The sequence below is a fragment of the Actinocrinis sp. genome, from assembly GCF_035650855.1.
Lineage (GTDB): Bacteria > Actinomycetota > Actinomycetes > Streptomycetales > Catenulisporaceae > Actinocrinis.
The window spans coordinates 1-48856 of sequence record NZ_DASRGV010000186.1 but is presented as its reverse complement, the minus strand read 5'-3'; the positions used below and the strand labels follow the sequence as shown (position 1 = coordinate 48856).

41 protein-coding genes and 2 pseudogenes are annotated in these 48856 nt (G+C 71.7%); 24 read left to right on the top strand and 19 right to left on the bottom strand.

Translation table 11 applies throughout. The features are described from left to right. Both VFB40_RS13945 and VFB40_RS13940 read right to left on the bottom strand, forming a co-directional pair. A pseudogene (locus VFB40_RS13945) lies at window positions 1-555 on the bottom strand (tetratricopeptide repeat protein); the annotation flags it as partial. 6 nt (window positions 556-561) lie between these two features. After that, complete coding sequence (locus VFB40_RS13940) at window positions 562-2403, bottom strand: HSP90 family protein (protein WP_324850702.1); 1842 nt, start codon at window positions 2401-2403, stop codon at window positions 562-564. 79 nt (window positions 2404-2482) lie between these two features. Here VFB40_RS13940 and VFB40_RS13935 point away from each other — a divergent pair, with 79 nt between their 5' ends. Next, window positions 2483-2938 (top strand): Lrp/AsnC family transcriptional regulator, encoded by a 456-nt coding sequence (locus VFB40_RS13935; RefSeq protein WP_324850699.1) that lies wholly within the window; start codon window positions 2483-2485, stop codon window positions 2936-2938. Window positions 2939-2984: 46 nt separating this feature from the next. Here the strand turns inward: VFB40_RS13935 and VFB40_RS13930 are convergent, their stop codons facing one another. Then, window positions 2985-3197, bottom strand: a complete 213-nt coding sequence (locus VFB40_RS13930) for a hypothetical protein (RefSeq protein WP_324850697.1) — start codon at window positions 3195-3197, stop codon at window positions 2985-2987. A gap of 87 nt (window positions 3198-3284) precedes the next feature. On the opposite strand from VFB40_RS13930, the gene VFB40_RS13925 reads away from it, so the two are divergent. Beyond that, on the top strand, window positions 3285-4031 hold the full coding sequence (locus VFB40_RS13925) for an SIR2 family NAD-dependent protein deacylase (RefSeq protein ID WP_324850695.1): 747 nt from the start codon (window positions 3285-3287) through the stop codon (window positions 4029-4031). Between the two features lie 42 nt (window positions 4032-4073). Here the strand turns inward: VFB40_RS13925 and VFB40_RS13920 are convergent, their stop codons facing one another. Next, on the bottom strand, window positions 4074-4979 hold the full coding sequence (locus tag VFB40_RS13920) for a LysR family transcriptional regulator (RefSeq protein WP_324850693.1): 906 nt from the start codon (window positions 4977-4979) through the stop codon (window positions 4074-4076). Window positions 4980-5148: 169 nt separating this feature from the next. Between VFB40_RS13920 and VFB40_RS13915 the strand changes: the two genes are divergently transcribed. The 4 genes from VFB40_RS13915 to VFB40_RS13900 all read left to right on the top strand — a co-directional run bounded on the left by VFB40_RS13915 (window position 5149) and on the right by VFB40_RS13900 (window position 10499). Beyond that, window positions 5149-6213, top strand: coding sequence for an FUSC family protein (locus VFB40_RS13915; protein WP_324850691.1), 1065 nt, complete (start codon window positions 5149-5151; stop codon window positions 6211-6213). 9 nt (window positions 6214-6222) lie between these two features. Further along, on the top strand, window positions 6223-7899 hold the full coding sequence (locus tag VFB40_RS13910; RefSeq protein ID WP_324850689.1) for an amidohydrolase: 1677 nt from the start codon (window positions 6223-6225) through the stop codon (window positions 7897-7899). Between the two features lie 177 nt (window positions 7900-8076). After that, window positions 8077-9657: an apolipoprotein N-acyltransferase gene (gene lnt, locus VFB40_RS13905; RefSeq protein ID WP_324850687.1), complete on the top strand. Its 1581-nt coding sequence runs from the start codon at window positions 8077-8079 to the stop codon at window positions 9655-9657. A 59-nt stretch (window positions 9658-9716) separates the two neighbouring features. Further along, entirely contained in the window at window positions 9717-10499 is a 783-nt protein-coding gene (locus VFB40_RS13900) for a polyprenol monophosphomannose synthase (RefSeq protein WP_414642091.1), read from the top strand. 329 nt (window positions 10500-10828) lie between these two features. Here the strand turns inward: VFB40_RS13900 and VFB40_RS13895 are convergent. Continuing rightward, window positions 10829-11170 (bottom strand): annotated as a pseudogene (locus tag VFB40_RS13895) (RNA polymerase-binding protein RbpA); the annotation flags it as partial. A gap of 377 nt (window positions 11171-11547) precedes the next feature. Between VFB40_RS13895 and VFB40_RS13890 the strand changes: the two are divergent. Then, window positions 11548-13041: an AbeC-like domain-containing protein gene (locus tag VFB40_RS13890; RefSeq protein WP_324850683.1), complete on the top strand. Its 1494-nt coding sequence runs from the start codon at window positions 11548-11550 to the stop codon at window positions 13039-13041. On the opposite strand, the gene VFB40_RS13885 is transcribed toward VFB40_RS13890, so the two are convergent. The 3 genes from VFB40_RS13885 to VFB40_RS13875 all read right to left on the bottom strand — a co-directional run bounded on the left by VFB40_RS13885 (window position 12977) and on the right by VFB40_RS13875 (window position 18090). Further along, a complete protein-coding gene (locus VFB40_RS13885; protein ID WP_324850681.1) occupies window positions 12977-15739 on the bottom strand; it encodes an ATP-binding SpoIIE family protein phosphatase in 2763 nt (920 codons plus the stop codon). The two genes, VFB40_RS13890 and VFB40_RS13885, sit on opposite strands and share 65 nt — an antisense overlap. A 482-nt stretch (window positions 15740-16221) precedes the next feature. Beyond that, entirely contained in the window at window positions 16222-16761 is a 540-nt protein-coding gene (locus VFB40_RS13880; protein WP_324850679.1) for a MarR family winged helix-turn-helix transcriptional regulator, read from the bottom strand. A 312-nt stretch (window positions 16762-17073) separates the two neighbouring features. Further along, on the bottom strand, window positions 17074-18090 hold the full coding sequence (locus VFB40_RS13875) for an aldose 1-epimerase family protein (RefSeq protein WP_324850677.1): 1017 nt from the start codon (window positions 18088-18090) through the stop codon (window positions 17074-17076). A gap of 332 nt (window positions 18091-18422) precedes the next feature. Between VFB40_RS13875 and clsA the strand changes: the two genes are divergently transcribed. From clsA to VFB40_RS13835, 8 genes are all read left to right on the top strand, one after another. Then, the gene (gene clsA, locus VFB40_RS13870) at window positions 18423-19022 is read left to right on the top strand and encodes a cardiolipin synthase ClsA (RefSeq protein ID WP_324850675.1); all 600 of its coding nucleotides are present in this window, start codon (window positions 18423-18425) and stop codon (window positions 19020-19022) included. A 166-nt stretch (window positions 19023-19188) separates the two neighbouring features. Continuing rightward, window positions 19189-21684: a sugar phosphate nucleotidyltransferase gene (locus VFB40_RS13865; protein WP_324850673.1), complete on the top strand. Its 2496-nt coding sequence runs from the start codon at window positions 19189-19191 to the stop codon at window positions 21682-21684. 207 nt (window positions 21685-21891) lie between these two features. After that, entirely contained in the window at window positions 21892-22284 is a 393-nt protein-coding gene (gene gcvH, locus VFB40_RS13860; RefSeq protein WP_324843288.1) for a glycine cleavage system protein GcvH, read from the top strand. Window positions 22285-22505: 221 nt separating this feature from the next. After that, a complete protein-coding gene (locus tag VFB40_RS13855; protein ID WP_324850671.1) occupies window positions 22506-23036 on the top strand; it encodes a double zinc ribbon and FHA domain-containing protein in 531 nt (176 codons plus the stop codon). 215 nt (window positions 23037-23251) lie between these two features. Further along, on the top strand, window positions 23252-24700 hold the full coding sequence (locus tag VFB40_RS13850) for a MerR family transcriptional regulator (RefSeq protein WP_324850669.1): 1449 nt from the start codon (window positions 23252-23254) through the stop codon (window positions 24698-24700). A gap of 294 nt (window positions 24701-24994) precedes the next feature. After that, window positions 24995-25459: a bifunctional nuclease family protein gene (locus VFB40_RS13845; protein WP_324843285.1), complete on the top strand. Its 465-nt coding sequence runs from the start codon at window positions 24995-24997 to the stop codon at window positions 25457-25459. Window positions 25460-25857: 398 nt separating this feature from the next. After that, on the top strand, window positions 25858-26415 hold the full coding sequence (locus tag VFB40_RS13840) for a MerR family transcriptional regulator (protein ID WP_324850667.1): 558 nt from the start codon (window positions 25858-25860) through the stop codon (window positions 26413-26415). 41 nt (window positions 26416-26456) lie between these two features. After that, complete coding sequence (locus VFB40_RS13835) at window positions 26457-27389, top strand: SanA/YdcF family protein (protein WP_324850665.1); 933 nt, start codon at window positions 26457-26459, stop codon at window positions 27387-27389. Window positions 27390-27442: 53 nt separating this feature from the next. Here VFB40_RS13835 and VFB40_RS13830 read toward each other — a convergent pair whose 3' ends face one another. Next, window positions 27443-28222, bottom strand: coding sequence for a methyltransferase domain-containing protein (locus tag VFB40_RS13830; RefSeq protein ID WP_324850663.1), 780 nt, complete (start codon window positions 28220-28222; stop codon window positions 27443-27445). 204 nt (window positions 28223-28426) lie between these two features. Between VFB40_RS13830 and VFB40_RS13825 the strand changes: the two genes are divergently transcribed. Next, entirely contained in the window at window positions 28427-29107 is a 681-nt protein-coding gene (locus tag VFB40_RS13825; protein WP_324850661.1) for a lysophospholipid acyltransferase family protein, read from the top strand. A 26-nt stretch (window positions 29108-29133) separates the two neighbouring features. Here the strand turns inward: VFB40_RS13825 and VFB40_RS13820 are convergent, their stop codons facing one another. After that, the gene (locus VFB40_RS13820) at window positions 29134-30471 is read right to left on the bottom strand and encodes an aminotransferase class I/II-fold pyridoxal phosphate-dependent enzyme (RefSeq protein WP_349261470.1); all 1338 of its coding nucleotides are present in this window, start codon (window positions 30469-30471) and stop codon (window positions 29134-29136) included. A 39-nt stretch (window positions 30472-30510) separates the two neighbouring features. On the opposite strand from VFB40_RS13820, the gene VFB40_RS13810 reads away from it, so the two are divergent. Both VFB40_RS13810 and VFB40_RS13805 read left to right on the top strand, forming a co-directional pair. Continuing rightward, window positions 30511-31197 carry a pyridoxamine 5'-phosphate oxidase family protein gene (locus tag VFB40_RS13810; protein ID WP_324850659.1) on the top strand — a complete coding sequence of 229 codons (687 nt, stop codon included), beginning with the start codon at window positions 30511-30513 and terminating at the stop codon, window positions 31195-31197. 120 nt (window positions 31198-31317) lie between these two features. Further along, complete coding sequence (locus VFB40_RS13805; RefSeq protein ID WP_324850658.1) at window positions 31318-31743, top strand: PPOX class F420-dependent oxidoreductase; 426 nt, start codon at window positions 31318-31320, stop codon at window positions 31741-31743. Here VFB40_RS13805 and VFB40_RS13800 read toward each other — a convergent pair. Then, window positions 31715-32632, bottom strand: coding sequence for an IclR family transcriptional regulator domain-containing protein (locus VFB40_RS13800; protein ID WP_324850656.1), 918 nt, complete (start codon window positions 32630-32632; stop codon window positions 31715-31717). The genes VFB40_RS13805 and VFB40_RS13800 overlap by 29 nt on opposite strands. 260 nt (window positions 32633-32892) lie before the next feature. Between VFB40_RS13800 and VFB40_RS13795 the strand changes: the two genes are divergently transcribed. Beyond that, a complete protein-coding gene (locus tag VFB40_RS13795) occupies window positions 32893-34362 on the top strand; it encodes a vanillin dehydrogenase (RefSeq protein WP_324850654.1) in 1470 nt (489 codons plus the stop codon). Between the two features lie 37 nt (window positions 34363-34399). Here the strand turns inward: VFB40_RS13795 and VFB40_RS13790 are convergent, their stop codons facing one another. Both VFB40_RS13790 and VFB40_RS13785 read right to left on the bottom strand, forming a co-directional pair. Then, on the bottom strand, window positions 34400-35251 hold the full coding sequence (locus VFB40_RS13790; protein WP_324850652.1) for an alpha/beta fold hydrolase: 852 nt from the start codon (window positions 35249-35251) through the stop codon (window positions 34400-34402). Window positions 35252-35301: 50 nt separating this feature from the next. Continuing rightward, window positions 35302-36276, bottom strand: a complete 975-nt coding sequence (locus VFB40_RS13785; protein ID WP_324850650.1) for a beta-ketoacyl-ACP synthase III — start codon at window positions 36274-36276, stop codon at window positions 35302-35304. A gap of 429 nt (window positions 36277-36705) precedes the next feature. Between VFB40_RS13785 and VFB40_RS13780 the strand changes: the two genes are divergently transcribed. The 3 genes from VFB40_RS13780 (at window position 36706) to VFB40_RS13770 (ending at window position 39641) form a co-directional block, all read left to right on the top strand. Further along, window positions 36706-37380 carry a GOLPH3/VPS74 family protein gene (locus VFB40_RS13780; protein WP_324850648.1) on the top strand — a complete coding sequence of 225 codons (675 nt, stop codon included), beginning with the start codon at window positions 36706-36708 and terminating at the stop codon, window positions 37378-37380. Between the two features lie 105 nt (window positions 37381-37485). Next, the gene (locus VFB40_RS13775; RefSeq protein WP_324850646.1) at window positions 37486-38994 is read left to right on the top strand and encodes an APC family permease; all 1509 of its coding nucleotides are present in this window, start codon (window positions 37486-37488) and stop codon (window positions 38992-38994) included. Continuing rightward, complete coding sequence (locus VFB40_RS13770) at window positions 38991-39641, top strand: GNAT family N-acetyltransferase (RefSeq protein ID WP_324850644.1); 651 nt, start codon at window positions 38991-38993, stop codon at window positions 39639-39641. The genes VFB40_RS13775 and VFB40_RS13770 overlap by 4 nt, the downstream gene beginning before the upstream one ends. 90 nt (window positions 39642-39731) lie before the next feature. On the opposite strand, the gene VFB40_RS13765 is transcribed toward VFB40_RS13770, so the two are convergent. The 5 genes from VFB40_RS13765 to VFB40_RS13745 form a co-directional block, all read right to left on the bottom strand. After that, a complete protein-coding gene (locus VFB40_RS13765; RefSeq protein WP_324850642.1) occupies window positions 39732-40787 on the bottom strand; it encodes a 1-acyl-sn-glycerol-3-phosphate acyltransferase in 1056 nt (351 codons plus the stop codon). Next, complete coding sequence (locus VFB40_RS13760; RefSeq protein ID WP_324850640.1) at window positions 40784-41665, bottom strand: patatin-like phospholipase family protein; 882 nt, start codon at window positions 41663-41665, stop codon at window positions 40784-40786. The genes VFB40_RS13765 and VFB40_RS13760 overlap by 4 nt, the downstream gene beginning before the upstream one ends. 119 nt (window positions 41666-41784) lie before the next feature. Further along, window positions 41785-42456 (bottom strand): polysaccharide lyase family 7 protein, encoded by a 672-nt coding sequence (locus tag VFB40_RS13755; protein ID WP_324850638.1) that lies wholly within the window; start codon window positions 42454-42456, stop codon window positions 41785-41787. 46 nt (window positions 42457-42502) lie between these two features. Next, window positions 42503-43867: a glycoside hydrolase family 27 protein gene (locus VFB40_RS13750; RefSeq protein ID WP_324850636.1), complete on the bottom strand. Its 1365-nt coding sequence runs from the start codon at window positions 43865-43867 to the stop codon at window positions 42503-42505. A gap of 182 nt (window positions 43868-44049) precedes the next feature. Continuing rightward, entirely contained in the window at window positions 44050-45522 is a 1473-nt protein-coding gene (locus VFB40_RS13745) for an NsdA family TPR-like regulatory protein (protein ID WP_324850634.1), read from the bottom strand. Window positions 45523-45773: 251 nt separating this feature from the next. On the opposite strand from VFB40_RS13745, the gene VFB40_RS13740 reads away from it, so the two are divergent. Together VFB40_RS13740 and VFB40_RS13735 are read left to right on the top strand one after the other, a co-directional pair. Then, a complete protein-coding gene (locus tag VFB40_RS13740) occupies window positions 45774-46202 on the top strand; it encodes an STAS domain-containing protein (RefSeq protein WP_324850632.1) in 429 nt (142 codons plus the stop codon). Then, entirely contained in the window at window positions 46199-47134 is a 936-nt protein-coding gene (locus VFB40_RS13735; RefSeq protein WP_324850630.1) for a 2-oxoglutarate and iron-dependent oxygenase domain-containing protein, read from the top strand. The genes VFB40_RS13740 and VFB40_RS13735 overlap by 4 nt, the downstream gene beginning before the upstream one ends. A gap of 24 nt (window positions 47135-47158) precedes the next feature. On the opposite strand, the gene VFB40_RS13730 is transcribed toward VFB40_RS13735, so the two are convergent. Further along, the coding region (locus VFB40_RS13730) for an NEW3 domain-containing protein (RefSeq protein WP_324850628.1) at window positions 47159-48856 on the bottom strand (1698 nt) is incomplete at its 5' end.

The window sequence follows — 48856 nt, the reverse complement described above, 5'->3', positions numbered from 1 at the left end:
GCCGTTGAACGCGTGCCACCAGCCCTGGTCTCCGGCCTCGCAGGCGTTGCAGTCCGCCATCGCGTCGCGCGGCGCGTCGAGCCAGGCCTCGAATTCGCGCTCGGCCACCGCCGCCTGCCCGGTGGCGCTGGCCAGCCGGTGCCGGCCCATGTGCACCGGACGCGGCGAGTGGCCGGCCTGCCGGTACCGCGACTCCATCTCGGTCAGCCAGCCGGTGATCGAGGCCAGCGACACCTCAGGCACCCGCAGCATCCCGCCGGTCGCCCACTTGAAGTACCAGAACAGGCTGTGCCGGCGCCGCGCGTCGAACGCCCCGGAGTCCCGGTCCCAGAGCCGCAGCAGCCGGGCGAACGGCACCAGCAGCTTCGACTGCTCCGCGCAGTATTCGTAAGCGTTGATCACGTCGAGCAGCGCCTGTGCGTAGAGCGGGGCGTCGCCGGCCGCCTCGGCCGCTTCCACCAGGTACTCCGCGCGGGCCACCTTGACCGGCCCGTTCGGGTTCTGCGCGTTCTCGGCCAGTGCCGCCCAGATCTCCGCCGAGGTCATCGCGGGCATCGCGACTCAGACCTCGTCCCCGGCGCGCGCGGCCAGCGACGCCCAGGCGAGCAGGTCGCCGAAGGCCCGGTTGAGCAGCGCGGTATCGCTCGGGCGCAGCGGCCGGTGGGTCATCAGCAACGCCTGGCCGTACAGCGCCTCGACCGCCGTGTTCAGCAGCGTCCGGTCGGTTATGCCGCTCAGCCGCCGGACCACCGGGCTGTGGTGGTTCAGCACCAGCTGAGCACGCGGCGCCGACGACTTGAGCGCGCCGAGGATCTCGGCCCACAGCTCGTCCGCCGCCGCCTCGGTCTCCGCGCGGGTCCGCTCGTAGCGGGCCTCGCGGTTGTCGAGGTGCAGCGCGGGCACCGACACCGGGGCGAAGGCGCGCAGCACCACGTCGCAGTCCAACGGGTCGAGGGTGGCCCGCGCCGCAGCCAGGAAGCCGGCCAGGGCCAGCTCCTCGGCCGGGTCCACCAGATCGAGGTGCGCGGTGACCACGTCCGCGCCGAGTTCGCCGACCACCGTGCCGGGGATGACCTGCGGCAGCTGCTCGACCAGGTCCGCGTCGTAGGTGTAGCCGCCGTTGACCACCCCGATGCCCTGCGCCGCCGCGATCGGCGCGACCTGCCGGAACTCGTCCACGGTCCGGGCCAGGTGGATGCTCGGGTGGTTGCGGGCGAACTCGGTCAGCGGCACCCGGCCGTCGGTGGTCTCGAAGTCCAGGAACGGCAGCATGATGCGCAGCAGTTCCCGGTCGTGCCGCGCCATCGCCTTGACGCCCAGGGCGTGCACGCTGAGGAAGGTGGCCAGCCGGGTCGGATCCTGCGCCGCCAGATCGGTCAGCCAGTCGCGTATCCGGACGCCGAGCGCCTCGCGCACCGCCGAGAGCGTTTCGTCCTCGTACAGGCCTTCGCGCGACGCGGTCGGCCGAAGTGTGTCCGTGTCGATGATGCAGCGCACGAAGAACGCCCACTCCGGCAGCAGCCCGGTCGTCGCGTCCGAGAGCAGCATGCCCTTCAGGTGCACGCGATGCCGACCTGCTTCCGCCGGATTCGCCGCCGACGGCAGCACGTAGGCCACCCCGCGCACGCCGGCCAGCGGTACGTTCAGCTCGATCACGTCGAGGGCGGTGAAGCCGAGGGCCCGCTCGCCGTAGTCGAACAGGGCCAGGCGGCGGGCGGCCGGCGAGACGTGGTCGCGGTCCCAGACCGGCGGGCTGTCGGTGGTGCGCACGGCGCCGTCCGGCGTCTCCACCACGACCTGGTAGGGCAGCAGCGCGCCGTAGTCCCTGGCCAGCGCGGCCACCCGGTCCGGCGCGAACCACCGCTCGGCGCCCGGACGGGGTGTCAGCTCCACGGTGGTGCCGGGCTCCGGGCGCGCCGCCGGGTCGAGCGCGCGGATCGTGTACCGGCCGTCCGAGGTGGCCAGCCACTCCACCGGCGGCGCGTCCGGGGCGGCCGCGGAGCGGGTCGTCACCCGAATGGTGTCGGCGACGGTGAAGCAGGCCAGCAGCCCGATGCCGAACTGGCCGAGGAACTCGCGCCGCGCCCCGGCCAGGTCGTCGCGCTTGGAGGAGCGGCCGATGGTGGCCAGGAAGCGGTGCACGTCCGCCTCGGTCAGCCCGATGCCCGGATCCTCGATGCGCACCGAGGCCCCGTCCGCGACCAGGCGGATGCCGGTCGGCGCCGCCGGATCGGTGCCCAGCCGCGCCGTCACCGCGTCCACCGCGTTCTGCAGCAGCTCGCGCACGTAGATGCGCGGCGAGGAGTAAAGGTGGTGCGACAGGAGGTCGACCAGCCCGCGCAGGTCGACCTGGAACGCGTGCGCGTCGGCCAGGGGCGGGTCGGTCAGCGGGTTTTCCGGCATGCGGCTGATCGTAGGGGAGCCTTGTGACATGCGCGGCCTTGTTTCGAATACTACTGCCCGAACCCGTTACCGTTGGGGGATGGAGGAGATCGACCGGCAGATCGTCCGGCTGCTGCTGGCCGACGGGCGGATGAGCTACACCGACCTCGGCAAGGCCACCGGGCTGTCCACCTCGGCCGCGCACCAGCGGGTGCGCCGGCTGGAGCAGCGCGGGGTGATCAAGGGCTACCGTGCCGTGGTGGACGCCGAGGCGATCGGCCTGCCGTTGACCGCGTTCATCTCCGTCAAGCCGTTCGACCCGGCCGCGCCGGACGACGTGCCGGACCGGCTCAAGGGCCTGAGCGAGATCGAGTCCTGCCACTCGGTCGCCGGCGACGAGAACTACATCCTCAAGGTGCACGTCGCGACGCCCGGCGCGCTGGAGGGGCTGCTGGCCAGGATCCGCTCGGCCGCGAACGTCTCGACCCGCACCACGATCGTGCTGTCCACCTCGTTCGACGGCCGCCTGCCCGACCTGCCGGATCCGCTCGGCTGATCACGCGGCCGATCACAAAGCCAGCCCGATCACAAAGTCAGCCCGATCACAAAGTCAGCACCGTCGGCACGAAGAGGATGCCGCCCCACAGCACCAGCAGCGCCCCGCCGATCCGGGAGCGGCGGTCGTTCTTCAGGATGATCAGACCGAGCCCCAGGGCGAGCAGCGCCAGTCCGACGATGATCGTGCCGCCGGTGTCCGAGTCGTGGATCGGCTGGCCGTATGGGGAATCGGCGAAATACGCGGCGAGCGCGCTCATGCATTCACTGTCGCAGAGTCCTGGTCGCACGCCTAGCCCTGGAAACTCGCCGCCCGTTCATCCGGGCTGCTTGTAAGGTGAGGCGGCATGGACGACTGGCGGCGGCGTACCGGACCGATCGCCGTGCTCACCGGCGCGGGTATCTCGACCGACTCCGGAATCCCGGACTTCCGCGGGCCTCAGGGCGTCTGGACCCGCAACCCGATCGCCGAGCTGAGCGCGAACTACCAGGACTATCTGATCGACCCTCAGCTGCGGGAGCGCTCCTGGCTGGCGCGGCGGGACAATCCCGCGTGGCAGGCCGAGCCGAACGCCGGGCATCGGGCACTGGTGGATCTGGAGCGCTCGGGCAGGTCTGTTCGCATCCTGACCCAGAACATCGACCGGCTGCACCACCGGGCCGGCTCAAGCGAGCGCCGGGTGCTCGAACTGCACGGCAACATGTTCGAGGTGGTCTGCGTCTCCTGCGGCGCCCGGGTCACGATGCGCGAGACGCTGGAGCGCGTCGCCGCCGGTGAGCCGGATCCGGCCTGCCTGCGCTGCGGCGGCGTCCTCAAGTCTGCGACGATCATGTTCGGGCAGGCGCTAGACGAGGAAGTGATCGGCCAGGCCGCCGTGTATGCCCAGGTGTGCGAGATCTTCCTGGCGGTGGGCACCTCGCTGCGCGTGCACCCGGCCGCGGGGCTCTGCGAGGTGGCCGTCGATTCGGGCGCCGACCTGGTGATCATCAACAACGAGCCGACGCCGTACGACGACCTGGCCAGCGAGGTCATCCGCGAGCCGATCTCGCAGGCGCTGCCGCGCATCGTCGCAGAGCTCAGCGCTACGGCCTGACAGCTCGTCCCGCGGCGCCGCCACCGCGGACCGGATCCGCGACTACGGCAGCTGCGGCGCGAGTGCGAGCACTGACTCTCGGAAAGCCGTCACCGCCGGGGACGCCCAGCGGTCCTCCCGCCAAACCAGGCCGAGCACGCGTGTGCCGCCCGTCCCGGCCAGCGGGACGTACCGCAGCCACGGGTCTCCAGCCTGGTCGATGCCGCCGTCGTACGTACGCGCACGCGGCAGAACCGCCACGCCGAGTCCGACCGCGACCATTCCGCGCAGCGTCGCCACGTCATCGCCCTCGAACGCGACCGTCGGGGCGATGCCGGCCTCGCGCCACAGCTCCTCGGTGGATTCACGCAGACCGGTGCCCGGTTTGTTGGCTACGAAGGTCTCCGCCGCCGCTTCGGCCAGGCGTACCCGTTGCCGCCGCGCGAATCGATGCTCCACCGGGACGGCCAGGTACAGCTGTTCGCGGCGCAGCGGCCGCCAGACGAGCCGCGGGCCGTCCGGGCGCGGCGAGGTGATCACCAGGTCCACCTCGCCTCGCTCGAGGGCGGCCAGATTGGTCGCCGAGCCGCCCTGGATCAGGTGGAAGCGCACGCCCGGGTACTGCGCGCGGAAGGAGAGCAGCAGGCGCGGTACCAGCCACGGCCCGACGGTGTGGAGGAACGCCATCGCCACCGTGCCGGATTCGGGACTGGCCAGCTCCGCGACCGCCCGCCGCCCGGCTTCGAGCTCCCGCAGCACCCGGCGGGCGTGGGCGAGGAACGCCTCGCCGTAGCGGTTGAGGGCGAGGACGCGGCCCTTGCGGTCGAACAGCGGCGCGCCGAGCTCCTGCTCCAGCCGGGCCAGCGCCCGGGACAGCCCCGGCTGCGACAAGCCGAGCTCGGCCGCCGCACGCCCGACGTTCCCCGTCTCGCACAGCACGGTGAACCAGCGCAACTCCTCGATCTGCATCCCTGAATTCTTACATGCGGAAAACGCATGGAAAAGGTGATCTCAGGTTATTGGACGCATCAGGCCTGCGTGAGTCACCATGGAACCGCCTCGACCGCGTCCCACCCGGGACGCGGCGGGGACGGCCCGAAGACGCGTCGCCCGTCCGTAGCACTGCCGGGGGAGGGCCGTGTCCACCTACAGCGAAACCGTTCGCGAACTTCGATCCCCGGGCCGGATCGCCCAAGCGCCGCGCTCCGCGCTGGCCCCGATGCGCGGCATCCGCCTCGCATTCGGCGTGATGCTGCCGCTCGCACTCGGCGCATGCCTTGGCCGGTACGACTACGGCGTCTACGCGGCTCTCGGTGCCCTACCGTCTGGGTTCGCGGCGATGCTCGGCGAGGGCCGAAAGAAGCCGACCGCCGTCGCACTCGCCTCAGTCGGCATGGCGCTGGGGACGTTCGTCGGCGCCCTTGCCGCCAACACCCCGGCGCTGCTCGTTCTGTTCATCGCGGCTTTCGCCTACGCGGCCGGAATCGGCGGCGCGTTCAGCGACCGGGTGGCCATCGCCGCGCTCCAGTGGCCGGGCGCGCTGCTCATCGCCACCTCCACGCCGGACACACCCCGCCAAGCCGCCGTGCGTGCGGGGTTCGTTCTCGCCGGCGGGCTCTTCCAGGCCGCACTCGTCGCGCTCGCCGTCCACGCGGAACGGACGGCCACCGACGCCGCGTCAGCGCCCCTTCCTCGTCGCGGCGCCCGCGAATTCGCCGCTCACCTGGCCGCCACGATTCGCGCCCACGTCGGCTTCAGCACGCACCACGGCCAGCACGCGCTGCGGCTCGCGGTCACCGCGGCCATCGCGCAGAGCGCCGCGCTGCTGCTCGGCCTCGCGCACCCATACTGGGCCGCACTGACCGCCGTGCTGGTACTCAAGACAGAGCACGTACTCACCGTGCGCCGCGCGCTCGACCGCATCGGTGGCACCGCGGTCGGCATCCTGCTCGGCCTGCCGCTCGCCGCGCTCGCCCACTTCGGTCCCGCCGCGCTGCTGATCGGCGCGGGCGTCGCGATCACGCTCGGGTACACCGTCTTCGCGGCGAACTACTTCCTCTACTCGGTGTTCCTCACCGGATTCGTAGTCGTATTGCTCGATCTGCTCGGGTTCGGCGCGGGCCAAACGGTCGTCCCCCGGCTGCTTGCGACCCTGCTCGGCGGGACCATCGCCCTGGTCGCCTCACACGCCCGCCCCTCCTAAGCTGAGTGCATGACGGCAACGGCTCTGCTGCGAAACGGCGCCATCTACACCCCTACGGATCCGTTCGCGACCGCGATGGTCATCGAGAACGGCACCATCGCGTGGATCGGCTCGGAGGGCGCGGCCGAAGCGCACGCGGGGTCGGTGGACGAGTTGATCGACCTGCACGGGGCGCTCGTCACCCCGGCCTTTGTGGACTCGCACGTGCACGCCACCTCGACCGGCCTCGCGCTCACCGGCCTTGACCTATCCGGGTGCGCCTCGCGCACCGACGCGCTGGACCGGATCGCCGCGTTCGCCGCTTCGCTTCCGGACGACGCAGTCGTACTCGGTACCGGCTGGGACGAGACCACGTGGGATCACGGCACGCCGGACGGGCGCGAACCGCTCACCAGAGCCGAGCTGGATCGCGCGGCGGGCGGTCGCCGCACCTACCTCTCCCGCGTCGACGTGCACAGCGCCGTCGTCTCCAGCGCGCTGCTCGACGCAGCTCCGGAAGCCCGCACGGCCGCCGGATACGCCGAGGACGGCCCGCTCTCGCGCGACGCCCACCACGCGGTACGCGCCGCTGCCCTCGGCTCTGTCACCGCCGCTCAGCGAGCTGACGCGCAGCTCGCCGCGCTGCGCCGGGCCGCCGAACTCGGCATCGGCGCCGTCCACGAGTGCGCCGGTCCGCAGATCTCCGGCGAGGACGACTTCGCCGGCCTGCTCGCGCTCGCTGCCGATCCGAGCACTGCCAGCCCCTACGTATTCGGCTACTGGGGAGAGCTGACCGACCCGATCAAGGCCGTCGAACTCGGCGGCGTGGGCGCGGGTGGCGACCTGTTCATCGACGGCGCGATCGGCTCACACACCGCTTGTCTGCGCGAGCCCTACGCCGACGCGAGCGAGTCAGGGCTCGGCGGCGCGACGAAGGCTGGCTACGCAGGTGCGGCATACCTGACGGCCGAACAGATCGGCGCGTTCCTGGTCTCCTGCGTCGAGGCGCAGGTACAACCCGGCTTCCACGTCATCGGCGACTACGGGCTCGACTTGCTGGTCGCCGGGCTCGACCTCACGCACGAACTGGTGGGGGAGAAGCGGCTGCGGGCCATGCGGGTGCGCGCCGAGCACGCCGAGCTGATGGACAGCGAGCACATCAAGAAGTTCGCGCACCATGGCGTTGTCGTCTCGGCGCAGCCCGGATTTGACGCGGCCTGGGGTGGGACCGACGGCATGTACGTCCAGCGCCTCGGACCCGGCCGCGCGCTCGGCATGAACCCGTTCGCGGCCATGACCGCGGCAGGCGTCGTGCTGGCGTTCGGCTCCGACTCCCCGGTCATTGCGCTCGGCCCATGGGAGGCAGTGCGCGCCGCGGTCTTCCACCGCACCCCGGCCTCGCGCATGACCGCGCGCGCCGCGTTCGCAGCGCACACCCGCGGCGGGTGGCGTGCGCTGAACCCGGCCGCGGCGGGCGTGCCGCAGGACGAGACCGGCGTGCTGGCACCCGGAGCCCCGGCGACGTACGCCGTGTGGGAAGCCGGGGACCTGATCGTGCAGACCCCCGACGAGCGGGTCGCCGCGTGGTCCACCGACGAGCGGGCCGCAGTACCCGGCCTGCCCGATCTGACGCCCGGCCTCGACCTGCCGCGTTGCCTACGCACCGCGGTCCGCGGACGTCCGATCCACGACCTGCTCGCCGCCTGAGCTCAGCGGGGCGGCCGGTAACGACCTGATCAACCGGCGTCTCAGGCAACGGCTGTACACTTCCGCGAAGTGGACACGGTGCCAGCCTCGATAGAGAGCGTGAGCGAGGAATCGCGGACGCGAAGCCGCCGCCTGCCCGTCCCGCGGCTGCGCCGCCCGCGCTGGCACAGACCACACTTGCGCAAACCACGACCCGGCCTGCACTGGCTGCCCCAACTGGCCGCGATCGCGCTGGGGTTCCTCCTCGTCGCCGCCTTCCCGCCGATCGGCTGGTGGTGGCTCGCGCCGATCAGCGTTGCCGGCTTCGTCCTGTGCGCGCACAACGCGGCGCGCCTGCGGGCCCGCCGCGGCCTGCGTCGGCCCGCCGTTGCCGCGGCCTGGTGCGGCCTGTGGTTCGGGCTCGGCTTCTGCTTCTTGTCCTTCAAGTGGGTCACGACCGTCGGCACCGACGCCTGGATCGTGCTCGCCATCGTGGAGGCCTTCTACTTCGTGCCGCTCGGCGCGGCCACCGCGGCGGTCGGCCGGCTGCGCGGCGCGGTGCTCTGGCAGGCGCTGCTCTGGGTCGCCGAGGAGGCGCTGCGCGATCGCTGGCCGCTGCAGGGCTTCTCCTGGGGCCGGCTCGCCTTCAGCCAGAGCCACACGGTGCTCACCCCGCTGGCCGCGCTCGGCGGCGCGCCCCTGGTCACCTTCGCCACCGCGCTGGTCGGAACCACTTTGGCGGCCGTGCTCCTGACGGCGTATCACGTCCTGCGTTCTGGCACCGAGACCTCGGCGCGGCGCGCCTTGAGCGCGGCGGCGGGCTGGGTCGTGCTGGCGGTGCTCGTCCCGCTGGCCGGAATTCTGACCCCGCTTCAGACGACCGCCGAGAAGCCCGTTCAACTCGCCGCGATCCAAGGCAACGTGCCGCGCACCGGTCTCGATGCCTATGGACAGGCCTCGGCGGTGCTCGACAACCACCTGAACGTCACGGAGCAGTACGCGGCCGAGGTTGCCGCCGGAAAGCTGCCGCAGCCGGCCGCGGTGTTCTGGCCCGAGGACTCCGACGACGTGGACCCCTTCCAGGACCCGATCGCGTACGCCGCGCTCACCCAGGCTGCCCAGTCCGTCCACACCCAGGTTCTGGTCGGAACAGTGGTCCTGCTCGGCAAGGGGCAGGCGCGCAACGAAGGCATCGTCTGGGACCCGGTCACCGGTCCGGGCGCCACCTACGCCAAGCGGCACCTGGTTCCGTTCGGCGAGTACATCCCGTACCGCTCGCTGCTGACGCGGTACATCTCGGAGCTCGGCCGCGTCCCGCGCGACGACGTTCCCGGTGACAAGCCCGGCATGCTCACCGTCGGCGGCGTGCGCATCGCGGACGTCATCTGCTTCGAGGTCGCCTACGACGACACGGTGCGCTCGTCGGTCAACAGCCAGACCGGGGTGCTGGTCGTGCAGACGAACAACGCGACCTACGGCTGGAGCGGGCAGCCGGAGCAGCAGCTGGCGATCACCCAGCTGCGCGCGGTCGAACACGGCCGCCCGGTGATGATCGCCGCCACCAGCGGCATCTCCGGGTACATCACCCCGGACGGCAACATCCGCCAGGAGACGAAGCAGTTCACCCCGGCGGTGGTCGCCGCCGAGGTCACCCCGCGCACCGGGCTGACCCTCGCCGACCGGGTCGGCGCCTGGCCTGAGCTCGCGATGGCCGCCGCCGCGCTCGCCGCGTGGGCGCTGGGCGTGGCCCGTGCCAAACGCGACTCAAAGCTCCGATAATCTATCCGCCTCGCGATCGCCGCCGTCTCGCGCCCCGATCCCCGCGACCGCCACCGGCAATGAAAGGCCCGCACGTGACCGCCGCCCAGACCCTTGTGATCATCCCGACGTACAACGAGTCGGAGAACCTGGAGCGGATCGTCGCGCGGCTACACGAACACAATCCCGAGGTACACGTGCTGGTCGCCGACGACAACAGCCCCGACGGCACCGGCGAGATCGCGGACAAGCTGGCGGCCGAGGACGGCCGCGTCCAGGTGCTGCACCGCAAGGGCAAGGAAGGTCTTGGCGCGGCCTACCTGGCCGGGTTCCGCTGGGGCCTGGACGCCGGGTACCAGGTCCTGGTGGAGATGGACGCCGACGGCTCACACCGGCCGGAGGACCTGCCGAAGCTGCTCGCCGCGCTCGACGAGCAGGGCGCGGACCTCGTGCTCGGCTCGCGCTGGGTCAGCGGCGGGCGGGTGGTCAACTGGCCGAAGTCGCGCGAGGTGCTCTCCCGCGGCGGCAACCTCTACGTGCGGCTGGCCACCGGGATGAAGTTGCGCGACGCGACCGGCGGCTTCCGCGCGTTTCGCCGGGCGACCCTGGAAGGGCTCGGCCTCGACGGGGTCGAGTCGGCCGGCTACTGCTTCCAGGTGGACATGGCCCGCCGCGCGGTCCGGGCCGGGTTCCGGGTGGTCGAGGTGCCGATCACCTTCGTCGAGCGCGAGTTCGGCGTCTCGAAGATGTCGGGCAACATCGTGGTCGAGGCGCTGTGGCGCGCCACAGTGTGGGGAGTCCAAGACCGCACGGCGAAGCTGACCCGCCGTGGGGCGAAGAACAACAAGGCGAAGAACAACTAGCGAGCAAGCCGGTTCTTGTCCCGCTGGACGGGACAGGTGCGTCGCACGTGCGGGTGTCCCGCTGAGCGGGATACGTGTGCGGCGCGTCGCTGCGGCTGTGCGTTCGGCTGCCTCGGGGTTGTCCCGCTGGACGGGACAAGTGCGCCGCCCGTGCACCGCCCGGCGCCACCCCGGTCGGGCTACTTCTTGACCGGGGCCTTCTTCGCCGGGCGGGCCGCGGACTTGCCCGCGGTCTTCGTGGTCGGCGCCTTGGACGCGGGCGCGGCGCTCGCGCTCTTCTTCGTGGGCGCCACCTTCGCGGCCGGCTTGGCCGGGGCGGGGATCGGCGGGGCGTAGCTGATTCCGCCGGTGCGCAGCACCTCGAGGCGCTCGGCCAGGACCTCCTCGAGGTCCGCCACTGTGCGCCGCTCAAGCAACATGTCCCAGTGCGTACGGGACGGCTTGCCCTGCTTCTCCTCCGGGGCCACGCCGTCCACGCGCAGCGCCTGCGCGCCGCACACCCGGCACTCCCACGTCGCCGGGACCTCGGCCTCAAGGGCGAACGGCATTTCGAACCGGTGGCCGTTGGGGCAGCTGTATTCCACATCCTGGCGGGGCGCGAGATCTATGCCGCTGTCCGTCTCGTAGCTGGTCGCGCCGAGCCGCGTGCCCCGAAGCGCTCGCTCGCTCATCGTCCCGTTTCCTCCTGCCTGCGGCGCGCGCCGCAGCGCCTTCCGCATCGTCTCTACCGTGTATGCCCAACGTCGCGGCGCGCCGTCTTGTTCCCCCGCAGGTGCCGCAACGCGCAGCGAACCATCGACAGCTACGCCATACCCGGACATAAGTCTTCGAATCCCGCCTGTCGAGCGGATGGCGCCCACGTCCTGGACACGCTGGGACGGCCGCGCCGCCCCGTACCGTCCGGCGCCGGACCCGGCCCGGGCCCGCAGCGCGGACACGGTAGAGCGTCTGAGTGGCAAACTGTTGGTCAAATGCGCCGGGAGACGCCGCAGGCAGCGCCGCTACAGGCGACAATGGAGGCGCTGTCAAGGAGTAGAAGGGCGAGCCGATGAGCGGCCCCGCCGTGGAGCCGCAGCGGCCTGCGGACCAGGACGCCACCCGCTACCTGTGCGCGGCGGCCCACGTCGATCCCGAGTTCGCCCGCCGCGCGGTGCGCGAACTGCTGGTCGACGAGCACCGGCTCCCGGTGGCGCATCCCGAGCTCGACCTGCCCACCGTGCTGCGCCACTGCATCGCGGCGCGCGCCCGCAGGCTGTACCGGGACGCCGCGATAGTCGTCATCCTCGCGCTGGCCGCCACGGTCGCCGGATGGAGCATCGCCGCCTGGTACGTCTCCCTGGCCGGCCTGTGGCTGATCCTGCGCACCACCCGGCGCCCCGCGGCCGGTCCGGTCGCCCGCAACCTCGGCCTGCTGGCCGGGCTGCTGTGGGGCTTCGGCGCCCTGATGCTGCTCAGCCTCGCCGTCACCAGCTGGGATCCGTTCGGGCTGCGGGAGACCTGGCGCCTGGCGATCCCCAGCGCGACCGACGCGGCGGTGCGGCTCGGCGCCCCGGCCGCGGCCGCGCTGTGCTGCTGGCTGGCCACGCTCACGGACGAGATCGCCGCGTACATCACCGTCGCCGAGCGGCTGCGCCGCGACCGGTTCACGCCGAGCCGCTGGCTGTCCGCCGAGCCGGCCTGGGCCCAGCACGCCCTCGGCGTCCTCGGCGAACGCCTCGCCGACGGCCGGCTCGAACAGCACCCGGTGACCGACCCGGCGAACCCCTTCATCGGCGCGGGACCTCAGGTACTGCGCCGCCGCTGGCTGGTCGACCTCGGCCCGGCCGCCTCGCGCTCCGGCTCCTTCGACGTGGCCGACCTGCTCGACCGGATCTCCGAGCGGCTGGCCGACGGCCTCGGATCGCTCGACCCGGCCGACCCGTCCGAGAAGGGCGGCACGGTCCTCATCGACGACTGCGCGATCTCGACGGTCCCCGCGCTCGCCACCCGGCTCGGCGACAACGAGGTGCGGCTGCTGCCCGACGCGCCCGATCCCTCTCAGCGAGGCACCGGACCGCGCGTGTTCCGCCGCGTGCGCATCGGCGGCGACCCAGCCGGGCTGGCCGTAACCGGGTACATCAACGCCACCGCCGGCGCGGGGCTGCTGCAGGTCGAGCTCTACGGCCACGTCCTCGGACCGATCGCCCAGCGCTACCGCGTCCCGGACCGCACCGCGCCGTTCGACGCCGCCACCGCGTTCACCTGTGCGGTACGCGCCCTGCGGAAACTGCCGACCGCCGTGTTCACCGCTCCGCGCGGGTTGCTGCGCACCGCGGGCGACCCGGTACGCCGTCGCCGCCACCGCTCCCTGCTCGGCCGCGCTGCCGCCTCAGGCCTCACGGTGACCGCCGGCGCACGTTACGACCTGCGCGAGGCGGTGGCCGCCAAGACGGGTACCGACCGCTTCGCCGACGAGGACGCCAACCTCTACCTGGCGGTCATCGAGCGGCGGGTGCGTGAGGAACTGCGGCCGCTGCTGCCCGCCGGCCGCCCCGAGTTCTGATCGCCGGGGTCGGGCCCGGCTCCTCGCGCGCGTCTTCCGGCGCGAGCGGTATCGGCACCTGGGTCTCGTGCGGGTTCGCGATCTGCGCCCATACCACCTTGCCGTTGCCCGTGGGCCGCACGCCCCAGCGCTCGGAGAGCGTCTGCACGATCATCAGCCCGCGGTGCCGCTCGTCGGTCTTGTCGGTCGGCGTGGGCCGGGCCAGCCTGCCGTCCCCGTCGGCGACCTCGAGCAGCAGCAGCCCGGGCCGGCGGCGCATCCGCAGCTCCATCGGCGTGCCCGCGTGCTCGACCGCGTTGGTCACCAGCTCGCTGACGATCTGCAGGACCGAGTCGGTCAGCTCGTCAAGGCCCCAGTCCGCGGTGGTCTTCTTCGCGAACCTGCGGGCCGCGCGCGCCGCCTCAAGCGTGGGCGAGAGGGTGATCGCGGCCTTCTGCGTCGCCGCCGGATGCGCCGCGACGAACAGCACCGCCACGTCGTCGTGCTCGGCGCCGGTCAGCATCGCCTCGGCCAGCCGCGCCGCGCCTTCCTGCACGTTGACCGGGGCCTCCGGACTGCACAGCCCGCCGAGCACCGAGCGCAGCTTGCCGAGCCGGTCCTGCAACGACTGGTCCCGGCACTCGACCAGTCCGTCGGTGTAAAGCAGCAGCCGCGCGTTCTCCGGCAGCGGCTTGACCGCGTCCGCGAACACCGCGCCGTCCACGCCGAGCGGCATGCCCAGATCCGCTTCCAGCAGGTTCACCGAGCCGTTCGGGCAGACCAGCGCCGGCGGCAGGTGCCCGGCGTTGGCCCAGCGCACCGTGCCGTCGCAGGGGTCGTACACCGCGTAGACGCAGGTGGCGATCTGCTCGTGCGGCAGCCGGCACACCAGGTTGTTGAGCTGGTCGAGCACCTGGGCCGGCGGCAGGTCCATCACCGCGTACGCCTGGATCGCCGCGCGCAGCTGGCCCATCACCGCCGCCGCGCCGATCCCGCGCCCCATGACGTCGCCGATGACCAGCGCCACCCGGTCCGCGGACAGCGGTATCACGTCGAACCAGTCGCCGCCGACGCGGGCGCCCTGCTCTCCGGGCAGGTACGCGGTGGCCACGTCCAGGTCGCCCATGCGCGACGGCGCGGCCGGCAGCAGGGAGCGCTGCAATCGCATCGCCGTCGTGCGCTCATGCCGGTATAGCCGCGCGTTCTCCATCGCGCTGGCCGCCTGCGCCGCGATGCCTTGAGCCAGCTGCTCATCGCGCTCGGTGAAGATGCCCGCGTCCGGATGGCCGAAGTAGAACGAGCCGAGCACCTCGCCGTTGGCCGCGATCACCGGCACGGAGAGGAAAGACCGGACCGGAGGGTGCCCGGCGGGCATGCCGTGGTGCGGAGCACTCGCGCCGTACCGCGGGTCGCGCGTCACATCGGAACACCGGACGGTCGCGCGGTTCGGCGGGTTGCTGGCGAACAACGCAGTACCCTGCGGTTGCTCGAGCCGCTCGAAGCTCTCCGGGGGCGAGCCCGCCAGCGCGTACCGCCGCCGCGGCGCGCCGTCCTCGCCGTGCGCGGTATAGAAGAACACGCCGAAACGCGCGCCGACCACGCTGGTGGCCGCCTCGATCGCGTGTTGGACCAGCTTGCCGAGGTCCAGCTGCCGGGCCAGCGACTGGCCCACCGAGTACAGCGTCTCGACGATCCGCGACTCCTGCGCCAGCCGCTCCCGCTGCTCGCGCAGCGCCGACTCGACCGAGGGGCGCGGCTGCATCGACCAGCCCGCCGCGCTGTCGGCCGAACCCGGCAGGATCGGGCTGGCGTGGTACCGCTCGTCGAGCGCTGACGCGGCCTCGGTGCGCGGCATGACCCGGCCCACCGGCGGCGCGGGATCGAACAGCGGCAGGTGGGCGAAGGGAGCCAGGGTGGCGCACAACGCCTCGGCGACCGCGCCGAAGCGGTGCGCGGTGACCGTGTCGATCGGCACCCGCGAGAAGATCACCGCGCTGAACAGCTCGCCGCTCGGCAGGATCCCGCCCAGGCCCAGCGCCGAGGCCACGCCGTGCGCCTCGACGAGCCACTGCGCCGGTACCAGCGGGGAGCCGGCCACCTGGGAAACGAGGTGGACGGCGACCCGGGCCGGCCTGGGCTCGCCGTGATAGGTGACCTCGCCCTGCGCGAAGTCGCCGTGAGCGGCGGGGTCTCCGCGCCAGGCGTCGGCGCTCGACCGGCCGGTATGCGGCGGATGCGCGGCGCGCTGCGGGTCCGCGCCGACCAGGTGGTCCATGACGGTCAGGCCGAGCGGCACCCGGCGCACCACCTCGGTGCCGGCCAGCGGAAGCGCCTGGTGGTCGCGGGAGGCGTGCCGGTCGCACCAGGTGGGCCGGTCGCCGAGGGTGGCCAGCAGCGCCAGGCAGCGGGTGCCCTCGCCGCTCGCCCCGGGCGCCATGCGGGCCAGCGCGTACGAGCGCAGCTGCGGGGTCAGCAGCTCGAAGCGGGTGGTCTGGAAGAGCCGCACCAGGACGATCGCGGACTCGCCCTCGGCGGAGAGGAAGGCGCCGCGCATCGCGGCCACCGCCTGCCGGGCGGCCCCTTCCATCGATCCGGCCTGGTCGCCGCAGCGGGCGATCGTGGCGGCGAGCGCCGCGATGCGCTCCGGGGCGAAGACTACTTCCGGAGAGTGCGCCGAGAGCGCGCCGCGGTGAACGCCTAGCCCGACTCCGCCAGCCACGGGGTCCACCTGAGCGCCTCGCCTCCGCCCGATCCGGGTACAGCCACGCGGTGAAGGTTGTTCCCGCGGCGACGACGATCCAACCGGCGCGCGCCGCGGACGCCGGTCCGCGGGCTCACGGGCTCCGGGCCGGGTCCAGCTCCGGCGCCCGCGTGGTGTTCCACATCATCATCGCCTCTTCGGCGCCCGGCGACAGGGGCTTTCGCCGGATCGTTCGGAAAGGTAGAGGAGAGTGAGCGCCGGAAGATCCGGATTCGTACCGAAACGCGGCAATGCAGAGGGGCGAAGTGCAGGCACGAGGAGTAGGCAGGAAGCGCAGGCAGGGAGAGGCGGGACGAAGAGCGCGCACACGAAGGCCGCGCCGCGCATCGCCGCGACTGGGGGGCGGGCGATGCACGGCGCGGCCGTCAACGAACCTCGCCGCGTACCGGGCCGGGCCGGTGGGTGTGACCGGCCCGCCGGAGCGGGTCATCCCGGGCGGATCAGACCTCGGAGATTATCGTGCTCAGCTTCTCGAGCTTGGTGACGACCAGCTCGTACTCCTCGTCGGTCAGCGTCTTGCGCACGTTGCGCTCCAGGCTGCGGATCCGCCGCTTGGCCGTGTCGAAGGCCTCCTGGCCCATCGGGGTCACCGTGGTGGTGATGACCCGCCCGGCGCCCGGGTGCGACGTGCGCGCGATGTAGCCCTTGCGCTCGAGCGCCGCGACCAGGCCGACCATCGCCTGCGGCGTCACCTGCACGGAGCGGGCCAGGGTCGCCGACGACGCGCTCTTGAGGTGGATCAGGGCCTGCAGCACCCCGTACTGGGCCTCGGTGAGGTCGACCTCGTCGAGCACCCGGTCGATCTGCCGGCCGAGCTCGCGGTTGGCCCGCGTCAGCAGCCAGGACAGGTACCCGCTGGCCGGCCGGTAGGCCGACTCCTGCGCCCGCACCTGCTCCGCCTCCGCCACCGCCCTGGCGCGGCGCGCCGACCGGCCGCCCGAGACCGGTAACAGGCTTGATTTCTTAGTAGCTGTACTCATTACTGACCCCTTCGCATCCTGATGCACTACTCAAGACGGGCTTTTCGCAGGGCTTTGACGATGTGCGCAACCATCGCCCCGCGCGCCCCAGCTGCTCCGATGCCCCGTCCGTGCGGTCCGGGGGAGCGCACGGGACCGCGCCGTCGCTCACTCTCCAGGCCATGATAAACCCGAATGGAGCAGCCAGGAACCATAGTCAGAAAAAACACTGATATCAGCGAGCATGAGATCAAGGCACTGGACGAGACGGCCTGCGAGTTGTTACCCTGACGCCCCGTCAGTTCGGGTTCCGCATGCACATGCGGATGCACCTCAACCCGCGTGAATTCCCCACCGGTGGCCAACCGTCACACCAGGTTCCAGGCGGATCAGATCCGTGCCGCTGTTGAAAGCGTCCGGCGGGCAGGACATGGGCTCAACAGCCACGGCGGCGCGGTGTCTTTCCCCGTCGAGCGGGTCCGCCGTGAATACCTGGATCCATTCCAAACCACGGTCCATCCACAGGGTGACGCGCCCTCCGCCGGGCTCGCTGAGCCGCACCCTGCCGATGCCGTCCAATTCCCTTTGCAGGCCTCCGAACGCGGTATCGAGCCGGCTTTGGCCGAGCTGCCGCGCAGTGCGGAAGTCGTATCCGCTGCCATCCACGTCGGCGAGGCCCACCGGGTTCATCCGCTCGTCGACCTGGACCCAGTGCTGTGCGGGCACGTGCAGCGTCCACTGGTCGGCGGCGTCCGGCTCCGGCGCCACGCCCGGCAGCAGGTAGGGGTGCGCCGCATAGCCGTAAGGCGCCGCGTTCTCGCCGACGTTTCGGGCCGTCACCTCGACTTCGAGCCCTGCTTCGGACACCGCGTAGGCGGCGGTCAGGTCGAGGATGTGCGGGTAACCGGGGTGCGGGTGGAGCCGGAGGCCCAGCACGACCCGTTCAGCTGACTGCTCCTCAACCCGCCAGGTCGACCACCGCACCAGCCCGTGGATCGCGTTGCCGCGGGCGGGTTCGGTCAGGTCGAGCTGCCGCTCTTCCCCGTCGAAGCGGTAGTGCCCGCCGGCGACCCGGTTCGGCCAGGGCGCGAGCAATTGGCCGGCGCCGCCGTGCGCCGCTTCGTGCGCCGCGAAACCGTAGACCAGCGGCCGGGGTTCGCCGCCGCCGAGGAATTCCAGTTCCCGAAGTCCGGCGCCGACCTCGGTGACCGCGGCTCGATATCCGCCGCCGGCGATGGAGAATTGCCGCCCCGTCGGATAGGCCCCCGGCGCGCCCGGAACCGGGCCGGTCCCGTTCCCCGCAATTGCATCCGCCCTGGGCGCCCCGGACGCCGTCTTCGCTGAGTCCATGAGCGAATACTCTTCCATACCGGGCGCGGACGCAGACGCGGCAGCCGGAAAAGGACGACAGCCGCCCGCGGGCCACGCCAAGGGGGGAGAAGCGTGGACGCGCGGACGGCTGTGCTCTGTGCTCGCGACCGCCGATGGACGTGTCATCTGCCGGCCGGTTCGCTCTCAACGCTACGACCCGCTCATGCTGGCCGGAAGGCCGCGGCGCGGGCTTTGGCACAAGCTTTGCCCGTCCTTGGCATTAGACAGGTCTGGTCGTCGGACCACCGCGCCGCCCGCCACCTTCCCGCCACCTGCATCCGCGACGTGCGGCAACCCGTAGACTTCGCGCCATGACGGAGCCGACGCCGGGCGACCAGGTCTGGACCATCCCCAACGCGCTCAGCCTGCTGCGACTGCTCGGCGTGCCGCTGTTCCTCTGGCTGATCCTGCAGCCGGTCTTCCACGGGCCGCACTACGACGGCTGGGCCATCCTCCTGCTCGCGGTCAGCGGCGCCACCGACTACCTCGACGGCAAGATCGCCCGCGCGTTCGGCCAGGTCAGCCGGATCGGCCAGCTGCTCGACCCGGCGGCCGACCGGCTCTACATCCTCGCCACCCTGGCCGGCCTGGCGGCGCGTCAGATCATCCCGGTGTGGCTCGCCGTCCTGCTGGTGGCCCGCGACCTGCTGATGGGCATCCCGCTCGCGATCCTCCGGCGCCACGGCTACGGCCCGCCGCCGGTTCACTTCCTCGGCAAGGCCGCCACCTTCAACCTGCTCTACGCCTTCCCGCTGCTGCTGCTCGGCGACGGGACCGGCCTGCTGCACGACGTGGCCGGCGAGGTCGGCTGGGCCTTCGCGATCTGGGGCACCGCGCTGTACTACCTGGCCGCCGGCCTCTACGTCGTGCAGGTCCGCAGGCTGACCGCGCCGCCCGACCGCGCCGTTTGACGGCCCTCCGCGGCCCGCCCTCCCGCCCGCGCGTGATCTTGGCTACATCCGTCCTCTCGCGCCGCCCGGCTGATTAAGGGAGATCGAACGGGGGAGGGAAGAGGCGACGGGGGCGACCGCGCGCCTTTCGCGCGCCTTTGATTCGGGAAAGAGGACCCAGCGGATCATGAAAGCCGTCGTAATGGCCGGGGGAGAGGGGACCCGGCTGCGACCGATGACCTCCTCGATGCCGAAGCCGCTGCTGCCCGTGGTGAACCGCCCGATCATGGAGCATGTGCTGCGGCTGCTCAAGCGGCACGGACTCACCGAGACCGTCGTCACCGTGCAGTTCCTCGCCTCGCTGGTGCGCAACTACTTCGGTGACGGCGAAGAGCTCGGGATGAGCCTTTACTACGCGAACGAGGACACGCCCCTGGGCACCGCGGGCTCGGTGAAGAACGCCGAGGCGCAGCTGGAGGGCGACAGCTTCCTGGTGATCTCCGGGGACGCGCTCACCGACATCGACCTCACCGCGCTGATCGAGTACCACCGCAAGAAGGGCGCGCTGGTCACGGTGTGCCTGACCCGTGTGCCTGACCCACTGGAATTCGGCATCACCATCACCGCCGAGGACGGCCGGGTCGAACGGTTCCTGGAAAAGCCGACCTGGGGGCAGGTCTTCTCGGACACCGTCAACACCGGCATCTACGTGATGGAGCCCGAAGTCCTCAGCTACATCGCGCCGGGCGAGCAGGTGGACTGGTCCGGCGACGTCTTCCCGCGGCTGCTCGCCGAAGGCAAGCCGGTCTACGGCTATGTCGCCGAGGGCTATTGGGAGGACGTCGGCACTCACGAGTCGTACATCAAGGCGCAGGCGGACGTGCTCACCGGAAAGGTCGAGGCCGAGATCGACGGCTTCGAGACCGCGCCCGGGGTGTGGGTGGCCGAGGGCGCCGAAATCGACCCGGCCGCAGTACTCAAGGGCCCGTGCTACGTCGGCGACTACTCGAAGGTGGAGGCGGGAGTCGAAATCCGGGAACACACGGTCATCGGCTCCAACGTCGTGGTGAAGACCGGGGCGTTCCTGCACCGGGCCGTCATCCACGGCAACGTCTACGTAGGGCCGCAGGCCAACCTGCGCGGCTGCGTCGTCGGCAAGAACACCGACGTGATGCGCGCGGCCCGGATCGAGGACGGCGTCGTCGTGGGCGACGAGTGCCTGATCGAAGAGGAGTCGATCCTCGCGGCCGGCGTGCGCATTTACCCGTTCAAGACGGTCGAGGCCGGCGCGGTGGTCAACACCGACGTCATCTGGGAGCAGCGCAGCCAGCGCTCGCTGTTCGGGCCGCGCGGGGTGAGCGGCGTGGTCAACGTCGAGATCACCCCGGAACTCGCGGTCCGCCTCGCCAGCGCCTACGCGACCACGCTCAAGAAGGGCGCGACGGTTACCGCAGCGCGTGATGGCTCGCGCGCCGCGCGTGCGCTCAAGCGTGCAGTCATCGCGGCACTTACATCGAGCGCGCTCAACGTGCGCGACCTTGAGTGCGTGCCGATGCCCGTGGCGCGGCTTCAGACGGCGCGCGGCACAGTCGGCGGCGTCGCGATCCGGACCACGCCCGGAGTGCCGGATTCGGTCGAGATCCAGTTCCTCAACTCGACCGGAGCCGACCTCTCGCCGGCCGCCCAACGCAAACTCGACCGGGTTTACTCGCGCGCCGAGTTCCGCCGGGCGTTCCCCGGCGAGATCGGCGATCTGGCCACTCCGTCCCGGATCTTTGAAAGTTACGTGCAGGAGTTGCTCAGCCGGGTCGACGTGTCCGGTGTCGCGGAGTCCGGAATGAAGATCGTCGTCGACTCCGGCGGCGGTTCCGCGGGACTTGTGCTGCCGGCGCTGCTCGGCCGGATCGGCGTGGACGCGTTCACCGTCAACCTCGGCATGGACGAGGCGCATCCGACCGAGTCGCCCGCCGAGCAGGCCGCGGCGCTGCGCCGGCTCGGCGAACTGGTCTCCTCCTCGCGCGCCTCGGTGGGCGTCCGGTTCGACCCGGTCGGCGAACGCATCTGGCTCGTGGACGAGACCGGCGCGCGTATCGACGACGAGCGGGCGCTGCTGGTCCTCATGGACCTGGTGGCGGCCGAGCGGGTCTCGGGCACCATCGCGCTGCCAGTAACGACGACACGTGTCGCTGAACAGGTCACCGAATTCCACAAGGTCGGCATCGAGTGGGTTTCTACCGCACCCGATGAATTGACCCGTGTCGCCGCGCAGAAGGGCGTGATCTTCGGTGGCGACGGACGTGGCGGTTTCGTCATCCCGGAGTTCCACGCCTCGCTCGACGGCATCGCGGCATTCACGCGGCTGCTCGGCCTGCTCGCGCGTACGCACCTGACGCTGTCGCAGGCAGACGCTCGCATCCCGCGTGCGTATGTGCGGAGGATGGACGTACCGACGCCGTGGGCCGCCAAGGGCATGGTGATGCGTACTGTCGTCGAGGCCGCGCAGGACCGGATTCTCGACACGACCGACGGCGTACGCATCGTCGAAGCCGACGGCCGCTGGACGCTCGTCCTACCCGACCCCGCAGAGGCCGTCACACACCTCTGGGCAGAGGGACCCGACCCCGAATCGGCCGACGAGCTACTCGGTCTGTGGGCGGCTGTCGTGGAACAGGCGGGTGCGTAACGGGCGCATAAGGCAGGGCGCATAAGACATATGTCGGGCCGACCGGCCACAGGCACTGCGGCTGTGTGGTCGGTCGGCCTGGCCACCGTGTATGGTCGCGACACCAGCTACCTGACAGTACAAACCACGGACGCGCGGCAAGGGGGCGCTCCGGCGAGATCCGCCGGGCACCGGTCCGCGGCCCTGAACCAGCAACGGAGCAGCGCAGTGGCCACGGCCGACATCCCCGAGGACCTGAAGTACACCGCCGAACACGAATGGGTGAGGGCGGACTCCGGCACGGTGCTGCGGGTCGGCATCACCGACTTCGCGCAGGACGCGCTCGGCGACATCGTGTTCGTCACCCTGCCCCAGTCCGGGGCCGAGATCCAGGCCGGCGAGCCCTGCGGCGAACTGGAGTCCACCAAGTCGGTCAGCGACATCTACGCGCCGGTCAGCGGCACCGTCACCGCCGTCAACGGCGCCCTCGACGCCAACCCGGAGCTGGTGAACTCGGACCCTTACGGTGAAGGGTGGATGTTCGAGGTCGAGGTATCCGGGCCCGAGGCGCTGGACGGGCTGCTCGACGCCGCCGGTTACCGCGCCGTCGCCGAGAAGTAGCCGACGGATCGGGAGAAGGGCGGCGGGAGGGTTCAGTGGCGCTGTTCGGTCGGTTCGGCCGCGGCCGGGGCGATAACCCGGCCCCTGCGGCGCCCGGCGGGTCGGTTGACCCGGAGCCGGACGGACGCCTAGGTTTCGATGCGTCGCCGCCTCCCGCTCCCGGCGGCGCCCACAGCCAGTCACGAGCTGCCGCGCCGGAGCCGCGGCGGGAGGTCGGATCGATGCCGTTGTGCGCCCGCTGCGGGCACGCCAACTCGGAAGGCAGCCGTTTCTGCTCCAACTGCGGCAACCCGCTGGTGCCCGGGGCGGTGCCGGTGGACCCTGTCTCCGGCGAGCGGCCCGCGGAGGTGACGTCGACCCTCGCCCTCGGCGCGGTCAACCTCACCGACACCGGGGAGCCCGCCGCCGGGGAGCTGGCCGACCCGCAGGCCGGTGTGACCGAGAGCCTGTCGGCCGGCACCGCCCTGCTGGTGGTGCAGCGCGGGCCGAACGCGGGCAGCCGCTTCCTGCTCGACACCGAGGTCACCTCGGCCGGGCGCGCCCCCGACAGCGACATCTTCCTCGACGACGTGACGGTCTCCCGCAGGCACGCGGAGTTCACCCGCGCCGCGCAGGGCTACCTGGTGCGCGATGTCGGCTCGCTCAACGGCACCTACGTGAACCGGGAGCGCATCGAGGAAGTCCTCCTCGCGGACGGCGACGAGGTCCAGATCGGCAAGTACCGGCTGGTGTTCCTCACCGGAGGCCGTTAGTGCCTCGGCGTTGGCCGGAAGGGCGCTAAGCAAAGCGGTAAAGCGGCGGCGCGTGGCGTGGACGCGCGCCCGCGGCACCCGGCAAGCTGGGACGACCGGGCCGGATCCGGTTCGACCGGCGGTCCTCCGATCCTGTCGGCGGCCCCCGACATACTGGATCCGGAAGCGGTGAGGGCACCGAGCACCATCTGGCACCACGAGGACCGGGAGACACCATGGCGGGCACGCGAGGGTCGACGAACGGTAGTGGGGCCGGCACGCGCACGGCGCGCAGTGCGGCCGAGGGCCGGGCGGGCACCGGGGCGCGGGCGCACACCGCGGCCTCGTCCTATGGCCGCGTGAGCCGCCGCACCCTGACCATCGGCGAGGCGGCGGCCGCGCTGTCCGCCGATTTCCCCGGCGTCACGGCGGCGGCGCTGCGCCGGATCGAGGCGGCCGGGCAGTTCATCCCGGCACGCAGCTCCTCGGGCTACCGCCGCTATTCGGAGGCCGACCTCGACCTCATCAGGATCGTGCTGTCGAACCAGCCCGCAGCCGCGGTGTCGGATCCAGCAGACGCCGGGCATCCGGATCCCGGCGCAGCGGGATCCGATTGGGCAGGCAGCCCCGACGCCGCCGACCTTTCCGGCGCCGAGCATCCGCTGACTCACCCGGCCGCCGGGCAATCCGCGGCCGAGGACGAGTTCGCAGCGGTCGGCGCGCCTGGCCAGGCCGCCGCAGCCGCGCGCCACACGGGCCGCGGCATGGCGCGTACCGGCCGGTCCGCCTCCTCGCGGGTCCCGGCGGCGCGCTCGGCCGCGGTGGACGACATGCAGGGCGTTGCGACTCGGCGTCAGGCCGGCCGGCTGCCCGCGGACGCGCTCTTCGACGTCCCGGCGGCCAGCGGTGGGAAGCCGGTCGCCGGTGTGCCGCAGCAGGGCCCGGCGGGTCTCGAGCACCAGTCGCAGTGTGCTGACCTGACCGACGCGACAGCAACCGTGCCCGGTGCCGCGCCCGCGTCCGCCCGTATCGACTCCGCCGCCAAAGCCTCCGCAGCGGCCGCACCGTCTCAGACCGCACCGTCCCCGAACGGTCGGGCCTTGAACGGCACGATCGCCAAAGGCTCAGCCGTGCACGGCTCGGCCGCCACCAGCACGATCGCGAATGGAGCCGCGACTTCCACGGTCGCGAATGGCGCGGCCACCAACGGCCCGGTCGCAAACGGCTCGGGCACCAATGCCGCCGCGACGTCCACCGTCGCGTCCCGTCGCGCCGACCGTCGCTGGCCCGACCCCGAATTCTTCGCGCCTGACCTCGGCGAGGTGGCCCTGGACCGGGACCAGTTGGCAGCTGCGGCGCGCACGGACCGGGCCTGGGTGGACGGGCTGGTGGAGTACGGCCTGCTGTCCGGGAACCGGTCGGCCGGCGGCGCGGACCTGCTGGTCGCCCGCGCGGCAGCGGAACTGGCCCAGTTCGGCATGGAGCCGCGGCACCTGCGCGTGGTGGCGGCCTCGGCCGCTCGCGTCGCGGAACTCATCACGTCGGCGACCTCGCCCGGCCCCAGCCGTGACGCGGCCCGGCGGGAGCGCACCCTCCTTGCCGGACCCGGCCGCGGTGCCGAGGCCGCGGCAGCCGCGGTCCGCCTCCACGCCGCCCTCGTCCGCGCTGCGCTCCTGCGCGGCTGACGGCCGACCCGCGGCGCTGGCCCCATCGACGCCGCCCTCTTCCGGGCCGCCACGCCGACGTTCGCCGCTTCGCCCTCTTCGCTGCTTCACGTGCTTCGCCATGGACCATCTCGGGAGCGCGCCCGGGAGACTCGGATTCCCTAGCCTCCTCGACTGGTTTTCGCGCTTTCTTCCCGCTTCTCTTCCTGCTCCGCGACGTGCTTGGGACGTGCTCCCGAAGCGTTTCGGCCCCCAGGCCTTGGAATCAACCGGCTGGAGCGGTTGTGCGCCCCGGCGCGCGCTAGGGTGTCTATCGTGAACGAACTCGACGTTGTCGGCGTTCGCGTCGAACTGCCGTCCAATCTGCCGATCGTGCTGCTCCGGGAGAGCTCGGGGGAGCGGTTCCTGCCGATCTGGATCGGCCAGGGCGAGGCGAGCGCGATCGCGGCCGCGCTTGAGGGGGCCGCGCCGCCCCGGCCGCTGACCCATGACCTGTTCCGCGACACCCTCAAAGCGCTCGGACGGCGGTTCACCGCGCTGCGGATCACCTCGCTGCGCGGGGGCACCTTCTTCGCCGAGATGGTCTTCGACGGCGGGGTCACCGTCTCGGCCCGGCCCTCCGACGGCATCGCGATGGCGCTGCGCTGCGGGGCGAAGATCTTCGCCGCCGAGGAGGTGCTCGCCGAGGCCGGCATCCTGCTGCCGGACGACCAGGAGGACGAGGTGGAGCGGTTCCGGGAGTTCCTGGACCAGATCTCGCCGGAGGATTTCGAGGCCTGATCCAACCGGCGCGATCCCGGTCGCCCGGCGTGGCGAACGCGGTGGTCGTTGACGCGGGGAGGGGCTACTGCGTACGGTCGGCAGAGCCTGCCACGAAGCGTCGACAGCGTCGCGGGCGCTGCGATGGGGTGGTAGGGCGGCCGTCCCGGCGGGCCGGGTCACCGGTTCGGAGGGTTTGCCGGACCGGCTCCACATGGGAAGACCACTGTGGGAAGGCCGCAGTGGGAAGGCCACTGACGGGGCGGGTTTCCGGCCGAGGGCGCGAGAGCGCTGCGGCGGCCGGTGGTGTGGGTCGGGCGGTGCGCGGTATACGACAGACGGCGAACGAGAACGGCAGACGGCACCTAAACGCGGTAAGCAGTCAGCGGTAAGCACGACGTGCGGAACGGAGGTCGGCGTTGAGCGCGGTTGCCACCGGTGCGCGGGGCGCTGCCCCGGATCCGTTCGACACTTACGGGTACCGGGGTACGGTCGCGTGTGCTGCGGCGGGGATCACCTACCGCCAGCTCGACTACTGGGCCCGGACCGACCTGGTGCGACCCTCGCTGACCCCGGTGCCGGGCTCAGGCGCCGGCCGGTTGTACAACTTCCGCGACATCGTCATTCTCAAGATCGTCAAGCGACTGCTGGACACCGGTGTCTCACTGCACAACATCCGTGCGGCCGTCGCGCACGTTCACGCGCGCAGCAGCTCGGAGCTCGCCGGCATCACCCTGATGAGCGACGGCGCGACCGTGTACGAGTGCACCTCGGCCGAGGAGGTCGTGGAGCTGGTGCACGCGGGCCAGGGCGTGTTCGGCATCTCCGTCGGCGCCGTGTGGCGTGAGGTCGAGGCGGTGCTCACGCAGCTGCCCGGCGAGCCGGTGGACGGCGCGGCCGCCGATCCGCCCGCCGCGCTGCTGAGCCACGGAGTCGTGGACGAGCTGGCACTGCGCCGCCGGTCCCGCGCTGTGTGAGTCGCAACCGCTAAGGCAGCAGCCACAGTCCCTTCCAGCAGGTGACCGTACGGGTCGAGGCGGGCTGCGGGGTGGAGGCGGCGGTGACGCAGATTCCTGATGACGGCGGCCATGATGGCATCGGCGGCGTTGGTGGAGTTAATGGAGTTGGCAGTGTTGATGGCGTTGACAGTGGACTGACTGCTGGGGGCGGGGCGGAGCAGAAGCGGGCGGACGCTGGCGATGAGCAGGCGGGCGCTGCGGCGGAGCGGCTGCCGGAGGAGCGGGTAGGCGCCGAGGGTGACCAGACGTCCTCGCGCGCGGCGGTTCGGCGCCGACGACTGCGGCGGACCTACCAGCTGATCTGCGTCGCGACCGTGCTGTTCTTCCTACCGGTGTCCTTCGTACGGCTCAGCGGCGACCAGTACGTCCGCTCCGTCTCCACCGTTCCAGCCGAGCCGGTGGGCATCGTGTTCGGCGCGGCGGTCTCCGGCGACAGCCCGAGCCCCTACCTCGCCTCACGGCTCGACGTCTCGCTCGCGCTGTGGCGGGCGCACAAGATCAAGGTGTTCCTCGTCTCCGGCGACAACTCGACGCCCACCTACAACGAGCCCAAGGCCATGCGCGACTACCTCGAGGCGCACGGCGTGCCGAGCCGGCTGATCGTGCTCGACTACGCCGGATTCGACAGCTGGGAGACCTGCGACCGGGCCAAGCGGGTCTTCGGCGTCACCCGCGCCATCGTCGTCAGCCAGTCCTTCCACGTGCCGCGCGCGGTGTACCTGTGCCGCGCGGCCGGGATCGAGGCCTACGGGGTCGGCGACGGCGCCGCCGGCTGGCGGCTCGGCCACGACGAGTACCTCAACGACGATGCCCGCGAGATCCTGGCCGGGGCGAGCGCGATGTACCAGGGCGTCTTCACGCCGGATCCGACCTTCCTCGGCCCGCAGGACACCGGGATCGCAGACGCGCTGCGTGCGGCGGCAGGAGGCTAAGTCAGCAGCGGCGGGGATCGGTAAAGGGCGGCCAAGGCCTCGGCGCAGCGCCGCTAAAGCGCGGAGGCGCGATACAGGAGCGGACGATCCGGGCACGGCAGAACCCGGATCTCCTCGATGTGGAACCCGGCCGTCGCCATGCACTCGACGATGGTCGCGGGGGAGTACCACCACGCGGTGACGGGAAGCGTCGACCCGTCGCGCAATCGGTAGTGCTCGACGTACGAGTCGCCGTCTGACAGGTTCCGGGCAGCCGGTTCGTTCGCGCCCGGTGTTGCGGCGGGCGCTTCGCGGGTGTCCCGCTCGACCACGACCAGCGGCGTTCCCCGGCGCAGCACCCTGCGAGCCTCGGTCAGCAACCCGACGATCAGACAGGGGTGCGCCAGATGGAGCAACAGCCGGTGCGCGACGGCCGCCGTGCATTGTGCTCGGCGCAGCGGGATTCGGCCGCGCGTGTCGGGCATCGTGCGTACAACCCAGGCGTCGCGGAAGCGTTGCGCGCCGATCCGGTGCATCGTCGGGGAGACGTCGAACGCGTAGACGCGCAGCCAATGACGGTCCGCCAGGTACTGCGCCAGGCCGCCGAGGCCGCAGCCGAGGTCCAGGACCGTGCCGTCCGGCCGTCCGGAGACGCGCTTGGGTTGCGGCGGGCGTACCGCGTCGGCGAGGACCGGCCAGAGCGTGTCGCGTTCCGCCTCGTCGTCGCGTTCCGCGTAGGCCGCCGCGACACGCGGATCGGTCCAGCGCGTCGCCGGCCTTCCGTCCGGGCCGAGCGGTGGGCGGTCACGCGGCAGACGGGACGGGAACACCCGCCCCGGCAACGGCGCGCGCATGGTATTGATCATCAGGTCGCCATCGACGACAGGCGCTGTATCGAGCACAGTGAACGTGAGGTTGGCAGACGAGACGCGGCTGGTGCGACACTGCGCCGGACGTGTCGGGCGGCTGTCACCCGAACGAGGCTAGGCCGTATCCTTCGATTCCGGCCCGCTCGCAGACACGGACAACGGCGCCGTGACGGACTAGAGAGGCGTGGCGTGTTCTACGTGGTGTTGAAGGCACTGACGACCCGCTTGACGCTGCTGATCTGGCGGCCGAAGATCGAGGGCCGGGAGAACATCCCCAGCCACGGGCCGGTGATCCTCGCCTCCAACCACCTCTCCTTCGTCGACTCCCTGCTGATCCCCATGATCACCCCGCGGCGCGTCGCCTTCATCGCGAAGGCGGAGTATTTCGAGACCAAGGGCGTCAAGGGCGCCATGATGAAGGGGTTCTTCACCGCCATCGGCGCCATCCCGGTGCGGCGCGGCGACCATCGCGCCGCTAAAGACTCGCTAGACCAGTCCTTGGCCGTCATCAACAGCGGGGGCGCCTTCGTGATCTACCCCGAGGGCACCCGCTCGCTCGACGGCCGGCTCTACCGGGCCAAGGTCGGCGTCGGCTGGCTGGCGCTCAAGTCCGGCGCGCCGATCGTGCCGCTCGCGGTCCAGGGCACCCGCGAGGTGCTGCCGGTCGGCGCGAAGATCCCGAAGATCGTCCCGGTCACCGTGCGCTTCGGCGAGCCGATCGACGCGACGAAGCTGGACTTCCCGGGCGAGCCGGTGGCGGAGAACTCGCGGGCCCGGCGGGTGGTGGCCGACGCGGTCATCGAGCAGATCCAGAAGCTCTCCGGGCAGGAGTACGCGGGCGTGTACAACGAGCGCCCCGCCGAGCTCTGATCTCGACCTCGCGCCGTGACGGCGCGTCAGCTCCAGCCGGTGCCGGGGTCGGGCGGCTGGTGTACGGCCGTCGCCAGCGCATCCGCCACGCGATCGGACTGACTCGGATCGAGTACCGCGCTCGTGACGCGCAGGCCCGGTGCGGTACGGATCCGGAACCACGCACCGGGAGCGGCAGCGAATCCCGCCGCCAGCAAAGCGCTGAGCGCGGCACTCTCGTCCGGGACCGGCACCCACACGTTCAGGCCGCTGCTTCCGTGAGCCTGAACGCCCCGTTGCATCAACGCATCGATCAGCGCGGTACGGCGCTCCGCGTACCGCTCCCCGGCGCTGCTCACCAGCTTCTGCGTCGCGTGATCGGCAAGGGCATCGGCCCACGTCGTCTGGATGATGCGGCTCACGTGCCGTGCGGTATGGCGCAGCCGGCCGGCGATGAGGTCGTGAGTAATCGCGTCCGCGGACAACAGTGCGATACGCAGGTCCGGACCGTAAGACTTCGACGCGCTGCGCAGATAGGCCCAGTGCCGCGTCGCCTCGGCCAGCGAATACGGCGGACCCGGGGTCACGTCCGCGCCGTGATCGTCATCGATCGTCAGAACATCGGGATAGTCCCGCAGCACCGCGCGCAGCTGCCTGCCACGCTCCTCGGTGATCGCGGCGCCGTACGGGTTCTGCGCGCGGGTGGTCACGATGAACGCTTTCGCGCCCGCCGCCAGCGCCTTGGCCAGCTCTTCCGGATCGGGGCCGGCGTCGTCGACCGCGACCGGCAGGGGCGTGAGCCGGTCCGCGGCCAGCAGGTCGAGCAGATGCGCCCAGCCCGGGTCCTCGACCGCCACCGTGTCGCCCGGCCGAAGATGCGCGGTCAGCAGCCGGTCGATGCCGTCGAGCGAGCCGAAGGTGCAGGCCAGGTGCTCGGAGTCGATGCCGTCGCGGGAAAGGATGCGCTCGGCGTGACGGCGCAGCGCGGGATCAAGCACCGGTTCGCCGTAAAGGTGTGGCCGCGTCACCGGTCGAGGGTTCAGGTGCGGTAACAGCGTCGGGTCCGGGTTGCCCGTGGACAAGTCCACCGTCCCCAACGGCAGAGCGAGCGCGCGGCTGGCCGGACTGGTCGCCGGGCGTTCACGCACCAGCGTGCCGTTGCGGCCGCGGGTCTCGACCGTGCCGCGGTCACGCAGCAGCCGGTAGGCGCTCGCGGCGGTGTTCGCGTTCACGCCGAGCTGCGCGGCCAGCTCGCGAACCGGGGGGAGCGCGGCGCCGGGCGTCAACCGGCCGTGCGTGATCGCCGCCTCGATGCTGGCGGCGATATCGCTTGCGCGGGCCCCGGCGACCTCATAGTCTGCGACCCAGGAGCTTTGTTCCAACACAAAATGTATTATGTATTAGAACAATAGAAGGGGCAAGCGGTGGCGGCGACAGACAGCGGATACACCCAGGACGAGTACATACGGACCGAGCGCAGCACTCCGACCCGCTACGCGTCGCGCGCCAGCTACGACCGCGCCGCGGTCCACGCGGTGATCGATGAAGCCCTGGTCTGCCACGTCGGCTTCATTCGCGACGGCGCCCCGGTCGTGCTGCCGACCGTACACGCGCGCAACGGCGACACCTTGTACATCCACGGCTCCTCCGGCGGGCGTTTCTCCCTTCTCGACGGCGAACCGGTCGGCGTGACCATCACGCTGATCGACGGCCTCGTATTCGCGCGTTCGTGGCTGCACCACTCGGCCCCGTACCGATCGGTGGTCATCCACGGGACCGCCCGCGTCGTGCGGTCCGAGGAGGAGAAGCTCAGCGCCATGGCCGCGCTGATCGACCACGTCGCCGAGGGCCGGTCGAAGGACACCCGCCCCGCGTCCCGCAAGGAGCTCGCCAAGACCGCCATCGTGGCGATCGAGCTCGACGAGGTCTCGCTGAAGGCACGCGGCTCCCAGATCGGCGAGGAGCCCGAGGACCTCGACCTGCCGTACTGGGCCGGACACATCCCGCTCAGGCTCGCCGCCGGCGCACCGGTCCCGGACGAGAACCTCGCGCAGGGCGCGCGGATACCGGATTATCTGGTCGGCTACTCGCGCGGGGGAATTCAGGCCTGACTCGGCGCGGCGCGGGAATCGGCGCAGCGCCGATCCGGTTGACTTCGGGTGCCGTCGCAGTCGGCTCCCGGCAAGGGAGCTGACGGGCAGTCGGCGCAGCCAGGGGAGAGGGGAGTCGCCGTGGGCGACGAGGTTGACCGGATCGCGCGGGCGCGTGAATTCGTGGCCGCCAATCCGCGCGGCGTGCTGACGACGTACCGCCGCGACGGACAGGCACAGATGTCGCCGGTGACGCCGAGCGTCGATGCCGAAGGCCGGATCATCGTGAGCGTCACCGAGGACCGCGCCAAGACGAAGAACGCCCGCCGCGACCCGCGCGTCGCGCTGTGCGTGTTCAGCGAAGGCTTCTACGGACCGTGGGTCCAGGTCGAGGGGCAGGCCGAGTTCGCGGACGGCCCGGACCGCATCGAGGCGCTGGTCGACTACTACCGCACGGTCAGCGGCGAGCACCCCGACTGGGGCGAGTACCGCGCCGCGATGGTGCGTGACCGGCGCGTCCTGCTGCGGTTCGACGTCCTCAGAGCCTCGGGACCGGCTGTCGGCTAGCCGCCGCCTGCTTCGCGAGCTGTCCGCGCCGTGCCGAGGCCGGGGACCGCGGTCCCGTGGATCGGGCTCCTGAGGACTGGGCGATCGTGGACCGGGCCAGATCCTGCTCGATGAGGCCGGCGGTGACCAGCAGTTGCGGCACGATCCGGTCGACCAGTTCGTCGGCTCCGGTGCGCGACACGTTCGTCGCCACGTTGATCGCGGCCACCACCTGGCCGGACTGGTCCCGGATCGGCGCGGCCACCGAACGCAGCCCCTCCTCGAGCTCCTGATCCGCCATGGCCCAACCGCGCTCCCGCACGGCCGCCAGCTCGGCGCGCAGCGACTTGGGATCGGCGAGCGTGTGCGCGGTCAGCGCGCGAAGGCTGGCCGACGCCAGGTAGCCGTCAAGCCACTCGGCCGAGCGCCACGCCAGCAGCACCCGGCCCATCGAGGTCGCATACGCGGGGAAGCGGGTCCCCACGCTGATCGAGACCGTCATGATCCGCTTGGTGGGCACCCGCGCGACATAGACCACCTCGTCGCCGTCGAGCACCGAGACCGAGCTGGACTCGTGCACCCGCTCCACCAGCTGCTCCAAGTGCGGCAGCGCGATCTCCGGCAGGCTCAGGCTGGACAGGTAGGCGTAGCCGAGCTCGAGGATCTTCGGCCGCAGCGCGAACAGCCGGCCGTCGGTGCGCACGTAGCCGAGCTCCACCAAAGTCAGCAGGAAGCGCCGGGCGGCCGCCCGGGTCAGTCCGGTGGCCCTGGCCACCTCCGAGAGCGTCAGCTCCGGATGCTCGGCGTCGAAGGCCCGGATCACCGCGAGCCCGCGGTCAAGCGACTGCACGAACGCGCCCGCGCCGTCCCGGCTCGGCTGGGGCGCGGGTTCCGGCGCCGGCTCGGCCATCCGCTCCCCTCCCGCCTTGGACTACTCGGAACGACTCAGTTGATCCGCTCGCACGTTATGGCGGCTCCTATCGGCCGGTCAACGGCTCGCGCCCACGCGCGCGGCGGGTTCCGGTCGAACCATCTAGTTGAACCGTTGACGACTCAGGCGTAGCGGCCTATGTTCGCAGCCAGCACGAACGTTCGCCCTGCGCACCCGTTGCTCGAATATCGCCCGCCCCACCCGGCCTTACCGGCCGCGCCGCCAGCAGGAGATTCGCCGTGGCAGACCAAGCATTCCTCGACCCGTCGACCTGGGACGGACAGGTGTTCCTCGGCGGCTGGAGCGAGGCCGCCGGCGGCGACGCCGCGGTCGTCGAACCGGCGACCGGCGGGCAGCTGGCCCGGATCGGCTCGGCCGCGGCCGCCGACGTGGCCCGCGCGAGCGCGCTCGCCGCCGCCGCGCAGCCGGCCTGGGCCGCCGCGCCGTACCACGAGCGCGCCGCCGTGCTGCGCCGCGCCGCCGTGCTGCTGGAGGAGCATCGGGCGGAGGTCGAGCAGTGGCTCGTGCGCGAGGGCGGCAAGGTGCCCGGCGCCGCCGCCTTCGAGATCGGCCTCGTGCTCGGCGAACTGCACGAGGCCGCGGCGCTTCCGTCCCGCCCCTACGGCGAGCTGATCCCCAGCGGCGAACCGCGGCTCAGCTTCTCCCGCCGCGTGCCGGTCGGCGTGGTCGGCGTGATCGCCCCCTTCAACTTCCCGCTGATCCTGGCCAGCCGCTCGGTAGCGCCGGCGCTGGCCCTCGGCAACGCGATGATCCTCAAGCCGGACCCGCGCACCGCCGTGTGCGGCGGCGTCGTGCTGGCCCGCCTCTTCGAGGAGGCCGGGCTGCCCGAGGGGCTGCTGCACGTGCTGCCCGGCGGGGTCGAGGCCGGCGAGGCACTGGTCACCGACCCGAACGTGCGCGTCATCTCGTTCACCGGATCGACCGCGGCCGGGCGTCGCGTCGGAGTCCTCGCGGCCGAGCACTTCAAGCGCGCGCACCTGGAGCTCGGCGGAAACAGCGCCCTGATCGTGCTCGACGACGCCGACCTGGACCGCGCGGTCTCCGCCGGGGCCTGGGGCTCGTTCCTGCACCAGGGCCAGATCTGCATGACCACCGGACGCCACCTCGTGCACGAGGCCGTCTACGACGACTACGTGGCCGCGCTCGCCGAGAAGGCGAACCACCTGCCGGTCGGCGACCCGGCCAGCGGGACGGTCGCGCTCGGCCCGCTGATCGACGCCGGGCAGCGCGACAAGGTGCACGGCCTGGTCACCGCGAGCGTCGAGGCCGGCGCGCGGCTGGCGGCCGGCGGCACCTACGAAGACCTCTTCTACCGCCCGACGGTGCTGGCCGAGGTGACGCCCGACGCCCCGGCATACGCCCAGGAGGTGTTCGGCCCGGTCGCGCCGGTCACCCGGTTCTCCACGCTCGACCAGGCCGCCAAGCTCGCCGCCGACACCGAATACGGACTCTCCCTCGGCATCCTGACCCGCGACGTGATGCGCGGCCTCGAGCTGGCCGACCGGATCCCGACCGGGCTGGTGCACATCAACGACCAGACCGTCAACGACGAGGCGACGGTGCCCTTCGGCGGGCTGGCGGCGTCAGGCACCGGTGCCCGCTTCGGTGGCGCGGCGGCCAACGTCGAGGCCTTCACCGAGACGCGCTGGGTCACGGTCCGGGCGGAGATCGCGCCGTATCCGTTCTAGCCGCGTCGGTTTTGGCTGTATCCGTTCTGGCGCGGGGTCAGCCGAGGCGCTCGAGCACGGCCGCGGCCAGCGCGTCAGGAGCCTGGTCCGGAATCCAGTGGCTGATTCCGTCCAGCTCGACGAAGCGGTACGGGCCGGTCACCTGCCCGGCGCAGAGCTCCGCCGCGGCGCGCCCGATCGCGATGTCGCCGCAGGACCAGACGTACGTCGTCGGGACGCTGACCCGCGGCAGTGCGGCCGACACCTCGGCTCGCATCGCGCGGTACCAGTTCAGCGCCGCCGTAAGCGTCGCCGGGTCGCTCAGGGCTCTAACATGCGGCTCGGCGGCGGACTGCGGCAGCGGCTCGAACACGGCGCGCAGCCGCGCCGCGTCGTCCTCCAGCAGCACGTCCTCGGCCTTGCCCGGCTGGCGGAACAACTGGATGTACGCGGAACGCTCGCGTTGCCCGCTGTTCTCGTCCGCAAGCGCGGCGCCCATAGCCCGCGGGTGCGGTACCGACACCGCGGTCAGCGTACGAACACGCTCGGGCCGTGTCGCGGCGAGCGCCCAGCCGACCACCGCGCCCCAGTCGTGACCGACGACGTCGGCCTGTTCGATCCCGTAGGCGTCCAGGATCCGCGCCGCGTCCCCGGCCAGCTCACCGATCGCATACGCCTCGACCTCGATCGGCCGCGCGCCAGGGGAGTAGCCGCGCTGATCGGGCGCGAGCAACCGCAGGCCGTGCGGCACGAGGCGCTGCGCGAGAGCGTCATAGCAGCGGTGCGTTTGCGGGAATCCGTGCAGCAGAAGCACCGCGCGACCGCCGGCGTCACCCTGCTCGGCCACGTTGAAGGCCAAGCTGTTGCCGGTCTCCACCTGCCGCGTGCTCCAGCCAGCCTGCTCCGCCATGCGCGCTCGTCCGCTCTGTGTGTGCCGGTCTGTAAATGCCGCCCGCCTGATCACGGACAGCGTACGACCTGCCCGGCATAGGAGAGGTTGCCGCCGAATCCGAACAGCAGCGCCGGGCCGCCGGACGGGATCTCGCCGCGCTCGACGAGCTTGGCCAGGGCGAGCGGGATGCTGGCCGCCGAGGTGTTGCCGGACTCGACCACGTCCTTCGCCACCACCGCGTTGACCGCGCCGAGCTTGGCCGCCAGCGGCTCGATGATCCGCAGGTTCGCCTGGTGGAAGACCACCGCGGCCAGGTCCGCCGGCGTCAGGCCGCTGCGTTCGCAGGCCCGCCGCGCGATCTCGGGCAGCTGAGTCGTGGCCCAGCGGTACACGCTCTGCCCGTCCTGCGCGAACCGCGCCCCGCCCGCCCGCCGCGGCGCGCCGTCCTCGTCCCGCTCCACCTCGATCCGGACCGCGCTGGCCATCTGCGGCACCGAACCCCAGGTGACCGGGCCGATCCCGGCCTGCTCGCTCGCGCTCACGACCGCGGCCCCGGCTCCGTCGCCGACCAGCACGCAGGTGCTGCGGTCGGTCCAGTCGGTGAAGTCGCTCAGCTTCTCCACCCCGATCACCAGGGCGTTCGTGGCGCTCTCGGCGCGGATCGCGTGGTCGGCGAGCGCGAGGGCGTGGGTGAAGCCGGCGCAGGCCACATTCACGTCGAGCAGCGCCGGACTGCCCAGGCCGAGCCGGGCCGCCACACGCGCCGACATGGTCGGAGACCGGTCGAGGGCGGTGCAGGTGGCGACGATCACCAGGTCGATCTGCGCGGCGGTCAGCCCGCTGGAGGCCAGCGCCTTCTCGGCGGCCGCCGTGGCCATCTCGTCCACGGTCTCGTCCGGGCCCGCGATGCGCCGGGTCGCGATGCCGACGCGGCTGCGGATCCACTCGTCGCTGGTCTCGACCATCTCTTCGAGGTCCGCGTTGGTGAGCACCCGGGCGGGCTGGTAGTGGCCGAGCGAGACGATTCGGGTACCGGAGGACACGGTGGCTCCTTCAGGGGACGAAGGCCACGGCGCCGGCGCCGGCTCTGCGCGCCGCCCGCGCGGCGCGGCCCGTGGCGTGACCGCTCCGATTCTTCCGTGCGGCCGGATGCCGCACAGGTGTGATGTGTGCCAAGTCCGGGGCCGGATTGTTGGCCGCTTCAGCCAACGGCCGCGGCCCGCGCTGGGGCGTTATCGCAGGTCACTGAGGTGCTCCGGCCGGGTTCTCACAGAATCCTCAGAAAGATCGATCGCAGAGTTCGAAGCTGATCGCCCCGGGCTCTGGAATCTGTACGGGTTAAGCGGATAGTCTCCACGGCGATGCGTTCCGTGATGACGGCTCAGCTGTCATCCGATGTTGGAGGCTCTGAACATGCGCCCGGCACACCGCCGACGCCGTGTAAGGCGGCGCGCCGACGGCATGGCGGCGCCGTGACCGGACATCCGCACGGTCAGGAGCACAGAGCCGGCGGCGGCACCGGCCGGCTCGCCGACGACTTCTTCCTCATGGCGCACGAGGAGTCGACCGGCAAGCCGCGCCTCGCGGAGCGGATCGCCGGCCTCGGCCTGGCCGGGGCGCTGCTCGGCGAGCTGGCCCTGGCCGAACGCATCGAGCTGCGCGACGGGACCGTCGCGGTGCTCGATTCGAGTCCGCGCGAGGACGCGCTGTCCGGCCGCGTCCTGGAATTCCTCAAGCAGGAACAGCATCCGACGCGCACCTGGCTGGCCTTCTTCGGCCAGAGCGCGCACGTCGAGGTGGGCCGGCGCCTGATCGACGACGGCCTGCTGGTGCGCGAGGCGCGCAAGCGGCCGTGGCAGGGCGGCCGCTGGCTGCCCACCTCCGTGGACGTCGCCGTGCGCCCGACCGCGCTGCTGTGCACGCAGCTGATCCGCGGCCAGGACCTCGAACCGCGGGACCTCGTGCTCATCGGCCTGCTGCGGGCCACCGGGCTCGACCAGCCGGTGCTGTGGGAGGTCCGGCAGAGCCGCCCGGCCGCGCTGCGGCGGGCCGCGCAGCTGCTCGGCTCGCTGCGCGCCTCGCTCGTCGAACTGATCACCCAGACCGAGGCGGCGGTCGGCAGCGCCATCGCCGCCCACCGCCTCTGACTGCGAGGAAGTACCCACCACCATCCGATACCGGCACCGGCCGGCCCCAGCCGCCCGGTCCGCCCGCCATCAAGGCTCTATCCGTCCCCGATAGGAGCACCCACCATGGCAAGAAGCACACTCGCGCAGCCGGGGAGCGTCTCCGCGGCGCTCGCCCGCGACCGGCTCGGCGTCCCGTCAGTGGTCTACTTCGTGCTGGCCGGAGTGGCCCCGCTGACCGTGACCGCCGGCGTGGTCACCACGGCCTTCGCGGCCACCGGCCTGACCAGCGTCCCCGCCGCCTTCATCGTGGTGGCCGTCGTGCTGGGCCTCTTCAGCGTCGGCTACGTGGCGATGTCAAGGCACATCAGCAACGCAGGGGCCTTCTACGCCTTCATCACCCGCGGGCTCGGCCGCGAAGCGGGCGTCGCCGCGGCGTTGATCGCGCTGCTGGCCTACAACCTGCTGCAGATCGGCCTGTACGGCATGCTCGGCCCGACCGTCGAGGCCTACGTGCAGCAGAAGACCGGCACCGACGTCAAGTGGTGGATCTGGGCGCTGATCGCCTGGGTCCTGGTCACCGCGCTCGGCCTGATCCGGGTGGACCTGAGCGGCCGCGTGCTCGGCGCGCTGCTGACCCTCGAGGTGCTGGTCATCGTCGCGCTGACCATCGACGGCGGCCTGCACCCGGCCGGCGGGAAGGTCACCTTCAGCACGCTCAACCCCGGCGACCTGACCAAGGGCGGGATCGGCGCGGCGCTCGCGATCGCAGTACTCGGATACGTCGGCTTCGAGCAGTCGCCGGTCTACGCCGAGGAGGCCCGCGACTCCCGGCGCACCATCCCGACCGCGACCTACTTCGCCCTGGCGGTCATCGGCGTCGTGTACGCCGCCGCCTCGTGGGTGATGTCCATCCACTACGGCGTCGGCAACGTCGCCAAGACCGCGGCCAGCGAGGGCCCCGGCATGCTGTTCGCGATGGGCTCGGACTTCCTGAACAACGCCGGCCAGGTCCTCTTCATGACCTCCCTGTTCGCCGCCGCCCTCGCCTTCCACAACGCCTGCTGGCGCTACGCCTTCTCGCTCGGCCGAGAGCAGGTGCTGCCCGGCTCCTTCGGCCGCACCGGCGTCAACGGCGTGCCGCGGACCGCCTCCGCGGTGCAGAGCGCGATCGGCCTCGCGGCGATCCTCGCCTTCGCGGCCGGCGGCTGGAATCCGCAGACCGACCTGTTCTTCTGGGGCGGGACGACCGGCGGCTTCGGCATCCTGATCCTGCTCGCGCTCACCTCGGTCGCCGTGGTCAGGTACTTCGCGGCGCACCCGGGCGAGGAGAACCTGTGGCGGCGGGTGATCGCGCCGGGCATATCAGTGCTCGTGCTGCTGGTCATGGTGTATCTGTGCGCGAACAACTATTCGCTCCTGCTCGGCTACACCTCGCCCTCGACGCCCGGCAAGGTGCTGCCCTCGCTGTTCGCGGTGGCGGGCGTGATCGGCGTGTGCTGGGCGCTTTACCTGCGCTCCAGGAGGCCCGAGGTGTACGAGGTGATCGGCCTCGGACCGGACGCGGCCACGGCGCACAGCGTCACCGCGGACGCCAAGGCGTCTGCCGCGTCGCTGGCCGGGGAGGGCGCATGAGCCCCGAACTGTGCGCGGTCGACGTCGTCGAGGCGGAACCGGACGACGCCGCGGAACTCAGCGACCTGATCGCCACGGCGTTCCACGACCTGCCCGCCTCGGTCTGGCTGGTGCCCGACGCGGCGGCGCGCGAGGAGCTGTTCCCGGACTACTTCCGCCTCTACGTGGATCAGGCGCTGGCGGCCGGAACGGTGTACACGACTCCTGATCGGACGGCGGCGGCGTTGTGGATCCCGTACCGGGAGGACGGCCATGACGGCGATGACGGTCACGCCGACGACTCCGAGTACGGCGCGCGCCTGGCTGAGGTGACCGGCACTCGCGTGGACCGCTTCCGGGCCTTCGACGCACAGTTGGAGCGGCATCACCCGAGCGGCGAGAGTCACGATCACCTGGCGATCCTCGCGGTCCACCCCAAGCTCCAAGGGCGCGGGATCGGCTCCGCGCTGCTGGAAGCGCATCATCGCGTGCTGGCCGGGTCCGAGGAGCCGGTCGCGGCATATCTGGAGGCTGCGAGCATCGACAGCCGCCGGCTGTATGCCCGGCACGGTTATCGGGACCTGCCGAAGCCGATTCCGTTCCCGGACGGGGTTCCGGCGACCACGATGATGTACCCGATGTGGCGTCCGCCGAGCAACGTCATGTAGGCGAGGCTCCTTCGCAGGGCGCTGAGTTAGGCGAGCGCTGACGCTGCCGGCTGGTGGCGGCGGGTACCCGCCGCCACCAGCGCGCGAGAGCTAAGACATGGATTCGGTCTGCTGCGCGCGGCTGATCCACGCGTCGATCTCGGCCCAGTTGCCGTGCAGCCAGCGCAGCCGCGCGTCCTCCTCCATCGGGACCCGCTCGGCGGGGATCGTCCACCAGGTCACCTCGACCGGGTGCGTCAGCGGCAGGCCGCGCCACACCTGGCCCACCGACTGCATGTGGTCCAGGCCGGTGTGCGCGACGAAAACCAGGTCGGCGTGCGGGGCGGCGTCGACCGCGGCGAACACCCCGGCCGGTTGCGGGGGCAGCAGGTTACGCAGATGATGCGCGCGGGCGCTGGCTCGGGCCAGGCCCCTGCGACGCAGGCTGGCGATCGCCCTAAGCCGTCGGCGCGGCGTGAAGTTGCCGCCCTCCGGAAAGACCAGCAGCGCATCGGCCGCGCCCATCGTGCCGGTGATGCGCCCGATCTGCTCCGTGGCCCGCTCGCCGCCGCGCACCCCCGGACCGACGAAGCAGTGCGGCAGCCGGCCGAGGATCACGTCGATGAGCGGATCGAAGCACAGCGACTCCTTCAGCACGATACGGGGCCTGCGATGCGCGAGCGTGAGCAGCGCGTGCACGAGCAGGAAGGAATCGCCGGGACCGGCGTGACGGCTGAGCACGATGAGTGGACGCCCGGGCGTCGGCGGCAGGCTCGGCGGTGCGCAGCTGTGCGGCGTGACCGTCGCCGGGGCGCTGATCTGTACGTTGAACAGCTTGCTGCCGATCAGGTACAGCCGCCGCAGCAGCGTGGCGAGCAACGCGTAGTGCGCCTCCTGCATGCGGGGAGTCCCGAGCCGCCGGCCGAAGCCGGCGCGCAGCCAGAGCCAGGCGGCGTATGCCAGCCCGGCGAGTTCCGCGGTCAGATAGCAGAGCGCGAACACCGCGATCCGCACCGCCCGCGCCCGCCCGCCCGGCCGCAGCGAGAACAGCCCGCAGATCAGCGCGACGACCGGCGTCAGCAGCGCGAAGAGCGCCCAGAGCAGCGCCGCCGTCGCGGTGGTGAGCGGCCGCCGCAGCGCGGCGTGCTTCAGCAGCAGCGCCCTCATGTGCGCGTCCGATTGCGCCGGGCGCGCTCCAGATACGCGGCCGACGCCGCGTAGGCCCGCTGGATCCGGTCCCGCGTGTCGTCGAAGGAGCGGTAGCGCACGTACTGCGCCCAGCTGGTGGTCCGGTCGGCGTCCGCGCCGGTAGGCAGCAGGTGCACGGTGATGCCGTGCGGCAGGTCGGCCATGTCGCGGGCGAACCGGTGCCGCCGGGCGATCTCGAAGGCCACGGCCGCCACTTCCCAGGCCCGGCGCGGCGGCCGCAGCGGCTGTTCGAGCCGCCCGACGTGCAGCACGTATATCGTGCGCGCGCCCAGGGCGACCGCGCGGCCGACCGGGACGCTGTTGACGAGACCGCCGTCCAGGTAGTGCTCGCCGCCGACGGCCACCGGCGGCAGCAGCCCCGGAACCGCGCAGGAGGCGAGCACCGCGTCGGCGATCGGCCCCTCGGCGAACCAGTGCTCGGCCGCCCGCTCGATCGAGGCGGCCACGCACTGGAACGGCACCGCCAGCTCCTCGATCCGGGAGACCGGCAGGTCCGACTCGAGCATCCGGCGCAGCACCGAGTTGGAGTACATGTGCGTACGCGTGCGCGCCGCCGTGCCGAGCCGGGTGAACAGGTTCGCCTCGAAGATCCCGCCGCTGCTCAGGCCGCTCCACAGCTCGGCGAGGCGGGCCACCGACTGCTCGGTCGGATCGGCCGCGAGCACCGAGCCGTTGATCGCGCCGACCGAGGTGCCCAGCACCAGGTCCGGCTTGATCCCCGCCTCCAGCAGGGCGCGCAGCATGCCGACCTCGTACGCGCCGAGGTGCCCGCCGCCGCCCAGGACGAACGCGGTGTCGTAGGCCGGCATCGTGTTTGACCGGGTTGGCGCTGACATGCCTGGAGTATGCCCCGATCGATCACAGGCACGCGCGAAGTCCCGGCGCGCGCCGCTGAACTGCGGTAACGCGCCGGGACTTCGGCGGTCGGGAGCTCAGTGCCTCAGCGCGGGCGCGGTCACCCGTGCCAGAGCGCGATGTTCTTGAAGTGGGTCTCGGACTTGCTGCCGCTCAGGTTGTACACGCCGTTCTTGAAGTAGAACGCCGTCCCGGCGGGCTTGGTGTAGTGGCTGCTGAGGGCCAGGCTGCCGTTCACCCAGATCTGCACCTGGTGGTTGCTCGGGTTGTACGCGGCGGCCAGGTGGAACCACTTGCCGACCATGTTCGTGGCCAGCAGCGTGTTGACGCTGTTGTACAGGTTGCCGTTCTTGGTCTGGATGTAGATCGCCTCGCCCGGCCCGTTGACGTGCACCTGCATGATGCAGGTGCCGGTGGTGCCCGGGTCGATCAGGACGTCGGCCTCCCACAGGTGCTCGCCGCTGGTCCAGTTGGTGGCCCAGCGCATCTCGGTGCGCGCCCCGGTGGTGGTGCCCGAGCTGTATCCCTTGTCGCCCTTGAGGATCCAGAGGTTGTACTCGCCGCCGGTCACCGAGAACCGCGCCGACTCCGGCAGGTTGTACGGGTGCTGCACCTTGTAGCTGTCGGTGTAGCGGGTCAGCCCGGAGGTCGGGTCGGCGGCGGAGGCGGCCGCGTGCGTCACGGGCGGGCTCGCCTGTGCGCTCGTCGCGACGGCGATCGCGGTCACTGCCGCGGCGACGGCGGCGCCCGCGCCTAGCAGAATGCGTTTCAAGGCTCTTTCTTCCTTCCGTCCCCCTTGTGGTGGATGGGCGAACCGGTCACTTGCCCAGCGGGATGACTCGGAACAGCAGCGAGGCGTGTGGGGCGAGGGTCGCGGTGTAGCCGCCGCGGAGGAGACCGAGGTTCTTGTGCTGCCACAGGTCGCGCACGAGGGCGTACTTGGCGCCGCCCAGGTCGCTCCAGTTCGCGGTGACCGGGGCCGCGGTGTCGCCGAGGTTGAACAGGGCGACGGTGTAGCTGTGGTCCGGGTTGGCCGCGATCCACACCTGCTGCGGGGTCGCCTGTGAGACCGGGTGCGCCGGGTGCCCGGCCTGATCCACCGCGATGACCTCGGGGTTGGTGATCAGCCCCAGGTCGGCGGGGTCCAGCTTGCCCAGGTCGGTGCCCAGCAGCAGCGGCGCGGACTCGACGGACCAGAGGGTGACCATGGACTGGCGCTCGTCCGGCGTCAGCCCGTCCGCCGCGCCGTTGCCCACCTCGACCGAGTCCAGGTCGTTCCAGTGTCCGGGCCCGGCGAAGGGCACCCACTGCGGGGCGTCCGTGAAGCGCTTGACCACGCGCACGGACCAGTTGGTCAGGCCCGGGCAGTGCGAGTAGCACTCGACGTCGCCCTCGATGCGCCAGCCGTTGCTGTACTGCGCCCAGACCGCGGCGTCGGCGAAGCTCAGCGAGTTGGACAGCTCCAGGTGGATCGGGCGCCCGGTGCGGGCGAGCGCGGTGTGCCAGTGCTCGATGTCGGCCCGGTTGTCCGCGGCCACCCGGCCGCCGCCGGGCCCGACGAAGTCCATCTTGATGTAGTCCACGCCCCAGGAGGCCAGCAGGTCGGCCTGGGACTGCACGTAGGCGGCGGCGCCCGGCTTGGTGTAGTCGATGGCGGCCGAGCCGTCCGCGGCGGTGTTGCCGGGCCTGGTGCTGTCCGCGATGTCGGCCACGTGGTAGGGCGTGCCGGCGACCTGCGAGTTCGCGGCCAGCGCGGCCTTCGGAATGCCGGGGACGAGGTAGATGCCGAACTTGAGGCCGAGGGAGTGCACGTACTTGGCCACCGCCGGGATCCCGTCGGGGAACTTCGTCGCGTTCCAGGCGTCGCGGCCGTACTGGTCCACGTGGTCGGACCAGCCCGCGTCGATGTTGACGTACTGGTAGCCGTACTTCTGCAGCGTGGTGTGCATCGCGGTGGCCTGCGCCTCGATCAGCGATTCGCTGATCCCGCCGTGGAAGGAGCTCCAGCTGCTCCAGCCCATCGGCGGCCGCAGCAGCTGCCACGGCACGTGGTCGGGGGCGGCGGAGGAGGAGCCGTCTCCCAGCGCCCCGGCCGACGCCGTTCCCTGGACGGCTCCCGCGCACAGCGCCGCCGCCGCGAGCGTGCCTAAAAGCCGCGCGGTTTTCCTGGATCGCCGCATCATCGGGTACCGCCTCCGTACTGGTGTAGACCTCGTCGTGTACACGGCGACTTCTTACACCGGGGCAGACGCCCGGTCAATAAATCATCCGATGGGTGAGCGCAGTAGCGAGGAGATATCCCAGCTCATCTTGCGCTGGGCACTGAAACAATGATGAAACATCCTATGACTTGCCGGGATGTGCCTCAGGACAGGCGGTCCAGCTCCGCGGTGAGGTTCGCGATCGCGGGCACCGCGTCCCACACGTCGAGCTTGCGCAGCTCCTCGACGACCAGCGTAGAGGCGGTGCCGCTGCCCATCTCAAGAGCCTGCGTCCCGACCGCGGCCGCCCGGTCGAGCTCGCCGACCAGCGCGTAGGCGCGGGCCAGCCGGGCGACGTGCACGGCCTGCTCCCAGCGGCACAGGTGCTCGCGGCTGTCGGTGTGGTCCTCGTAGAAGGTGATCGCGTCACGCACCCGGCCCAGCTCCAACAGGCAGGAGGCGTGCTGGATCTTCAGGTGGTTGGCGTCGAAGTAGTAGCCGACCCGGTAGCGGTCGCTCCACGGCGGCGCGTCCGGCAGGTCGAGCCCGCGCGCCTCGTCGAGCCTGCTCATGCACGCCGCCGCGTTCCCGGCGATGGCGTGGCCGCGCGCCTCCTGCTGCAGCGCCAGGGCGCGCACCTGCGCGCAGATCCCGGGCTCGCGCAGCGCGGCCCGCGACAGGCCGATCACCCGGTCGTCGTCGCGGTCTGATTCGGCCAGCTGCGCCATCCGCACGTACGCGTACGCGACCAGGTCCCGGTCGTCGGCGGCCTGGGCCTGCTGCAGCGAACGCTCGGTCCACTCCGCGGCGCCGCGCAGGTCGCCGACCTCCTGCCGCAGCCAGCCGTAGAACTCCGCGTACAGCGCGGTCACGTCCAGCAGCCACTGCCGCATCCCGCCGCTGGCCGCCCGGCGCATCAGATCGATCAGCCGGTACAGCTCGGCGACCGCGGGCGCCAGCCCGTCCGCGCCGATCCACGAGTCCGCGTCGTTCACCAGGCGGCGCACCACGAGCAGCCGGTGCACCGTCTGCGGGTCGGCGACGCGGCCGTCGTCCACCAGCCGCCAGGCCTCCTGGGTCGGCGCGCCCACGACCGCCGCGATGCAGGCGTCGAGCAGGGTCCTGCGGTCCACCGCGGTGCCCGGCAGCGCCGCCGAGCTCTCGCCGGCCAGCTCCTCGAGCCGCCCCACGATCGGCAGCCGGACCGACTCCAGCGCGGCCGGCGGGCTGTCGTCGGCCAGCCCGAGCAGCCGGGGCGGCACGCCGAGCAGCCGGCCCAGCGATCTGAGCACCCTGATGTCGTAGCCGAGGTTGCCGCCGGTCTCCAGCCGGGAGATCGCGGACTGGGAGAACCCGGCCAGCGCGCCGAGCTCGGCCTGGCTCAGGCCGTGCGCCTGGCGGGTGAGCGCGATCACCGTGCCCGGCGTGTTGCCCGCCACCGCGCGGGTGACCTCCCAGGAACGCCAGAACTCCGCCGGCAGCGGGCTGAGCCCGGCGGCCGCGGGGCGGTACCCGGCCCGCGGGCCGCTCAGCCGGTTGTACGCCGTCACACCGTGCGCTGTCACCGCGTGCGAGGGCGGCGCGGCGATCAGCTGCCGTGGCCGCGGCTGGTGGCCGTCACTTGTCGACCTGTGCATCGGTCTCCCCGCAGGGCTGGATTCCGCGCTGCCCGAGTCTGCCGAGCCGTACCGCTGCGGAAGGCTCGGATCTCACGCTAACCCACCGCCGCCGACTCGCTGAGTGATCGCGTATGCCGATTTCGCATAAGGGCATGCGTGAGCCGCATCCGGCCGCCCATCGTATCTCATACACCATCAGGCTTCAGAGTCAGTGCAGGCCGCGGACGCACCTCGGCGCCCTGCCTGCAAGTGCCCGCTGACCTGTGACTATGGAGACTCGGTTGATCATCGGCCCCGGCCTGCGCCCAGCGCCGCCACCCGCGCTGCACGCCGCGCACTGCCTCGTGATCGGCGGCTGGACGGTGGTGGAGCTGTCCGGGGAGATCGACTGCGCGGCGGCCGGCAGCGTCGAGTGGAAGCTGTCCGGGGCGATCGGGCCGCACTGCGCCGACCTGCTCGTGGACCTGTCCGAGGTGACCTTCCTCGACGCCGCGGGACTGCACGTGCTGGAGCGGGCGCACGCGCGGGCCCGCGCGCTCGGCGGCGGCCTGCGGCTGGTGTGCCCGCCCGGTCCCGCGCGCGATCGCATCAGGGTCCTGAGCGGCGAGCGAAGGCTGCCGGTCTTCGCCGATCTGGGATCCGCCATGGCTGCCGGGGCTCCTCCGCATAGGGGCCCCGGCCTGAGGAGGAACGCGTGAGGGTGCCGTATCCGTTCGCGACGCAGCCCGCGCCGGCCGAGGCGCGGCTCGGCGAGGCGCTGGTGCGGTCCTGGCGCACCGAGGGCGCGTTTCAGGTCGCCGCCGAGGAGCTGGCGCCGGAGGCGCAGCAGGCCTTCGCTGCCGGCGAGCGCTTCTTCGCCCGGCCGGCCACGGCCAAGGCCCGCTACGTCAGCAATCTGACGTACGCCGGCTACGCGGCGCCGGGGGAGGAGGCGGAGGCGACGGAGCCGGATCGCTGCGAGGCCTTCACGGTGTGCCAGGACATCGCGCCCGACGACCCGCGGGTGCGCGAGTTCTGGCCCTGCCACGGTCCGGTGCCCTGGCCGGACGCCCAGTACCGCCGCGCCATGCTCGCCCTGGCCGACCGGCTCGGCGAGATCGCCGACCGCGTGCTGCGGCTCGTGGCGCTCGGCCTCGCGGCCGATGACCCGGACGTGTTCGCGAGGCTGACCTGGGGCGGCTGGCATTCCCTGCGCGTCCTGCGATTCGAGCCGAGGCACGCGCAGGCCAGCCGAACAGAGGCGACCACCGCCGCCGCTCCACGCATCGACGACGGCCTGCTGGTCATCGTCGTGCGGCCCGGCGAGACCGAGCCGCTGACGGTCCTTCCCGGTGTGCTGATGCAGTACATGACCTGCGGTCTGCTGCCGCCGGCGCCGCGCGAATCCTGGCCGCAGGCCGCAGAGCGGCTTGCCATGACGTACTTCCACGCACCGAACTTCCAGACCTGTGTCAGGCCGCTGAACGAGGCCTCCCGCGACGAATTCGTCCACTACGGAACCCACTTCACCACGACATACATGCGCCGCTTCCCGGCGCGGGCCACCACGCTGCGGATCCTGGCCGAGGACCGGCTCTCCGTCCTCGCCGGGCTCCGGCGGCAGGCGGCCCGCGCCGCGAGCCTGGTCTGAGACCCAACGCCCGCAGGCGTCGGCTCAACCGACCGTCAGGTCCTGGAAGTCGACCTCGCCGATCGCCCCGGAGTTGTGCGCGGTGGCGAAGACCCCGACATCCTGAGTCGCGGCCGCGGTCGGCACCGCGACCGTGTCGATCAGCGTCCAGTTGACGTCGTCGGTCGAGTAGTAGCCGGTGTAAGAGGCGCCGCTGCGCACCAGCTTCAGCCAGCTCGGATACGCGGCCGTGCCGAGCCCCTGGTTGTTGGGCGCGCTGTTGGAGTCGAGCTGGCCGTCGCCGTTGGCGTCCCACTGCATGACGTAGCCGTGCCCGGGCGCCTCGGCCAGGATGAGGAAGCCGGGGGAGCCGTTGGCGTTCGTGAGGTCGTTGCGCACCATGATCCCCGCCTTGGCCCATGCGTTCGTGTTCGCCTGAGCGGTGACCTCGACCGTCGCCGCGATCCCGTCCTGTTCGGCGCCGTGGAGGTAGATCGCGCCGTACTGGTTCGTGCCGCCGTACACGTCGCCGCCGCCGGCCTGGATGCCGAGCCGGTCGCCCAGCTGCGCGAAGTTCGCGGCGGTCGAGGCAAAGGTCTGATACGGCGCCTGGACGGGCGCGCCGAGCGTCGCCGATTCGGCCAGCGAGGCGCTGCCAGGGAACAGCAGGTGCCAGCGGTAGTCGGCGTTCGCGGTGACCGTGTCCGTCTCGAACAGCGCCGAGGGCGCGGACGGCACGACTTGGTACGTGGTCTGCACGCTTTGACCCGGCCGGACGACGGGGAACTGGCCGGCCGAGGTGGCGCTCGCGGTCCATCCGGCCGGCGTCGCGAGGCTCAGCCGCGCCAGCTCGATCGGCTCGATTCCGTTGTCGGTCAAGGTCTCGGTGACGGAAGCAGGCTGCCCGGCGGACGCGTTGCTCAGTGAGCTGAGATCGACGGTCACGTCCGGCGGCGCGAGGTACGGAAAGCTCGTGCCGGTGACGCGGAAGAGCGCTACGCCGTGCGACGGGACGTCCGCGGCGATGGTGCCGGTCGTCTCGGTCGTCCGGTGTGTCCAGAGGTTGTCGAGCAGGTAGGCCTTGGCGGCGGGCAGACCGAGCGCGGAGGAGGTGGTGGAGACCACCGCGGCGCTCGGCCCGGTGTTGAAGAGCCCGACGACCACGTCACCGTTCTTCTCGGTCTTGGCGAAGACCTGGGAGGTGGCCGACTGCGCGATCCGGGAGGCGTCGATCGCGTCCTGGTCCACCGCGAGCACCGCGCGGTTCTTCAGCAGCTTGAGGTCGGCCGGATCCAGGTTCGTCAGGTCGGTGCCCAGGACCAGCGGAGAGGAGGCGAGGGCCCACAGGCTCAGCTGCGTCTGGCGCTCGTCAGGCGTCAGTCCGTCGTTCGCGCCGTTGCCGACCTCGATCGAGTCGTAGTCGTTGAACGCGCCGGGGCCGCCGTACGGCTGCCAGTTCGCGACCTGGGCGAATCGGGACTGCACGCTGTTCCAGCTGGTCAGCGGGTAGCTGCTGCCGCCGCTCTCGCAGCCGTAGCACTCGATGTCGCCGCCGGTGCGCCAGCCGTTCGAGTACTGCGCCCAGGTCGCCGCGGCGCTGATCGCGAGGCTGTTGGACAGCTCCAGGTGGATCGGCCGCCCGGTCTGCCGCAGCGCGGTGGACCAGGCCTGGACGTCCGCCACGTCGCTGAGCCCGACGCCGTCGATCTTGACGTAGTCCACGCCCCAGGAGGCGAACTCATC

Coding starts and splice junctions, on each gene's coding strand:
- VFB40_RS13940 (WP_324850702.1), bottom strand. CDS start 2,403: ATGCCGGAAAACCCGCTGACCGACCCGCCCCTGGCCGACGCGCACGCG.
- VFB40_RS13935 (WP_324850699.1), top strand. CDS start 2,483: ATGGAGGAGATCGACCGGCAGATCGTCCGGCTGCTGCTGGCCGACGGG.
- VFB40_RS13930 (WP_324850697.1), bottom strand. CDS start 3,197: ATGAGCGCGCTCGCCGCGTATTTCGCCGATTCCCCATACGGCCAGCCG.
- VFB40_RS13925 (WP_324850695.1), top strand. CDS start 3,285: ATGGACGACTGGCGGCGGCGTACCGGACCGATCGCCGTGCTCACCGGC.
- VFB40_RS13920 (WP_324850693.1), bottom strand. CDS start 4,979: ATGCAGATCGAGGAGTTGCGCTGGTTCACCGTGCTGTGCGAGACGGGG.
- VFB40_RS13910 (WP_324850689.1), top strand. CDS start 6,223: ATGACGGCAACGGCTCTGCTGCGAAACGGCGCCATCTACACCCCTACG.
- VFB40_RS13900 (WP_414642091.1), top strand. CDS start 9,717: ATGAAAGGCCCGCACGTGACCGCCGCCCAGACCCTTGTGATCATCCCG.
- VFB40_RS13890 (WP_324850683.1), top strand. CDS start 11,548: ATGAGCGGCCCCGCCGTGGAGCCGCAGCGGCCTGCGGACCAGGACGCC.
- VFB40_RS13880 (WP_324850679.1), bottom strand. CDS start 16,761: ATGAGTACAGCTACTAAGAAATCAAGCCTGTTACCGGTCTCGGGCGGC.
- VFB40_RS13875 (WP_324850677.1), bottom strand. CDS start 18,090: ATGGACTCAGCGAAGACGGCGTCCGGGGCGCCCAGGGCGGATGCAATT.
- clsA (WP_324850675.1), top strand. CDS start 18,423: ATGACGGAGCCGACGCCGGGCGACCAGGTCTGGACCATCCCCAACGCG.
- VFB40_RS13865 (WP_324850673.1), top strand. CDS start 19,189: ATGAAAGCCGTCGTAATGGCCGGGGGAGAGGGGACCCGGCTGCGACCG.
- VFB40_RS13855 (WP_324850671.1), top strand. CDS start 22,506: ATGCCGTTGTGCGCCCGCTGCGGGCACGCCAACTCGGAAGGCAGCCGT.
- VFB40_RS13850 (WP_324850669.1), top strand. CDS start 23,252: ATGGCGGGCACGCGAGGGTCGACGAACGGTAGTGGGGCCGGCACGCGC.
- VFB40_RS13830 (WP_324850663.1), bottom strand. CDS start 28,222: ATGCGCGCGCCGTTGCCGGGGCGGGTGTTCCCGTCCCGTCTGCCGCGT.
- VFB40_RS13800 (WP_324850656.1), bottom strand. CDS start 32,632: ATGGCCGAGCCGGCGCCGGAACCCGCGCCCCAGCCGAGCCGGGACGGC.
- VFB40_RS13790 (WP_324850652.1), bottom strand. CDS start 35,251: ATGGCGGAGCAGGCTGGCTGGAGCACGCGGCAGGTGGAGACCGGCAAC.
- VFB40_RS13775 (WP_324850646.1), top strand. CDS start 37,486: ATGGCAAGAAGCACACTCGCGCAGCCGGGGAGCGTCTCCGCGGCGCTC.
- VFB40_RS13770 (WP_324850644.1), top strand. CDS start 38,991: ATGAGCCCCGAACTGTGCGCGGTCGACGTCGTCGAGGCGGAACCGGAC.
- VFB40_RS13765 (WP_324850642.1), bottom strand. CDS start 40,787: ATGAGGGCGCTGCTGCTGAAGCACGCCGCGCTGCGGCGGCCGCTCACC.
- VFB40_RS13760 (WP_324850640.1), bottom strand. CDS start 41,665: ATGTCAGCGCCAACCCGGTCAAACACGATGCCGGCCTACGACACCGCG.
- VFB40_RS13750 (WP_324850636.1), bottom strand. CDS start 43,867: ATGATGCGGCGATCCAGGAAAACCGCGCGGCTTTTAGGCACGCTCGCG.
- VFB40_RS13745 (WP_324850634.1), bottom strand. CDS start 45,522: ATGCACAGGTCGACAAGTGACGGCCACCAGCCGCGGCCACGGCAGCTG.
- VFB40_RS13740 (WP_324850632.1), top strand. CDS start 45,774: ATGGAGACTCGGTTGATCATCGGCCCCGGCCTGCGCCCAGCGCCGCCA.